Below are 56,955 nucleotides of genomic sequence, written 5' to 3'. Positions count from 1 at the left end.
CGACGTCGCCCGGGTCGTGCCCGACGGCGCGACGGGGCACCACACGGTGCGCGTGTCCGTGACGGACGCCTGAGCCGACGCCGCGGGCCCGGGCGCGCCACGAGGCGTCCGACGCACGACACCGACCGCACCGCCGTGCGGCGAGCACCCCGCGGGCATAAAGCCGGGAGCGGGGTGCGTTGCGCCGACGCCCGGCAGGCTGGCACGTTGGGCGCCGTCCCACCCTCCGGAGGTCCCATGGCCGTGCTCCCCTCGCCCGGTCCCACGCTGCGCGTGCGGTTCCCTGCGACGTCCCCCGCGGTGCTGCGCTTCCTCGCCACCGAGGCGGGGAGCGCCGCGTTCCTGCTCGCGGCGACGGTGCTCGCGCTCGTCTGGGCGAACTCGCCATGGGCGGACGCCTACGCGGCGCTGTGGGAGACGGAGGCCGGGTTCCACGTCGGGGGGGTCGGGCTCACGCTCGACCTGCACCACTGGGTCAACGACGCGGCGATGGCGGTCTTCTTCGCCGTCGTCGGGCTCGAGATCAACCGCGAGGTCACCAGCGGCGAGCTCCGCGACCGCCGCACCGTCGCGGTCCCGGCGCTCGGCGCGCTCGGCGGCCTCGCGGTCCCCGCGCTGATCTACCTGGCCTTCAACGGCGGCTCGGAGGCGGCGCACGGCTGGGGCGTCGTGATGTCCACCGACACCGCGTTCCTGGTCGGGATCCTCGCGCTGTTCGGGCCCGCGTGCCCGGACCGGCTGCGGCTGTTCCTGCTGACGCTCGCGATCGTCGACGACATCGGCGCGATCACCGTCATGGCGGTCTTCTACACCGACGAGGTCGCGCTGCTGCCGCTCGCGCTCGCGGGGCTCGTCGTCGTCGCCGTGCTCGTGATGCGCTGGCTCGGGGTGTGGCGGCTGACGCCGTACGTCGTCGCGGCGCTCGCGCTGTGGTTCGCGGTCCAGGCGTCCGGGGTGCACGCGACGCTCGCCGGCGTGCTCGTCGGGCTGCTGCTGCCGTCGCGCCCGTCGCGCCAGGAGGACGTCGACGACGTCGCCCGGTACGCCCAGCACCTTGCCCGCGAGACGACCGCGGAGCGCGAGCACCTGACCGAGGTCGCCGCGCGCGCCGCCGTGCCCGCCGCGGACCGGCTCCAGCGGCTGCTGCACCCGTGGAGCGCGTTCGTCGTCGTCCCGGTGTTCGGCCTGGCCAACGCGGGGGTCCGGCTCGACGCCGAGACGCTCCGCACCGCCGCGTCGTCGCCCGTGACGATCGGCGTGGCGGTCGCGCTCGTCGCCGGGAACGCGATCGGCATCTTCGGGGCGGCGTCGCTCGCGATCCGCGCGGGGATGGGCGTGCTGCCGGGGCGCGTGCGGTTCGGGCACCTGCTCGGCGGGTCGGTGCTCGCCGGGATCGGGTTCACCATCTCTCTGTTCATCGCGGAGCTCGCGTTCGACGACGAGCACCTCGTCGAGCAGGCGAAGATCGGCATCCTCGCGGGGTCGCTCGTGGCCGCCGTCCTGGGCACCGTGCTCCTGCGCTACCTCGGCGAGCGGCTGCCGCTGTGCTCGCCCGCGGACGACGGGCCACCGCCCGCGCTCCCGCCGCGCCCGTGGGTCGCGGCCGTGGGCTGACCTTCAGCGGACGCCGAGCGCGACCCGCATCGCGTCGAGCTCGATCGGCCCGCGGTAGCGCACGCCGCCGAACAGCAGCGTCGGGGTCCCGCGGATCCCGGCCGCGACGCCCTCGAGGTAGTCACGCTCGACCGCGTCGGCGTGCACCTGCGCGCGCTCGCCCACGACCTCGTCGGGGTCGATGCCGAGCTCGGACGCGGACGCGCGCAGGTCGGCGTCGGTCAGCCGGTCCTGCCGCGAGAACAGCAGCTCCTGCATCGGCCAGAACAGCCCGTGCGCACCGGCGGCCTCCGCCGCGAGCGCCGCCGTCAGGGCGTGCGGGTGCACCTCGAACAGCGGGAAGTGCCGCCAGACGAGCCGCACCTGACCGCCGGAACCCTCGACGAGCTCGCGCAGCACCGGGGCGGCGGCGCGGCAGTAAGGGCACTCGAGGTCCCCGTACTCGACGACCGTGACCGGGGCGTCGATCGGACCCAGCACGTTCCTCGCGTCCTGCGGCATGGGCACAGCATCGCACCCGCCCGCCGCCGCCCCGGGCGCACGCGCGGGCGGTCGGGGCACCGCCGTACGCTGACGCGGTGACGACGGTCCGCGCACGCCTCGACGCCGCCCCCCTCGACCTCGCACGGCACGTCGCCGACGTCTCGGGCCCGCGCGCGGGGGCGGTCGCGTCGTTCGTCGGGCTCGTCCGCGACCACGACCCGGGGGCGACGGGCGAGGTCACGGCGCTCGAGTACTCGGCGCACCCCGACGCCGAGCGGGTCCTGGCGGCGATCGCCGCCGAGCTCGCGGGCGACCCGGACGTGCTCGGGCTGTCCGTGAGCCACCGCACCGGGACGCTCGGCGTCGGCGACGTCGCGATCGTGGCGTGCGTCGCGACCGCGCACCGGGCGCACGCGTTCGACGTGTGCCGCACGCTCGTGGAGCGAGTCAAGGCCGAGGTGCCGATCTGGAAGAAGCAGCTCGAGGCCGACGGCTCGCACACCTGGGTCGGGCTGGCCTGACGCGCGTCCGCGCCTGACCCGCGCGGCTCAGGCGCCGGCGGGCACGGCGGTGGCAGCGGGAGCCTCCGGAGCCCCGGGCTCGGCGATCCGCTGGGCCGCGGTGGGCTCCTCGGACTCCGCCGCCGCCCGGCGCGACAGGTGCAGCACGCAGCGCTGGGCCCCCGCGACCCGCTCGAGCCGGTCCGCGACGAGCGGCCCGTCCTGCTGGGCGAGCACCCCGCGCGAGAGCCCCAGGTGCACGCTGCACACGACCTCGGGCCGATCCCGGGCGAGGTCGACGAACGGGCAGCGGTTGAGCTGCACCTCGAGCCCGTCGGTGCACGCGTCCGGCGCGAAGCCGAGGTCCTCGAGGTGCTGCTCCAGTGCGGCGAGCTGGACCTGCTCGACCGGCGCCGCGACGGCCTGCGCGGTCTCCTCGACGACGAAGTCGGCGCACCGCGGCACGTCGGAGCCGGGCCAGCGGTCGTCGGCGGAACCCTCGTCCGGTCGAATCGAGGGCGCGAGCGTCGCACCCCACGCGCGGCCCGCGGTCTCGGCTGCGGACTCGGCGGACCCGAGCCGCCGGCCGTAGCCCGCGACGAGCACGTGCACGAGCTGCTCGCGGGCCCACGCGTCCGTCGTGACCGCCGCGGCGCGCTCGAGCGAGCGGTACAGGATCCGCGGCCGGCCGCGCGTGCGGCGGAGCTCGGGCTCGCGGGCGACGAAGCCCGAGGCCACGAGCTGGTCGAGGTGCTCGCGCGCGGTGTTCACGTGCAGCCCGACCTCGCCGGCCAGGGTGTCGACCGTCATCGGGCCGCCCGTGCGCTGCAGGAGGTGGAGCATCGCGACGCGCTTGTCCGACGCGAGCACTCGGTAGGCACTGGCCCGTCGGTCGACCATGCCTCCGAGTGTGCCCCTCGGCAGGTGCGGCCGGCCGGGACCTTCGGGCCGCCTCGGCTCGACCGGCTCCCGCAGTGCGACCCTCCTCCACGTCCTGCTGGGCAGGCGTCGGGCACGTCGTCGTCCACCGCAGGCACGGTCGTCGTCCGGCGATCCTGCCGCACGGCAGGCACGCCCCGCGCTGCCGGAGCCCCCGTGGACCGTCCGAGATGCCGGATCCGGCGGTGCCGTCGGTACGGTGGGCGCATGCACCTGCCCTCCGGCGTCCACCCCGCTCACGACCCGGGCACCCTGCACGACCCGGGCGCGACGCTCGTCGGGCTCCCCGCCGCGGTCGTCGTGGCGTCGGACCGCTCGTCGCGCGGCGAGCGCCCCGACCGCTCCGGCCCGCTCGCCGTCGAGCTCCTGCGCGACGCGGGGATCGCCGCCGAGCAGCCGGTCGTGGTGCCCGACGGGCGCCGCAGCGTGCAGGCCGCGATCCACCAGGCGCTGTCGTCGGGTGCGCGGCTCGTGATCACGAGCGGCGGCACGGGCGTCGGGCCGCGCGACCAGACCCCCGAGGGAACCCGCAGCGCGATCGTGCGGGAGCTGCCGGGGCTCGCCGAGGCGATCCGGCGCGACGCCGCCGAGTCCGTCCCGACCGCGGTGCTGTCCCGCGGGCTCGCCGGCATCAGCGCGACGGGCTCCGTGGTCGTCAACCTCCCGGGCTCGCCGGACGGCGTCCGCCAGGGACTGCGCGTGCTGCTCCCGCTGCTCCCCCACCTGCTCGACCAGCTCGACGGGGTCGACCACTGATGCTGGTCGACCGGTTCGGCCGCGTGCACCGGGACCTGCGGATCTCCCTCACCGACCGCTGCTCGCTGCGCTGCACCTACTGCATGCCCGCGGAGGGCGTGCCGTGGCTCCCCGGCTCGACGCTGCTGACCACCGCGGAGCTCGTCCGGATCGCGTCCGTCGCGGTCGCGCACGGCGTCACCGAGATCCGGCTCACCGGCGGCGAGCCCCTGCTGCGGCCCGACGTGGTCGACGTCGTGGCGGCGATGGCCGCGCTCGACGGCCCGGAGGGGTCCCCCGAGATCTCGCTGACCACCAACGCGCTGCGCCTGCCCGCGCTCGCCGCGCCGCTCGCCGACGCCGGGCTCGCGCGCGTCAACATCTCGATCGACACCCTGCAGCGCGAGCGGTTCCGCGACCTCACCCGCCGCGACCGGCTCACGGACACCCTCGCGGGCATCGCCGCCGCGGACGCCGCCGGGTTCCGGCCGATCAAGCTCAACGCGGTCGCGATGCGCGGGGTCAACGACGACGAGCTCGTCGACCTCGTGCGGTACGCGGTCGACCGCGGCTACGAGATGCGGTTCATCGAGCAGATGCCGCTCGACGCCGGCCACACGTGGGCACGCCGGACCATGGTCACCGGCACCGAGATCCTCGAGCGGCTCGCCGAGGCCTTCACGCTGACCGAGATCCCCGGGCGCGGCTCGGCGCCCGCCGAGCGGTGGCTCGTCGACGGCGGACCGTCGACGGTCGGCGTCATCCGGTCGGTCTCCGCACCGTTCTGCGGGGCGTGCGACCGGGTCCGGCTCACCGCCGACGGCCAGCTCCGCTCGTGCCTGTTCGCGCGCACCGAGACCGACCTGCGGACCATCCTGCGCGAGGGCGGCACCGACGAGGACCTCGAGGCGGCGATCCGCACGTGTCTCGCCGGCAAGCAGCCCGGCCACGGGATCGACGACCCGACGTTCCTGCAGCCGGACCGGCCGATGAGCGCGATCGGCGGCTGAGCGCCCGACCCGACCGAGCTGCGGCGCCTGCGCCGCCGGGCACCGCCGTGGCCGATCGCGGCGCGCCGGGCGCCCGCCATCGCCCGGCCGCTCAGCCGCCCGCGAACGGCGGCAGCACGTCCACGACGTCGCTCTCCCGGACGACCGCGTCGTCGTCCGACCGGACGCCGTCGACGAGCACCGAGCAGCGGCCCAGCACCTGCGCGAGCTCGTCGCCGTGGGCCGCGAGCATGCGTGTGCGGAGCTCGCCGACGCTCGTCCCGGCGAGCTCCTCGGACTCGGTCCCGGCCGCCTCGGCGGCACCGGCGAAGTAGCGCACGAGCGGCACGTCAGGCCCCCGTGCCGCCGAGCGCCCCGGAGCGCTCCTGCCAGCCGGCGGCGAGCGCGCTCGTGCGGCGCATCGCCTCGTCGAGGCCCACGGTTCCCGTCGCCACGGCGTAGCCGAGCAGGAACGTCGTGAGCGGGGTGGCCGGGCGGGCGACGCCGTGCGCGGCGTCGCGGGCGACGTCAAGCAGGCCTGCGACGTCGACGACCGCGGGGTCGACGCCGAGCTCGGTCGCCAGCGCGCGGACCCACGTGTCGAGCGGGGTCTCGGGGACGGGCACGCCGGTGTCGTCGGACGCGGTCATGGGTTCCTCCGGGTGTCGGGTGCTGCGGGCTCGGGTGACGGCGAGCGGGCCGTGCGGACGGTCAGCCGCCGGGCCGAAGCTCCGGGTCGGGCGGGCCCTCGCCATCGTCCCACCGCGGCGGGGTCGTGCGGACGCCCGGACGTGCGACGACGTCCCCGTCCGGCGGGCGGGCCGTGTCGAACGCGCGCACGTCCTCCCACGTGTCGAGGTCGGCGGCGGCGGACGCGTCGTCGGGCACGCGGACGAGGGTCAGCGGGGCGAGCAGCGCGCGGACCGACGCACCGCGCACCGTGCCGTCGTCCCGCCCCGCGGCCAGCGCGGTCAGCGCCCGGTCGAGCTCCGTACGTCGGTAGAGCCCGACGAGCGGCTGGTCGCGCCCGTCCGCGTCGACGAGCAGCGCACCGGACGCCGCGCCGGCGCCCGAGCACGCCGCGACGAGGTGCGGGACTGCCACGGCCGCGCGCGGGACGTCGCACGCGAGCACGAGCACCCACGGCGCGGGCCCGTCGCCGCGCTCCGGCACGTCGGGCACGGCGCCTCCACCGAGCTCGGGTGAGCCGTCCGGTCCGGCGGCGTCGCGACCTCCTGCACCTCCGGCGCCCGGTGCCGAGCCGGTGGGCACCGCGTCGGCCCCGGTCCGTCCCAGCGCCGCGAGACCCGCCGCGATCCCGGCGACGGGTCCGCCGTCGGGCGGTTCCTCGAGCGTCCGCAGCACCCCGCCCGGCACGGCCACCGACCCCGGCGCGACCACGACGGTGCGGCGCGCCCCACCCCCCGGCCCGGATGCGGCCGCGTCGAGCGCGTACGCGAGGAGCCGCCGCCCGGACACGACCACGTCGGGCTTCGACACCCCGCCGAGCCGCCGCGCGCGCCCGCCCGCGAGCAGCAGCGCGTCGTAGGTCAGCGGCGCTGCGGCCCGTGCCGCGCCGGGCATCCCCGCCGCGTCGCGCGCGAGCTCAGGCCCGGGCCCAGTCACCGGACTTCCCGCCCGACTTCGCGACGAGCCGCACGTGCTCGATCTCGACCGCCTTGTCGAGGCCCTTGAGCATGTCGACGACCGCGAGCGCCGCGACCGACACCGCGGTGAGCGCCTCCATCTCGACGCCCGTGCGGTCGGCCGTGCGGACGGTCGCGGTGATCCGCACGCCGTCCTCGTCCGGCTCGAGGTCGACGACGACGCCGTGCACCCCGATGACGTGCGCGAGCGGGAGCAGCTCCGCGGTGCGCTTCGCCGCCGAGATGCCCGCGATGCGCGCGACCGCGAGCACGTCGCCCTTGGGCACGTCGCCGGCGTGCAGGACGTCCATGACGTGCCGCGGCGCACGGACGTAGCCCTCGGCGGTCGCGGAGCGCACGGTCGGCTGCTTCGCGGTCACGTCGACCATGCGGGCGTGGCCCGCGGCGTCGAGGTGCGTGAACGGGCCGCTCACGAGGCGATCCGGATGACGGTCACGTGGTCGCCCTCGGTGACCTGCTCGACGTCGGCGGGCACCACGGCGAGCCCGTCGGCGGCCGCGAGGCTCGCGACGAGGTGCGAGCCGGACCCCCGGGCGGCCGCGGGGCGCACCAGGACCTCGCCGTCGTCCTCGACGATCGTCACGGGGATGTGCTGCTCGCGGCCCGCGGGCGAGCTCCAGCCCTGCGTGACGCGGGCCCGCAGCCGGGGACGCTCGAGCGCGGCGCCGGACAGGCCGCGCAGCCGCAGGATCGCGGGCCGCACGAACGCCTCGAACGACACGAACGCGCTCACGGGGTTGCCGGGCAGCGAGACGACGGGCGTCCCGTCGGGCAGCAGCCCGAAGCCCTGCGGCTTGCCGGGCTGCATCGCGACGCTCACGAACGACATCCCCGGCAGCGGCGCGAGGACCTCCTTGACGACGTCGTACGCGCCGACGCTCACGCCGCCGGACGTCACGACGAGGTCCGCGGCGGGGTACTGCGCGCCGAGCGCCTCCGCGAGCAGGTCCGGGTCGTCGGGCACGACGCCCAGGCGCTGCACGCGCGCACCCGCGGCGGCGGCCGCGGCGGCCAGCAGGTAGGAGTTGGAGTCGGGGATCTGGCCGCGGCGGGGTGCCACGCCGGGCGTCACGAGCTCCGACCCGGTCGCGAGCACGACGACCACGGGACGGCGGTGCACGACGACCTCGGCGCGCCCGACCGACGCCACGGCGGCGAGCCGGTACGGCGTGAGCTCGGAGCCCGCGCGCAGCACGACGTCCCCGGCGCTCACGTCCTCCCCGACGCGGCGCACGTGCCGGCCCGCGGGCGACGGCTCGCGCACCTCGACCTCGACGATCCCGGCGTCGGTCACCTCGACCGGGACGATCGCGTCGGCGCCCGGGGGCACGGGCGCGCCGGTCATGATCCGCGCCGCGGTGCCCGCCTCGACGACCGGCTCGGCGTCGGTGCCCGCCGCGAGGTCACCCACGACGCGCAGGTGCACCGGGGAGCCGGGGGTCGCACCGGCGACGTCGGCCGCGCGGACCGCGTACCCGTCCATCGCGGAGTTGTCGAAGCGCGGGAGCGCCTCGTGCGCGGTCACGTCCTCCGCGAGCACGAGCCCGGCACCGTCCTCGAGCGCGACGGTGTGGGCGGCCGTGGGGACCACGAGCCCGAGGACGGCGTCCCGGTGCTGGTCGACCGTGCGAATCATGGGACCTCCTGGCGTCGGGAGAACCACGCTAGCGGCCGGGACGTCCGCGGTGCACGGAACGCCCGCACCGAGGTCGGTGCGGGCGTCCCGGTTGTGTCTCGACGCGGTCACGCGCTGGTCACGGCCGTCCCGGCCCTGCGTCCGCAGGCGTGTCGAACGCCCGCGGAGGCCGCGCGGTCAGCCCTGCCAGACCTGCACGACGCTCGGGCGCGGACCCAGCGCCTGGCCGCGCTTCGGCCGGCGGCCGGGCGCCACGTAGTCCGGGAAGTTCGACTGCGGAGCGTCGAACGTCCCGTCCTCACCGGGGTGCTGCACCGCGACGAAGACCATCGACTCGTTGTCGCGGATCACCGGGCCGCACGTCTCGGCGCCCGCGGGCACCGAGAGGAACTGCTGCACGTGACCGCGCTCGGCGCCCTCGAGCGGGACCTTGAACAGCGCGTCGCCGTAGCCGATCGTGCCGGGCTGGCCGTCCGTGGAGACCCACAGGTTGCCGGCCGCGTCGAACGCGAGGTTGTCGGGGCACGAGATGGGCGAGACCTGCTCCGGCGGGAAGCCCGCGAAGTAGGTCGAGGTGCCCGCCGCCGGGTCGCCGCACACGAGCAGGAGCGTCCAGCGGAACGTCGAGGCCGTCGGGTCGTCGCCGTCCTCGGTGAGCTCGACGACGTGGCCGTCCCGGTTCGCGACGCGGGGGTTGGGCTCGGTCGCGCCCTCCTTGCCGGCCTTGCCGCGGTCGGTGTTGTTGGTGCACGCGACGTAGACCCGGCCCGTGTGCGGGTTGGGCTCGACGTCCTCGGGCCGGTCCATCTTCGTGGCGCCCACGGTGTCGGCCGCGAGGCGCGTGTAGACGAGCACCTCCTCGGTCGTGAACCCGGGGACGTGGCTCACGCCGTCGACGACGAGCGGGATCCACTCGCCGGTGCCGTCGAACTCGCCGTCGGCGGGCAGCGCGCCCGTGCCGGTGATCTCCGCCGCCGGGGAGTCGCCCTGGAACCGCGCGACGTACAGCGAGCCGGCCGAGAGCAGCGTCTTGTTGTGCTCGCGGTCGGCGCGCTTCGAGCCCGTGCGCATCGTGTCGCGCGAGACGAACTTGTAGAGGTAGTCGAAGCGCTCGTCGTCGCCCATGTACGCGACGACCTGACCCGACGGCGCGAGGATGACGTTGGCGCCCTCGTGCTTGAACCGGCCGAGCGCGGTGTGCTTGACGGGCACCGACTCGGGGTCGTGCGGGTCGACCTCGACGATCCAGCCGAACCGGTTGGGCTCGTTCTCGTAGCCGGGGTTGCGGGCGTCGAACCGCGGCTCGATCTCCTCCCAGCCGCGCGTCGTCGCCTTGTCGGCGAGGCCGTAGCGCTGCTCGCGCAGGGACGTGCCGCGCGTGCGGAAGTACTGGTTGACGTTCTCCTCGCCCGACAGGACCGTGCCCCACGGCGTCGTACCGCCCGCGCAGTTGTTGAGCGTGCCGAGCACCGTGCGCCCCTCGGGGTCGTCGACCGTGCGCAGCAGGTCGGAGCCCGCCGCCGGCCCGCTGACCGCGAACGGCGTCGAGGCCGTGATCCGGCGGTTGTAGCCGCCGATCCGGAGGTACTCCCACGGCTTGCCCGGGCCCGAGCGGCGCAGCTCGACGACGCTCATGCCGTGCGCGTTCATCGCGATGCGCTTGCGCTCCGCGAGCACCGCCGGGTCGGTCGACGGCGGGAACATCAGGTTCTCGTTGGTGTACTCGTGGTTCGCGACGAGCAGCGCACCCTTGTCCCCGCGGCTGCGGTCGCGCCCGGTCGGGAGCATCGGGACGATGTCGAGGTAGTCGTTGTTGTAGCCGAACTGGCCGGCCTGCGCCTCGGCGGTCTGCGCGTCGCGGTCGAACGCGGGCGCGTGCCGCAGGATCGGGTCGCCCCAACGGATGACCGGTGCCCAGCGGTAGCCGTCGGGCACGGTGAAGGCGTCGGTCGCCGCGGGCACGGGTGCGATCGGGCCGAACGCGAGGCCCTTCGTGGCGCCGTGACCCTTGCCGTGCGCGGCCGCGGGCTGCGCGCCGAGCGTCGGGCCGACGACGAGGGCGAGCGCCCCCGCACCGAGGCCACCGAGGACGGACCGGCGGCTGAGCGCGGCGCTCGCGACGTCCCGGAAGTAGGCGTTGTCGCTCGTGTTCGGGACGGGCTGCGCGCACGCGTCCCCGCACTTGAGGTGGCAGGTCACGGCGCTGCGGTTGCCGCGGACGTGCCCGGCCATGGGGAGCAGCGAGCGGGACTCGGGCGCGAGGGTCACGGGGGTGCCTCCGGGGAGATGAGAGCGCCGCCCAGGGGACGACGAGGGGCGCCCCGGACGCTAGGCACCCGATCCGACCGGCCGGCGACCCGGCGGTGACGCGCGGGTGAACGTTCACCCGGACGCCGGGGCGCAGCCTCTGCGTCTGCCTCTTCCCCCTCTGCCGACGCTCAGCCCCGTGTCCCGACCCTGCGGCTCAGCCCGGACGGACGCTCCGGCCCTGCGGCCGACCCCGGGGCTCAGCCCCGCCGCGCGGTGCGGTCCTCGCCGCACGCGAGGTCGACGGTGAACCACACGGTCGTGCCGGCAGCGCCGTTCGCACCGGGGTCGACGCCCCACGCCGACGCGAGGTTGGCCACGACGTGCAGGCCGCGCCCCGAGAGCTCGGTCGGGTCCGGGTCGCGCAGGACCGGCGTCCCGGCTCCGTCGTCCGTCACCGCGACGCTGAACGCACCGTCCCGGAAGGCGGTGCGGACGGCGACGTGGCCGCGCTCGGGTCCGTGGACGACCGCGTTGGTGACGAGCTCGCTCGCGAGCAGCTCGATGACGAGGGCCTCGTCGGGCGACGCCCCGCACCCGAGCGCCACGTTGGCGGCGCGCCGGCGCACGTGGGTGACCAGCCAGGGGCCGGCCTCCGCGCCGAGGTCCAGGCCGTGGCCACCGGGGCGCGGCTCCGGCGCGGGCAGCACGGGGACCGCGGACCGGTGGGCGGCGCCGTGCGGCTCCAGCACCGCGGCGGCGGGTCCGGCGGCCGGTCCGGCGACGGGGACCCCGTGCCGTACGCGCCCGGGGCGAGCGCGCGGCACGGGCGTCACGCCCGTGCGGGTCAGTGCGTGCAGGTCGTCCATCGCGTCGATCACGGCTCCCCCGAACCTCTCCTGTGACGCGTCGCGGCCGGCGCCGGCGCGTTTGCTTGATAGTTCATCTATCGGCCGGTGAGGTGGCCGCCATGAAGGATTCTGGACGCGCGTTCAGGGCCGACCGCCGAGCCGTGGGCCGACCGGGCCCCCGGCGCCCGTGTGCGGGATGATCCGCAGCATGGCCACCCAGACCCGCGTGCTCGTGACCGACGACCTCGACGGCTCCGAGGGAGCGCGCACCTACCGGTTCGCGTGGGGCGACACCCGCTACGAGATCGACCTCTCCGACGCGCACCGCGACGACCTGCTGCGCGCGCTCGAGCCGTACATCACTGCGGCGCGCAAGACGACGGCGCCGAGGCGCCAGCGCGCCGTCGCGGACTGACGGGACGGTCGCGGGGTCAGCCGCGGGCCCGCGCCGGCTCCTCGACCTCACCGAGGACGTCCCCGACCGCCCGGCGCGGCTCGCGGGCCCGCGCCCGGTCCGGGTCGGTCGTCCCGAGCCAGTCGAGCAGCCCGCAGACCACGTCCGTGCACCCGCCGCACCCGGTCGTCGCCCGGGTCTCCCGCGCGACGTCCTCGACGGTGTCGGCGCCGTGCCGCCAGCACGCCACGATCTCGCCCTTCGTGACGCCGTTGCACCGGCACACCGTGGTGCGGTCGGGCATGAGCGTCGGCGACGCGGCGGGCTCGGGGGCACCGCCGACGGGCCGCAGGAGCAGCTGCGCGGGGTCCGACGGTGCGGGCGTGGCCCGCGTGTACGCCGCGACCAGGTCCGCCGCGACCTGGCCCGCGCCGACGCACGTCGCGCCGACGACCCGGCCGTCCGCGACGACGACCTCGACGTGCCGCCCGCCCACCGGGTCCGTCAGGCGGACCGACCGGTGCCCCGCGTCGGTCCCGCGCCGCGTCCCGCTCACGCCCATCGAGACGACGTCGAGGCCGACGGCCTTGACCCGCACCACGTCGGTGCCGCCCTGCGGCAGCGGGGCCCCGACCGGACCGGGGGCGGCGTCGGGGTCGGCGTCCGCGGGCTCGTCGCGCTGACCCGTGAGCAGCAGCGCGAGGCGCCGGGCCTGGTCCCAGCCCTGCGCGATGAGCCCGGTGCCGCCCTCGGGCGGCTCGGCGCAGTCGCCGATCGCGAACACGCGCGGGTCGGCCGGCGCCGCGAGGTCCGGGCCGACGACGACGCCGCGCGCGACGTCGAGCCCCGCCCGCTGCGCGAGCCCGACCTCCGGCACGGTGCCCGCCGTGAGCACGAGCAGGTCGGCGTCGAGCCGCTCACCGCCCTCGAGCCGCACGCCCTCGAGCCGGCCGCCGCGCACGAGCACCTCCTGCGTGCGGGCCGCGAGGCGCACCCCGATGCCGAGGCGCCCGAGCTCGCCGGTCACGACCGCCCCGGCGTCGCCGTCGAGCTGGCGGTCCATGAGGCTCGGCCCGCCGTGCACGACCGTGACGTCGAGCCCCCGGTGCGCGAGACCGCACGCGACCTCGAGTCCGAGGACGCCGGCGCCGACGACGACCGCCGTGCGCGCGTTGACGGTCGCCGCGACGATCTCCCGCGCGTCGTCGAGCGTGCGCAGCGCGTGCACGCCCGCGGGGAGCGCGGCCTCGTCGTCGGGCGACCCGAGGCCCTCGAGCTCCGGGACCCGGGCGCGTGCACCGGTCGCGAGCACGACGACGTCATAGGGGTACGTGCACCCCGCGGAGTCGACGACGACCTGCTCGGCGCGGTCGATCGCGACGGCGCTCGTGCCGGGCAGCACCGACGTCCGCTCGCGCACGCTGCGGGGCAGGCTCAGCGACGCGACGTCGAGCTTGCCCGCGACGACCTCGGAGAGCAGGACCCGGTTGTACGGCTCGTACTCCTCCGCGCCCAGCACCGTGACGTGGAAGCGCCGCTCGGCGTCGCGCGCGTGCAGGTCGTCCGCGAAACGCGACCCGACCATGCCGTGCCCGACGACGACCACCCGCGTCGTGCCGCTGCTGCTGCTCATGCCCCCGCCGTCCCCGGCGCGTGCGCGCCGCCGTCGCCCCTGACGCCGGCCGCCACGGGCTCGAGCCCCGCGTCGACCGGCTCGAACCCGTCCCACGGCCCGTCCCACCGGGTCACCTGGACGGCGCACACCTTGAACTCGGGCATCCCCGAGACCGGGTCGGTCGCGTCGTTGGTGAGCCGGTTGACGCTGCCCTGGCCGCTCCAGTGGAACGGCATGAACACGGTGTCGGCCCGCACCGCGTCGGTGACCCGGGTGCGCGCGACGAGCCCGCCGCGCGCGGTCTCGAGGTGCACGGGCGTGCCGTCCTCGACGCCGAGCCGCTCCGCGAGCAGCGGGTGCACCTCGACGTAGGGACCGGGCGACGTGCGCACGAGCGCCGGCACGCGCCGGGTCTGCGCACCCGACTGGTAGTGCGCGAGCACCCGCCCGGTGATGAGGTACAGCGGCGCACCGGGCCGCAGGTCGTCCGCGGGGCCGACGTGGTCGACCGGGACGAGGCGCGCGCGGCCGTCGGGCGTCGGGAAGTCCCGCGTGAACAGGCGCTTCGTGCCGGGGTGCGGGTTCGTCCCGGCGGGCGTGGCGGGGCACGGCCAGAACAGGTCCGGCTCGGCGTCGAGGCGCGCGTGGCTCAGCCCCGAGTAGTCGGCGCGGCCGCCGGCGCTCGCGCGCGCGAGCTCGTCGAAGACCTCCGCGGGGTCGGTGCCGAAGTGCACGGTGGACCCGAGCCGGGCGGCGAGGTCGGCGAGCACGTCGAGCTCGCTGCGCACGCCGGGCGGCGGCTCGATGGCCTTGCGCCGCCGGATGACGCGGCCCTCGAGCGACGTCATGGTCCCTTCCTCCTCGGCCCACTGGGTCACGGGGAGGATCACGTCGGCGAGCAGCGCGGTCTCGGACGGCACGACGTCGCACACCACGAGCAGCTCGAGCGCGGCGATCCGCTCGCGCAGCCGGTCGGCGTCGGGCGCGCTCACGACGACGTTCGAGCCGTGCACGAGCAGCGCGCGGGGCCCGCCGGGCGTCCCCAGGCGCCGCAGCAGCTCGACCGCGGGCAGGCCCGAGCGCGGCAGGTCGGCGGGGTCGACACCCCAGACCGCCGCGACGTGCGCCCGCGCGGCGTCGTCCTCGATGGACCGGTAGCCGGGGAGCTGGTCGGCCTTCTGGCCGTGCTCGCGCCCGCCCTGGCCGTTGCCCTGCCCGGTGATCGCGCCGTACCCGCTCCCGGTCCGGCCCGGCAGGCCCAGCAGCAGCGCGACGTCGATCGCCGCGGTCACGGTCGCGGTCCCCTGGCTGCTCTGCTCGACGCCGCGCCCGGTCAGCACGTACGCGCCCGCTCCCCCGCGGGACGGCGACGCGGCGGCGAGCAGCCGGGCGACGGCCCGCAGCGTCGTGGCGGGCACGCCGCTGACCTGCTCGGCGCGCTCGGGCCACCAGGCCGCGACGCACCGGCGCAGGTCGTCGAGCCCGGTCGTGCGCCGCTCGAGGTAGGCGGTGTCGGCGAGCCCCTCGGCGAGCACGACGTGCGCGAGCGCGAGGAGCACGACCAGGTCGGTCCCGGGCACGGGCTGGACGTGCAGGCCCTGCCCGTCGGCGGTCAGTTCGGCGGTCGCGGACCGGCGCGGGTCGACCACGACGAGCCCGCCCGCGGCGCGCACGCCCGCGAGGTGCTGCAGCGACGGCGGCATGGTCTCGGCGAGGTTCGAGCCGAGCAGCAGCACGGCCTGCGCGCCGCCGACGTCCTCGAGCGGGAACGGCAGGCCGCGGTCGACGCCGAGGGTCCGGTTGGCGCCCGCGGCGGCGCTCGCCATGCAGAAGCGCCCGTTGTAGTCGATGTTCGGGGTCCGCAGCACGGTCCGCGCGAACTTCCCGAGCGCGTACGCCTTCTCGTTGGTCAGCCCGCCGCCGCCGAACACCGCGACCGACTGCGGCCCGTGCTCCGCGGCGAGGGCCCGAAGCTTGCCGGCGACGAGGTCGAGCGCGTCGTCCCACGTCGCGGGGCGCAGCTCGCCACGCACCCGGACCCACGGGGTCGTGAGCCGGTCCCCGGTGCGCAGGACGCTCGCGCTCGTCCAGCCCTTCTGGCACAGCCCGCCGCGGTTCGTCGGGAAGTCCCGGCCCTGGACCGTGAGCGGCGGGACGGGGTCGGTACCGGGCGCGGGCGGACCGGCGGACGCGTCGGCGCCGGCGGTCGGCGTCAGGCTCATCGCGCACTGCAGCGCGCAGTAGGGGCAGTGCGTGACGGTCCCCCGCGCGTCGTCGGACGCGCGGGGGGCCGCCACCGCAGGCAGGGCCACCATCAGATGCGGGCCTCGGTCATCGCGGCGCCCTTGCGCTGGTACACGGTCCACGTCACCGCCGACATGACCGCGTAGACCCCGATGAACACCCAGAGCGCGGCCTCGAGGGAGCCGGTGCGCGTCGTGGACATCGCGAACCCGCGCGGGATGAGGAACCCGCCGAACGCCCCGATCGCCCCGGCGATGCCGATGCAGCCGGCGGCGGCCTTGCGGGCCCGGTCCAGCCTCGTCCCGGTGCCCGCGCCGACCGCGAAGACGGCCGGGATCATCCGGTAGGTCGAGCCGTTGCCGATGCCGGTGGACGTGAACAGCAGCAGGAACGAGGCGAGGAAGAGCCAGAACACGTGCTCGCGCAGCGCCATGATCGCGCCGAACGCCCCGAGCGCCATGCCGAGGTAGGACGCGATCGTCACGCGGGCCCCGCCGAGGCGGTCCGCGAGGATCCCGCCGAAGGGCCGGGCCAGCGAGCCGACGAGCGCCCCGAGGAACGCGATCGACAGGACCGTGCCGGCGACCGAGAAGGTGACCTCGGGGAACTGGCCCTTGAGCAGCGTCGGGAACGCGCCGGCGTAGCCGATGAACGAGCCGAACGTGCCGATGTAGAGGAACGAGATGATCCACGTGTGCCTGCTGCGGGTCGCGTCCGCGAAGGACCGGTAGTCCGCCTTGGCCGAGGTCAGGTTGTCCATGAAGCGCCACGCGACGAACGCGGCCAGCAGGATGAACGGGATGAACATGAGCCCGGCGCGCTCGAGCGCGATCCCGGCGCCGGCGACGATCACGAACGGCACGGCGAGCTGCACCGCGGCGGTGCCCATGTTGCCGCCCGCCGCGTTCAGGCCGAGCGCCTTGCCCTTCTCCTTCGCGGGGTAGAAGAACGAGATGTTCGCCATCGACGACGCGAAGTTGCCGCCACCGACCCCGGCGAGCGCCGCGATGGCGAGCATGACGCCGAACGAGGTCTCGGGCCGCTGCACGGCCCACGCGATCGCGGCGGTCGGCAGGAGGAGCAGGAGCGCCGAGACGATGGTCCAGTTCCGGCCGCCGAACAGCGGGACCGCGAACGTGTACGGGATGCGCAGCGTCGCGCCGACGAGGCTCGGGACCGCGATGAGCCAGAACATCTGGTCGACCGTGAACGCGAAGCCCGCCGCGGGCAGCTGCGGGACGACGATGCTCCACACGGCCCAGACCGCGAAGCCGAGGAACTCCGCGAAGATCGAGCCGTAGAGGTTGCGCTGCGCGACCCGCCGGCCCCCGTTCGCCCAGAACGTCGTGTCCTCGGGGTCCCACTGGTCGATCCACCGGCCGCGACGCCCGTGCGCCGGCGGCGCCAGGGTCGTGTCGAGGGCGGTCTCGGTGTCCGTGGGTCCGGCGACGCTGCCGGCGGGGGTCATGGTGGTGGGTGTCGCCATCACTGCCTCCTGAGGGGGACGGCCGGGAGTCGGTGGAGAACCGTGGCCGTGTGCCCTGACGCTAGGAAGCCGATGTTTCGCTCGTGCGCGTGCGTCGATGACACGGAGGGAAACCTCCGCGCACAGGGTCCGTGCCGGGGGTGTGAGAAGTGCTGTGAGACGGCGGGCGCACGCCGGCGCCCGGGCGACCGCGAGGGTGCGGTCGGCCGGGCGCCGGGTGGGGTGCTGGACGCGCTCACCGGGGGACGGCGAGCGCGGGCCTCACCGGTAGGTGATGTCGGACACGGAGTACCCGCAGGCCGCCGACGGACCGGAACGGACCTTCGAGGGCTCGCCGGACGTGACGCCCTTGTACTCGTCGCAGATCGAGATCTTCCGCGACGAGTCGCCGATGATCGTCACGTTGCGCAGGGTCGCCTTGTCGCCGAGGTTCGAGTTGATCCCGACGAGCGCCTTGCCCGGCGTGGTGACCTGGACCCCGTCGACCTTGACGGTGCGGGCGTACTGCTTCGAGCAGTTGCCGCACGAGCGGTACAGCTTGCCGAAGCCGCTGACCTGGAAGCCGCCGGTGATGACGAACGTGCCGGGTCCGTTGTGCTGGAAGACCTTGTCGCTCGCCCCCTTGGCGCCGCCGCCCGTGACCGTCATGACCTGCGACGTGCTCGAGCCCTTGAGCGTCGCGGCGTCCTCGCCGACGTCCTCCCACCAGACGTTCTGCAGCGTGCAGGTCCCGGTGCAGTGCACGCCGTCGCCGGCGCCCGTGCCGATGATGACGTTCTTGAGCACGGCGCCGTCGGAGAGCAGGAACATCGGCGGCTGGCTCTCGCCCTGGTCGCCCGACGAGATGCCGTAGTACCGGACGAACCGGCCGTCGAGCGTGCCCGAGACCTCGATGGTCGAGGACACCTTCTGCGTCGACGTGGCGCTCGGCCACGAGCCGCTCGGGGCGGTCGTCCCGGTCGGGGTCGGCGTGGGGCTCGACGACGCGGTGGGGCTCGCGGTCACGGTCGGGCTCGGGCTCGACGTCGGGCTCGTCGTCGCGGTCGGGCTCGACGTCGGCTCCGGCGCGGTGCCGGAGACCTTGCGCAGCGTGATCTGCTGGTTGTTGGCGTTGGTGTCGGTCGCCTGGTTCCAGCGCGCGCCGGCCGACTTCGAGCTGTCGACGACCTGGAGCGCGAGCCCGCTGGCCCGGTTGACGAGCTTGATGCGGCCCGACGAGCCCGCCGCGACGGTGAACTGCTGGCTGGTGGCCCCCGAGTCGGCCGTCTGCGTCGCGAGCGAGGACGCCGAGCTCCCGATCGTCAGGACCTTGCCGGAGTGCGCGAACGCGACCCGGACGTAGCCGCTGCCCGAGCCGAGGAACCGCACGCGCTGGCTCGCCGCGCCGGTCGAGGAGTCCTGGACGACGGCGGCGCCGTCGGCCGTCGAGGCACCGTCGACGCCGAGCACGAGCCGGGAGCGCCAGCTCTCGAGCTCGTACCACGCGGAGGTGTCGATGGCGGGTGGTGCGGCGGTCGCGCCCTGCGCGCCGACGACCGCACCGAGCGCGCCGACGGCGAGCGCGAGCGTGACCGCGATCCCCCGGCGGCGAGGGCGTCGCGGCCCGGGGTCGACCGGAGGCGGGAGCCTCCGGGTGTCGTTCGTGAGATCCACGTCGTGTGCCTTCCGTGGTGGGCCTCCTCCTCGGCGGCGTTGCCGTGGAGGTGCGGGGCGGCCCGGTCGGGCCGCCGTCCCGGGAAGCGCTTCCCCAGGGTGCACGGCCGACGGTAGCCACGTCGTGAGGGGCAGGACAACCGCCCGGAACGTGCTGGAAACGATATGGATAACGCTTTCCGCCGCGTTTGGCCCCCGGGCGCAACGACGCCCGGCCCGCCGCAGGGGCTGCGACCGGCCGGGCGACGAGCGGGGCGACCCGCTGCGGGTCGTCCCGTCCGGGCCGTGCGGTGGCGAACCCGCAGCGGTAGGTGATCGAGAGGGTGGAGGTACCCGCACCGCGAGAGCCCCGCTCCGCCGCCGGCCCGGAGCCGCCGAGAAAGGGCGGCCGGGACCCGCGGCGTCGCGTCAGAGCTCCGCGGCGATCGACGCCTCGATGTTCGCGACCATCTGGTCCCACAGCGCCGCCGGGTCGCCCTCGCCCCGCGCGATCGACGCCTCGGTCGACCCCCAGTACAGCCAGACCATGCCCATCTGCGGGATCGCGGGCATGGGGGCACCCTGCGCGCCGGCGTCCGCGAAGCCCGTCGTGATCGGGTCGTCGGTGATCTCGTCGAGCGCCGCGGTCAGCGCGGGCGCCCGGCTCGTCGCGCGGTACAGCGCGAGCTGCGCCTCGGGGGTCGCGAGGAAGTCGCCGACGAACGCGCGCGCCGCGTCCTGCTGCAGCGACAAGTTGTTGACGAACGCGCCCTGCACGCCGACGAACGGCTGCGCCGGCAGGTCGCCGGCCGGCGGGACCGGGAGCACCGAGATGTCCATGCCCGCCTCGACGAACGCCGCGGTGCTCCACGGGCCGGTGAGGATGTACGGCGACCCGCCCGCGAGGAAGCCCTGCGTCGCGACCTCGGACGTGATCGCGGGGTCGAGCACGTCACGCTCGGCGAGGTCCGCGAGGAACTCCGCGAACGCGCGCCCGCCGTCGCCGCCGAGCGCGAGCTCGCTCGTGTACGAGCCCTCGTCGTCGGCGCGGAACGCCGGCGCACCGAACGAGGTCTGCACCGGGTACAGGTGGTACGGGTCGCCGCCGTCCCCCTGCTGCACGAGCAGCGGACGGGTCGCCCGGCCCTCGGCGACGAGCGCCTCGCCCTGCGCGACGACCTCGCCGAACGTCGCGGGAGTCGTGGTCGCGAGCGCGTCGTTGCGCACGAGCGCGACACTCTCGATCGACAGCGGCATGCCGTAGGTGACCCCGTCGTACGTCATGGCCTCGACGGCCGCCGGCGCGAAGGCGTCGGGGTCGGCGAGGTCCACGGGCTGCACGACGCCGTTCGTCACCAGCTCACCGAGCCAGTCGTGCGCGCCGATCAGCACGTCGGGCCCCTCCCCCTGGGTCACGGCGCGCACGTAGGCGTCGCGCAGGGTCTCGCTGGTCTGCGGGACGACGTCGATCGCGACGCCGGCCTCGGCGCCGTAGGCACCGGCGAGCCCCTCGAGCGCCCCCGCCCGGGCCTCGTCGACCCAGACGACCAGCGAGCGGCTCGCGGCGACGGGGGCGGGCTCGTCCGGCCCGGCGGATCCGCACGCGGCGAGGGCGAGCACGAGGGTGAGGCCGGCGGCACCGCCGGCGAGGATGCGTCGTCGCATCGAGGGGTCTCCTGGGTGGCTGCTGCGGTCACGACCGCCCGGCGCGAGGGGCTCCGGCGCTCGGACGGTAGACCGCGCCGACGCCCCGCAGCAACGCATTGCAGCAACTTGCTGCAAACTTCGGCCGTTCGTTCCCTCGTCCGGAGGACGAGCACGGACGCTCTCGGGCGAACCGTGAGGGCCGCCGGTGGGCCTGCGTGCGGGCGCCTCGGCCGTCGCCCGTCCCGCGGGAAATGCCGGACAGGCCGGGCCGAACAATTGACCCGGAGCGCCTAAACGATTATCTGCCCGCGTTCCGCGCATTTTTCTCCCGACCGGTCGGAGGCAATCGCGGCGACGGCCGGTAACGTCCCCGGAAGGCTGTGAGCGCCACGCAGGGGACCGGTGCGCCGGCCCGACGACGCCCATCCCGACGCGTCGGACCGCCGACCCCGCGGGCGGACCGCCGAACCACCGTCCGACGGAGGACACGTGGACCACGACCGCACAGCGGGCACCGCGACAGTGACGCCGCAGCCCCCCGCACCCGCGCCCTCGGACGCACCGACCGGCCCGCTGCTGCGCGCCTGGGGCCTCGACGCACGCCGGGACCGCCTCACCGAGCTGCTCGCGGGCGGCCTGCGCGCCCACCCCGTGCGCCCGGTGCACGACCGCGCGCTGTGGGACGCGGTCGACCGGCCCACCGTCGCGGCGTTCCGGCTGCGCGGCGAGCTCGACCTCGAGGAGCCGTGGCCGCAGCCGCTCACGTCCCACTACGCCCGGTACCTGCGCGACGGCAACCGCACCGCGTACGAGGACCAGGTCGCGCGCCGGCAGGAGCGGCTCTCGCGCGCCGCCGTCCTCGCGACCGCCACCGGCGAGGAGCGCTGGCTCGACGAGGTCGCGGACGGCGTGGTGCTGCTGTGCGAGCAGAGCAGCTGGTGCTGGCCCGCGCACGACGAGGGCCTGCGGATCCACGGGTGGGCGCTGCCCCCGGAGGGCTCGCCGTCACTCGACCTCGGCGCCGCGGAGGTCGTCGGGCAGCTGGCCTGGATCGACCACACGCTCGGCGCCGCGCTCGACGACCACGCTCCCGGCGTCCGCGAGCGGCTGCGCGCCGAGGCCCGCACGCGCGTCCTGCGCCCGTTCGTCGACCGGCGCGACTGGCACTGGCTCCGGCAGGACGGCTGGGCGCACAACTGGAACCCGTGGATCCACGGCCACGTCCTCGTCGCGGCGCTCGCGCTGCTCGACGAGCCCGACGAGCGCGCCGAGGCGGTCGAGCACGCGATCGCCGGCCTGGACCAGTTCCTCGACACCCTGCCCACGGACGGCAGCAGCGACGAGGGCTACACGTCGTGGTGGAACGGCGCCGGGCGTGCGCTCGAGGCGCTCGAGGTCCTCGCGCACGCGAGCGGCGGGGTGCTCGACGCGAGCACGGTGCCCGTCGTGCGCGAGACCGTGCGGTTCCCGCACCGCATGCAGCTCGGCGGGGACTGGTACCTCGACGTCGCCGACAGCCCCGCCCGGCCGCCGCGCGACCAGGCCTGGCACGTGCTGCACCGCTGGGCGCAGACGCTCGACGACGAGCAGGTCCGCCTGCACGCCGCCTCCTACCGCGAGCCCGGCCTCCCGTCGGTCACCGAGCGCGCGGGCCTCGGACGCGCGCTGCAGGGGCTCGCCGACCCCGCGTGGCGCGACGCCCACCGCGAGCACCCACCGCTCGAGCGCGACGTGTGGCTCCCGCAGACGCAGCTCGTCGTGACCCGCGAGCGGCTCGGCTCGGCGCGCGGCCTGTGCGTGACGGTCAAGGGCGGGCACAACGGCGAGCACGACAACCACAACGACGTCGGCTCGGTGGTCATCGCGGTCGACGGCGTGCCGCTCGTCGTGGACGCGGGCCAGCCGACGTACACCGCGGCGACGTTCGGGGCCGAGCGCTTCACGCTGTGGACGATGCAGAGCAGCTGGCACAACGTCCCCGAGCCGGCGTGGACGACGCAGGGCACCGGCGCCCGGTACCGCGCGCGGGACGTCCGCGTGACGCCCGGGGAGGACACGACGCGCGTCGTGCTCGACCTCTCGGAGGCGTACGACCTGCCGGGCGCGACGGGCGTGCGGACGGTCGTGCTCGACCGCCGGCGGCGCTGCGTGACGGTCGAGGACGCGTGGGACCTCGGGCGCGACAGGCACCCCGGCGGTGCGGGCGCGGCGCTGGCTGACGCGGCGTCGACGGTCGACGGGGACGGGACGCACGCCGACCCCGACGCCGCCGGGCGCACGGACGAGGGCTCCCCCGCCGGGCTGCGGGTGCACTACCTGCTCGCGGGCGAGGTCAGCGCCGAGCGCGGCGGCGTCGTGACCCGACCCGCGTCCGGCGGACGCGGCGTGCGGCTCACGTGGGACCCCGAGACGGTCGTCGCGACCACGACGGTCCGGCTGCTCGACGACCCGCTGCTCGCGGGGGTGTGGGGCGAGCGGCTCACGCGCCTCGAGCTCACGCTCACCGAGCCCGCCGCCGGGGCGGCGCGCGCCGTCGCACGCGCGGGCCGCCGGACGCGCACGGCGCCGGACGAGGCGACGAGCCGGATGATCCGGGTCGTGGCGCAGGCGATCCGGTAGGGCGCGCGGGAGCGGGCCGGCGGCGCGGGGCGGCCCCGCGGGGGCCTCACGCGGGTCACGACGGGGTGCCGCTGGGCCTCGTCGGTCATCGTCAGGTCATGGGATGACCAAGCCGGTCATGGGATGACCGAGATCCGGACGGGGGGTGGGTCTGCGTCGTCAGGTCATCCTATGATTACGGGGTGACGGACCACGCCAGCACTGTCGATGTCGTCCTCGTCGGCGGCGGGATCATGAGCGCGACGCTCGCCTCGATGATCTCCGTCCTCGAGCCCACCTGGACGATCGAGATCCTGGAGCGCCGCGACGCGCTCGCCGAGGAGAGCTCGAACGCCTGGAACAACGCGGGCACGGGGCACGCCGCGCTGTGCGAGCTCAACTACACCCCCGAGCGCCCCGACGGCTCGATCGACATCGCCAAGGCCGTGACGATCAACGAGCAGTTCGAGCTCTCGCGCGAGCTGTGGCACTTCCTGCTCACGAGCGGCCGGCTGCCCGAGGGCTTCGCGTTCCTGTCCCCGACCCCGCACCTGACGTTCGTGCGCGGCGCCGAGAACGTCGACTACCTGCGCCGGCGTGCCGACGCCCTGCGCGCGCACCACCTGTTCGCCGGCCTGGAGTTCACGGACGACCCCGAGGTCATCCGCACGTGGGCCCCGCTGCTCGTCGAGGGGCGCGTCGGCGACGAGCCGATCGCCGCGACCCGGGCACCCGAGGGCACGGACGTCGACTTCGGGGCGCTGACCCGCGGGCTCGTCGACGGCGTCGTCGCGCGCGGTGCGACCGTCCGCCTCGAGCACGAGGTGCGCCGGCTGCGCCAGCGCCGCGACGGCAGCTGGCGGCTCACCGTCGCCGACCGCCGCTGGAACGCGAGCCCGCGCAAGCGCACGATCGACGCGCGGTTCGTCTTCATCGGCGCGGGCGGCGGCGCGCTGCACCTGCTGCAGAAGTCGGGCATCCCGGAGGCCCGGGGCTACGGCGGCTTCCCGATCAGCGGGCAGTTCCTGCGCACGACCAACCCGGACCTCGTCGCGCAGCACCAGGCGAAGGTCTACGGCAAGGCCGACGTCGGCTCGCCGCCGATGTCGGTCCCGCACCTGGACACGCGCGTCGTCGACGGGCAGACGGCGCTGCTCTTCGGCCCGTACGCCGGGTGGAGCATGAAGTTCCTCAAGGCCGGCTCGCCGCTCGACCTCATCCGCTCGATCCGGCCCGGCAACCTGGTCCCGATGCTCGCCGTCGGGCTCAAGAACGTCGACCTGGTCAAGTACCTGATCAGCGAGGTCACGGCGACCGAGACGCGCCGCCTGCGCACGCTGCGCGCGTTCATGCCGACCGCGCACCCGCGCGACTGGGAGCTCATCACCGCGGGCCAGCGCGTCCAGGTGATCAAGAAGCACCCGACGCAGGGCGGCGTGCTCGAGTTCGGCACCGAGCTCGTGACCGCGCAGGACGGCACGATCGCCGGCCTGCTCGGGGCCTCCCCGGGCGCGTCGACCGCGGTCTCCACGATGGTCGACCTGCTCGAGCGGTGCTTCCCGACGAAGGTCGACGGCTGGCGCCCGCAGCTGCGCGAGATGATGCCGAGCCTCGGCGGCAGCGACTGGGACGACTCGTTCGAGCGCGAGGGCATGGCGGACGACGCCCAGGTCGGCGCCTGACCCGCACCCGCACGCACCACGACGCCCGCTCCCCCGGTCCTGCCGGCGGGGCGGGCGTCGTCGTGCCGGGCGGCGTCGGCGCCGCGGAGGCGTCGTGCCGGGGTGTCGTCGCGCCGGGCGGCGTCGGCGCCGCGGCGGCGTCGTGCCGGGGCGTCGTCGTGCGAGGGCGGCAGCTCAGCCCGTGGCGCCGGCGCGCTCGTCGAGCGCCGCGTCGAGCCGCTCGAGGATCTCGCGACACTCCGCCACGTCCCACGGCGTGCCCGCGAGCTCGAACTCGAACAGCACCGGGCGCCCCGAGCGCTCGGCGACGACCCGCGCCGCACGCTGGTAGTGAGTCCCGAAGTTCCGGTTGCCGCTGCCCAGGACCCCGACGAGGCGGCGCCGGTTCACCGGTGAGGCGAGGAAGCGCCGCACGCCCTCGGGGATCGTGTCGTTGCGGTCGTTGCCGGTCTTGTACGACGGCGTGAGGAGCACCCACGGCCCGTCGGCCACGCTGCGTCGGTGCTCGCGCTCGGCGAGGTTGTACGCCGGCCGCCCGAGCCGCTCCGCGAACGACCGGACGAGGCCGCTCGTGCTCGAGTAGTAGTACACCGGGGTCGTCCGCACGCCGCCCAGCCCATCACGCACGGACGCGCGCCGACCGGGCCCGAGGTCCTGGTCGGCGCGCGCGTGGTCCGCCGGCGCTGCGTCAGCGACCCGCGAGCAGGTCCTCGAACGACGTGGGGCTCGCGAACGGGTCGTGCACCTCGCGCGGGGTCCGCGCGGCGACGAGGTCGGCGAGCTCGCGGCCCGCGCGGTCGACCCGGACGACGAGCGGTGCGGTGTCGTCGGACCCGGCCCTGCCCTCCACGGCGCCGAAGTCGTCGGTCGCGGCGAAGACGCCGGTCGGGACGACCACGGAGCGCAGGTAGGAGAACAGCGGCCGCAGCTCGTGCTCGAGCGCGAGCGAGTGCCGTGCGGTGCCCGCGGTCGCGCCGAGCAGCACGGGCGTGCCCGCGAGCGCGCCCTGCTCGAGGACGTCCACGAAGTTCTTGAACATCCCGTTGTACGAGCCGCTGAAGATCGGCGTGACCGCGACGACGCCGTCGGCGCGCGTCACGGTGTCGATCGCCTCGCGCAGCGGGCCGCTCGAGAAGCCGGTCAGCAGCGCGTCGGTCAGCGGGTGCGCGAGCTCGCGGAGCTCGATCACGTGCACGTCGACGTCGAGGCCCTTCTGGCCGAGGGCGTTGACCGTCGCCTCGGTCAGGCGGTCGGCGAGCAGTCGCGTCGAGGACGGCTGGCGCAGCCCCGCCGAGACGACCGCGAGGGTCCGGCGGTTCGTGGCGCCCCCGGTCATCGCGTCACCGTCGCGACCTCGGGCGAGGCGCCCGTGACGTCGTCGGCCGCGGCGTAGACCGTCGCGTCGTGCGCGCCGCCGGCCTTCGCGACGAGCGAGGCGTGCGTCGGGGCGTCGGGCACGTGCGCCGGGCGGCCGATCGCGAGCTCCTTGCGGAGCACCGGGACGACCTCGCCGCCGAGCAGGTCGAGCTGCTCGAGGACCGTCTTGAGCGGGAGCCCGGCGTGATCCATGAGGAAGAGCTGGCGCTGGTAGTCCCCGACGTGCTCGCGCATCGTGGCGTAGCGGTCGACGACCTCCTGCGGGCTGCCGACGGTGAGCGGCGTCTGCGCGGTGAAGTCCTCCATCGAGGGCCCGTGGCCGTAGACCGGGGCGTTGTCGAAGTAGGGCCGGAACTCACGCTTCGCGTCCTGGCTGTTCGCCCGCATGAACACCTGGCCGCCGAGGCCGACGATCGCCTGGTCCGCGCTGCCGTGGCCGTAGTGCTCGAACCGGCGGCGGTAGAGGGCGACCATCTGCTGCGTGTGCTCGAGGGGCCAGAAGATGTTGTTGTGGAAGAACCCGTCGCCGTAGTACGCCGCCTGCTCGGCGATCTCGGGGCTGCGGATCGAGCCGTGCCACACGAACGGCGGGACGCCGTCGAGCGGGCGGGGCGTCGAGGTGAACGACTGCAGCGGGGTGCGGAACTTGCCCTCCCAGCTCACGACGTCCTCGCGCCACAGCCGGTGCAGCAGCGCGTAGTTCTCGATCGCGAGGCTGATGCCGTTGCGGATGTCCTGGCCGAACCACGGGTAGACGGGTCCGGTGTTGCCGCGGCCCATCATGAGGTCGACGCGGCCGTCCGCGAGGTGCTGGAGCATCGCGTAGTCCTCGGCGATCTTCACCGGGTCGTTCGTGGTGATGAGCGTCGTCGAGGTCGACAGGAGGAGCCGCTCGGTCTTCGCGGCGATGTAGCCGAGCATCGTGGTGGGCGACGAGGGCACGAACGGCGGGTTGTGGTGCTCGCCGGTCGCGAAGACGTCGAGCCCGACCTCCTCGGCGTGGCGCGCGATGGTCACCATCGCCTGGATGCGCTCGGCCTCGGTCGGCGTGCGACCGGTCGTCGGGTCGGTGGTGACGTCGCCGACGGTGAAGATCCCGAACTGCATGGCGTGCTCCCTCTGGTCGTCTTGTTTAACATTCAACCATCTGGTCGCTGCAACGCCAACCCTGGGGGACCTATTCCGCTCGTCTAGCGTGGAGCGGGTGACCACGACAGACCCCACCCCGTCCCCGTCCACCGCGCCGACCGCGCGCCAGGTCGCCGACCGCTGGGTCGACACGCTCGTCGACCTCGACCCCCGCTGGGCGTCGGCCCTCGGTGTCCGCCCCGGCGACGACCGGATGCCCGACCTGTCGCCCGACGGCCTCGCCGCGGAGGCGGACGCCGCCAGGGCCGCGCTCGCCGAGCTCGACGGTGCACGCGTCCTCGACGACGACGACCGCCGCTGCGCCACGCTGCTGCGTGAGCGGCTCGAGGCGCAGCTCGCCGTGCACGAGACCGGTGCCGACCTCGCGTCGCTGCGGCCCATCGCGTCCCCGGTGCAGATGCTCCAGGGCATCTTCCTGCTCATGCCGACCGCGACCGACGAGGACTGGGGCGTCGTCGCCCGCCGGCTGCACGCCGTCCCGGAGTCCGCCGCGTCCTACCGGCGCACGCTCGAGGCCGGGCTCGCCACGGGTCGGACCAGCGCACCCCGCCAGGCCGCTGCGGTCGTCGAGCAGCTCGGGGACTGGCTGCCCGACGGCGACACCCCCGGCTGGCACGCCGGCTTCACAGCCGCCGGCCCCGACGCGCTGCGCGCGGAGCTCGACGCGGGCGCCGCCGCCGCCACCACCGCGGTCACCGAGCTGCGCGACTGGATCGCCGGCACCTACCTGCCCGCGGTCGAGGGCACGCCCGACGGCGTCGGCCGCGACGCCTACCTCGTCGCCGCACGGTCGAGCATCGGCGCGACGCTCGACCCCGACGAGGCGTACGCCTGGGGGTGGGAGGAGCTCGCGCGGATCGAGGCCGAGATGGTGCGCGAGGCCGACCGGGTCCTGCCCGGCGCGACCCCGGCGGAGGCGTTCGCGCACCTCGACGTGCACGGCGAGGCGGTCGAGGGCGTCGAGGAGGTGCGTGCGTGGCTCCAGGCGATGATGGACACGGCGATCGCCGAGCTGGACGGGACCGCGGTGGACGTCGCCGAGCCGGTGCGCCGCGTCGAGGCGATGATCGCGCCCCCGGGCGCCGCGGCCGCCCCGTACTACTCGCGCCCGTCGCTCGACTTCAGCCGGCCCGGACGCACCTGGCTGCCGACCCTCGGGCGCACGCGCTTCCCGACCTGGGACCTGATCAGCACCTGGTACCACGAGGGCGTCCCGGGCCACCATCTCCAGCTGGGTCAGTGGGCGCACCGCGCCGCCGAGCTCTCGCGGTTCCAGGTCAGCGTGGGCTCGGTGTCCGCGACGACCGAGGGCTGGGCGCTGTACGCCGAGCGCCTCATGGACGAGCTCGGCTACCTCACCGACCCGGGGGCGCGCCTCGGCTACCTCGACGGGCAGCGCATGCGCGCGGTGCGCGTCGTGATCGACATCGGGATGCACCTCGGCCTGCGCATCCCCGACTCGTCCGGCTTCCACCCCGGGGAGCGCTGGACCGCCGAGCTCGGCGAGGAGTTCTTCGCGGCGCGCAGCGGGTCGCCCGCCGCGTTCGTGCACAGCGAGATCGTGCGCTACCTCGGCTGGCCCGGGCAGGCCATCAGCTACAAGCTCGGCGAGCGCGCGTGGCTCGCGGGCCGCGCGGCGGCGCGGGCGCGCGTCGCGGAGCGGGGCGAGCGCTTCGACCTGCGAGCGTGGCACACCGCGGCGCTCTCGCTCGGCTCGCTCGGGCTCGACGACCTGGAGCGGGAGCTCAGCGCGATCGACGCGGTCGCCGCGGGCTGACGCGCGCCGGCCGGTCGGCCCCCCGGGGCGGTGCTCGCGGGGAGCCGGCCGGACGCCCGGAGGGTTTGCGCGGAGCTGGGCGTCCGAGGGCTCGTGCGGAGCCGGCCGGGCGTCCGAGGGCTCGCGGAGCCGGCCGGGCGTCCGAGGGCTCGCGGAGCCGGCCGGGCGTCCGGAAGGCTCGTGCGGAGGCGACCGGGTGCCCGAGGGCTCGCCAGGAGCCCGCCGGTGTCCGCAACGTGAGACGTCCGGTCCGGCTCTTGACACGTTCTCTCGTGGCACGGACCCTCGTCGGCACCACGAGACACCCGACGACCCCCGAGAGGAGCCCACGATGACCCGACCCACGTCCCCGTCCCACGTGCTGCCGCTCCCCGTGGCCGTCACCCTCTCCGCGGCCGGCGCCACCGGCCGCGGGTGCTGTCGCTGTCGTTGACGCCCCGCTCCCCGTCAACACACCCGCACCGTCGTGCCCTCCGGCCTGCCCGGACGCGAGCCACGGGCGGGACCGCGCACCCCGAGAGGCACTTTCGTGACCACGACCGTCGACCGTTCCCCCGCTGCCCCCGCACTCCCCGCCGCCCCCGCGACCCGCACGCCCGCCCCCGCCCGGACGCTGGGCCTCCCCGAGCTCGCGTCCCTCACGCGCTCCCTCGCGCAGCGCCCCGACCTGTGGCGCCCCCTCGTGCGCTTCGACCAGGGCTCCCGGTGGTGGACCCGGCTCGAGGGCCCCGCCGGGACCGACGTCTGGCTCCTGTCGTGGCTCACGAGCCAAGGCACCGAGCTGCACGACCACGGCCCCTCCGCCGCGGCGTTCACCGTGGTGCGCGGTGCGCTCACGGAGAACCGCCCCAGCGGCGGCGGCAGCCTCACGTCACGCACCTTCGCGGCCGGCCGCACGCAGACGGTCGTCCCCGGCGCGGTCCACGACGTGGTGAACGCCGACGCGGAGCCGGCCGTGAGCATCCACGCGTACTCGCCGCCGCTGCTGGCGATGACGTACTACGCGCTCGGCGCCGGCGGCCTGACGCCGACGCGCACCGTGCTCACCGACGAGCCGGAGCAGGACGCGTGAGCGCGCCGACGGCCGTCACGGCGCACCCGGCGCCGTCGCACCCGGCGTGGGCACACCCAGCGCCGTCGCACCCGGCGTCAGCGCACGCGGCGTCGTCGCACCGCCAGGCGGACGCCGCCGGCCCGGGCGACGCGACGCTCCCCGCGCACCGTCGACGCACCCGCACGATCGACGAGGTCCTCGCCGACGCGCGCGCCCGGCTGCGGCGGCTGTCCCCGGCCGAGGCCGCGGAGGCGCACTCCCGGGGCGCGGTGCTCGTCGACATCCGCCCGGCCGCCCAGCGCGCGGCCGAGGGGTCCGTGCCCGGTGCGCTGGTCATCGAGCGCAACGTGCTCGAGTGGCGGCTCGACCCGACCAGCGCGCACCGCGTCCCCGTCGCGACCGACCACGACGTCCAGGTCGTCGTGCTGTGCTCGCAGGGCTACACGTCGAGCCTCGCCGCAGCGGCGCTCGTGGACCTGGGGCTGCACCGGGCGACGGACGTCGTCGGCGGCTTCGAGGCGTGGCAGGAGGCCGGGCTGCCCACGGCGGGCGCGGCCTGACGTCCACCCGCGCGCACGGTGCCCGGCGTCAGGCGTGCGGTCGCCCGCTCGCGAGGGACGGCAGCGTGCGGGCCGCCGCGACGAGCGCGTCGAGCGTCGCGGCGACCGCGGGGACCCGCAGGAGGTCGGGCGTCGTGACGGCGTGCACCGTCCGGTCGGCCGTCCCGGAGGCGGGCCGCACCACGACCCCGGGCGTCCGCAGCGCGGTCGGCAGGACGAGCCCGGGGAGCAGCGCGACGCCGAGCCCCGCCGCGACGAGGCCGAGCACGGCGACGTAGTCGTCGGTCGCGTACGCGATCCGGGGCGTGAACCCGCGCGAGCTGCCGGCGGCGAGCAGGTGGCCGCGGCAGCGCGGGCAGCCCGCGATCCACACGTCGTCGGCGAGGTCCGCGAGGTCGAGCCCGTCGCCGGCGTGCGCCGCGGGGTGCGCCTCGGGCAGCGCGACGACCGTGCCGTCGTCGACCAGGTGCCGGGTCACGAGCCCGTCGAGGTCCCCGCCCGCCGTCGGCACGCCGGGGTAGGCGAAGACGAGCGCGACGTCGCAGGCCGCGGTCCGCAGGGCCTCGAGCGCCTGCGGGGGCTCTGCCTCGTCGAGGGTCACCGCGAGGCCGGGGTGCCGCTCCCGCAGGTCGGCGAGCGCGCGCGGCACGATGGTCGCGGTCGCGGACGGGAACGCCACGAGCCGCACGCGGCCCGAGCGCAGCGTCGTGAGCGAGAGCACCTCGGCCGCGGCGGCGCCGACCGCCGCGGTCACCGTCGCCCCGTGGTGCGCCAGCACGCGCCCCGCCTCCGTGAGCCGCACGCCGCGGCCCACGCGTTCGAGCAGCGCCGTGCCGAGCCGCCGCTCGAGGCGACGTACGTGCTGGCTGACCGCGGGCTGGCTCGAGCCGATCGCGGCGGCCGCGGCCGTGAGGCTCCCGTGGTCGGCGATCGCCCGCATGAGGCGCAGCGCCTGGACGTCGAGCGCGCGGGGGTCGAGCGCGGGCGGGGCGAGCGCGGCCGGCGGCACCGCCGGGGTCGTCGGCGCGGGCGTGGCGGCGGACGTCGACACGGGAACGGGCGCGGTGCTCGAGGTCGGCACGGGAGCGGGAGCGGCGCTGGGGCTCGGCACCCGAGCGGGCGCGGTGCCGGAGGTCGGCCCCGGAGCAGTCGCGGCGCCGGGGGTCCGCACCCGAGCGGGGCGGGCGGCGGGCGACCCGCCCGGCCGGACGGCGTGACGGTGCTCGCTCACGGACGCTGCTCGCTCATGGCGACACGCTACCGACCCATCACGCCGCATGATGGGACGCCTCACCATCCTGCCGTTGTGTGATGGACCGCAGCGGGACGACGATCGGACCATGCCGCTCACCACGACCGCCCTGGCCGACCTGCGCGACGCGTTCGCGCCCGTCACCGGCTACCTCGACGCCGCGACCCTCGGCCTGCCGCCCCGCGCGACGGCCGACGCGCTCCGCGACGCCCTGGACGCGTGGCAGTCCGGTCGCGCCGACGCGGCGGGTTACGACGCGGCCGTGCGCCGGTCGCGAGCGGCGTACGCACGGCTGGTGGGCGTCCCGGTCGAGCACGTCGCGGTCGGCTCGCAGACGTCCTCGCTCGTCGGGGTCGTCGCCGCCGCGCTCCCCGACGGCGCGGAGGTCGTCGTCGTCGACGGGGACTTCACGTCGCTCGTCTTCCCGTTCCTCGCGCACGCCGACCGCGGCGTCCGGGTGCGGCACGTGCCGCTCGACCGGCTCGCCGAGGAGGTGCGCCCCGGGACCGACCTCGTGGCGTTCTCGCTCGTGCAGTCGCGCGACGGCCGGGTCGCCGACGCCGACGGGGTGCGCGCCGCGGCGGCCGCCGTCGGTGCGCGCACGCTGTGCGACACGACGCAGGCCGCCGGGTGGTTCCCGGTCGACGCCGCACGCTTCGACGTGACCGTGTGCTCGGCCTACAAGTGGCTGTGCGGCCCGCGCGGTGCCGCGTTCCTGACGGTCCGCCCCGAGGTCGCCGCCACCCTTCGCCCGGTCCACGCCGGCTGGTACGCGGGCGCCGACGTGTGGTCCTCGGTGTACGGGCCCGAGATGACGCTCGCGCACGACGCCCGGCGCTTCGACGTCTCCCCCGCGTGGCTGTGCTGGGTGGGGCTGGCGCCCGCGCTCGAGCTGCTCGCCGGTGTCGACCCCCGCGACGTGCGCGCGCACGACGCCGGCCTCGCGGACGCCCTGCGCGCACGGCTCGGGCTCGAGCCCACCGGGAGCGCGATCGTCGCGCTGCCCGACGCGACGGGGACGCTGCGCACCCGGCTCGCCGAGCACGGGGTGCGGGCGGCCGGCCGCGCGGGCGGCGTGCGGCTGGCCTTCCACGTGTGGTGCACCGAGGCCGACGTCGAGCGGGCGGCCGAGGTCGTCGCGCAGGCTCAGGCGGGTCGTACCTTCGACGCATAGTGCTCGCGCACCGTGCGCTCGGCCTGCTTGCCGAACATGCAGTAGTCGTCGTTGCGCGCTGCGTCCGCCTCGTCGTACAGCCGGACCGGCCAGTCCCAGAGCATGAAGCCCTCGACCCAGTCGCGCGGCCCGGTCGCGGCGAACGCCGCCTCGTACCACGCCCGCTGCGCGTCCTCGCTCGGCTCGCCCGGCAGCGCCCAGTCGTTCGGGAGCGCCGGGGAGCCCGTGCGGCTCGGGCAGCCCGCCTCCATGAAGAAGAACGGCTTGCCGTGCGCGCGGACGACGGGCTCGATCCGGTCGAGCTGGTTCTCCCAGTCGTCCACCGGGTAGTAGCCGCTCGACGAGATCACGTCGACCGCGTCCCACCACGTGACGCGGTCCTCCTGGTACTTGTCGCAGTTGTACGTGACGAGCCCGGAGTACACGGCGCGCACCTGTCGGACGAGCTCGCGCCACTCGCCCTCGCGCCGGTCCGTCTGCACCATCTCGCAGCCGATGCAGAGCATCTCCGCACCCTCCTCCTCGGCGATGCGGGCGTGATGCACGAGGAACTCGGTGTAGCTCGCGAACCACTCGCTCCACTTCGGCTCGCACGGCACGTCGTGGTCGAAGAAGTTGATGTGGGCGCGCCACGTCCCGTCCGCGCAGTTCACGACCGGCTTGAGCACGACCTTCAGCCCGCGCTCGTGCGCCCCGCGGATCGCCGCGCGCACCTCGTCGTCGCTCACGGTCGGCTCGTCGCGGAACCGGATCTCGGTCGACTGCGGGGTGTCCTGCAGCGTGAAGAACGTGATGGCCGTCCAGGTCACGCCGAGCCGCTCGACCATGAGCGACATCGAGCGCTCCGCGTCAGGGCCCGTCCACTCCCCGCGCCGGCCGCCCCAGCCCCACGTCATCCCCGCGATCCAGCCGTCGAGCTGCGTCATCCGTGCACTCCCCGTCGAGTCGTCGTCGCCGCGCCCGCCGAGGCGGACCTCCGGGCCTCGTCGCGCGCGGGGTCAGGCTACGTCGAAGGCGGCTCAGAGCCGGGCGTGCAGGCAGTGCGTGCTCACGTTCTCCGTCGCCTCGTCGAGCATCGCGCGCAGCGCGGCGTAGCGTGCGCGGCGCACGTCGGCCCCCGGCTCGCGGGCGCCCGCGCGCTCGAGCGCGTGGTGCGCCTCGGACGTCGCGCGCGCGAGCTCGAACCATGTCGCCCCGGCGTACGCGGCACGGACCTCACGGGTGACGTCGTCCGTCCGGGCGTCGTCGTCGGCTCCTGCCATGTCCCACCACCTCCTCGTGCGTCCCAGCGTCTCCCCGACCTCCGACACGCCCCGGGCGCCACGCCGGTCGCGCGCCCCGGCACGCCGAGCGCTCTGGTGAGGAGGAGCCCGCACGCGCGCCCGTGATGCACCGCGCACGCGCCTGGGCACCGGCGGCGCGCGCCGGCCACGGGCGTGCGGCAGCCCGGCCGTCGACCCGACCCGTCCGGAGCGCGCGGACGCCGTCCCAGACGCTCAGAGCGCCGCAGGCACCCGTCCCGCAGCGACCCGCTCGTGCGGGTGCTCGGCGGCCCGGCCCTGGAACGCGAGGACCGCCGGGTTCAGGACCCGGCCGTCGCGCACCTCGATCGCGCGCCGCAGCGTGTCGTCGCGCGACCAGCCGTCCGGCCCCGCCATGACGCCCTCGACGAACGGGAGCAGCGCCTCGCTGATCTCCCACGACGCGGAGCTCCACAGGTACGACGGGCTGTGGTCGACGGCGTAGTAGGAGAGGTGGTCGCCGACCTCGAGGACCGGCTCGCGGAACGACGTCGGCCGCGCCCACTCGAAGCCCATCCCGGCGTCGCACGAGACGTCCACGACGAGGCTGCCGCGCCGGAACGCCGCGAGGTCCTCGGTGCGCAGGTACAGCACGGGGCGCTGCGGGTCCTGCAGCGTGCAGTTCACGACGACGTCGTGCCGGGCGAGGAACTCCGCGACCGGCACCGCCCCGTCCCCGGTGTCCACGTGGCCGTCCGGCTCGAGGTGCACGATCCGCGCCTGGTGGATCGGGGCGCCGACAGCGGCGACGCCCCGGTGCGTGACGACGTCGACGTCGTGCACCCCGTGCGCGAGCAGCGCGGTCACCGCTCCGCGCGCCGTCGCGCCGAAGCCGAGCACGACGGCGGAGAGCCGCCGGCCGTAGTCCCCCGTCACGCCCGCGAGCTGGAGCGCGTGCAGGACCGAGCAGTACCCGGCGAGCTCGTTGTTCTTGTGGAACACGTGCAGGCCGAACCCGCCGTCCGCGGCCCAGTGGTTCATGGCCTCGAACGCGATCAGCGTCAGGCCGTGGTCGATCGCGACCTGCGTGAGCGCAGCGTCCTGGACGCAGTGCGGCCAGCCCCACAGGACCTGGCCGGCGTGCATCGCCTCGAGGTCCTCGACCTGCGGCTTGGGCAGGAGCACGACGTCGGACCCGGCGAGGACCTGTGCGCGCGGCGCGAGCCGGCCGACGAGCAGCGCGAGCTCCGCGTCGGGCACCCCGAGGCTCTCGCCGTACCCCTCCTCGAGCGTGATCCGCGCCCGCAGCCCGGGGTCGATGCGGTCGAGGTGCGCGGGGTGGACCGCGAGCCGTCGCTCGTCCTCCTTGCGTGACGTCGAGACGATGCCCAGGCTCAGCGGACTCACGGTGTGCTCCCTCGTGGGAGCCGCAACGGCTCCGCAGGGCGAGCGTACGCCCGGGTCGGACGAGTGAGGCGCTCGTCACAGTCGACGCGGGCCCGATCAGGCGATCGCGCCGGTTTTACGCGTGCTGGTCCCGATCTCGGGGTGACCCACGTCATCCCATCGGGTGATCGTGCGACCTGGACACGTGTTCACCCGTGACCTTGCCGTGACATATCGCGACCGCCGTGCCTAACATCGTCGCGCCCCACCCTCCTGGGGCGGCCTGAGGTGGATCGCCGAGTCCTGCCACCACCCGCGGTCAGTTCGAGTCTCGCTGGCAGGAGCGGGGGACCCACTTGTGGGCATCCGTGCGGTGTCCTTGGGGTGAAGCCGGTCGAACCTGACCGGCCGGGCGTTCTCCAGCCCGAACCCGACAGCTCACCTCGTAGGCGTCTGGAGAGGTTCTGCATGCCCTCGAGCACGTCTCACGGACGTCGCCGGTCACCCGGACGGCCGACGACTCCCCTCACCGACCTCGCCACGGCCACTAGCGCCGGCATCGCCACGGCGGGTCGCCGCTCGGCGGTCGTCGCGGCCGGATCCGGCCTCATGATCGGCATGGTCGCAGTCCCCGCCTCCGCCGAGGGCAGCAGCGCCGGTGGCGCCTCCCTGGCCGCGGTCGACAGCACCGTCCTGACGGCCTCGGCCCGCGCGCTCCTCGAGACCTCCCCGGTCGTCGCGGCCGCGCCCGACGCGGTGTGGGGCTTCGACGCCCCGACGCTCACCGCCGTCACGCCGCCGCCCCCGCCGCCGGAGCCCGAGCCGGAGCCCGTCGTGGAGACCCGCGCCGCGAGCACCTCGCGCAGCACCGCGCGTGCCGCCGTGGTCGAGGAGGAGGCCCCCGCTGAGGAGGCCGCCGCCACGCAGGTCCCCGCCTCGGCCGTCGGCAACGCGATCGTCGAGATCGCGGCCCGGTACATCGGTGTCCCGTACGTCTCGGGTGGCACGACGCCCGACGGCTTCGACTGCTCGGGCTACACGTCCTACGTGTTCGCGCAGGTCGGCATCACGCTGCCCCGCACGTCGGCCGAGCAGCGCTACGCCGGCACGGTCGTCTCGCGTGCGGACGCCCAGCCCGGTGACCTCATCTGGTCGCCCGGTCACATCTCGATCTACGCGGGCGACGGCATGCAGCTCGACGCGCCCCGCCCGGGCAAGACGATCCAGCTGCGCTCGATCTGGCAGTCGAGCCCGGTCTTCATCCGGGTCGGCTGACCTCAGCCTCCGCACGACGCGAGAGCGCCCACCCCTCCAGGGGGTCGGGCGCTCTCGTCGTTCCGGGGCGGACGCGCCCTCAGTGCACGCGGTACGTCTCGACGAGCCGGTCCATGAGCGCGTCGAGGCGTGCGTCCACGACCTTGCGGGCCGGGTCGGCATCGAACCAGTCGACGATCTCGCGAGCGCCCCGCTCGAAAGGCACGGTCGCGCGGTAGCCGGGGACGACGCTGCGCACCTTGGTGTTGTCGAAGACCATCGAGTGCGCCTTGTCGCCGAGCAGCCCGGCGCCCCACTCGGGGTCGTGCGACGCGATGACGTCCGAGGGCACGTGCACGATGCGGGCCTCGACGCCGGCCGCGGCGGCGAGCGCGTGCGTGATCTGGTCCCATGTGAGGACGTCGTCGGACGTGAGGTGGAACGCCTCGCCGAGCGTGCGCGGGTGGCCGAGCAGCGGCACGAACCCCTGCGCGAAGTCGGTGTGGTGCGTGAGGGTCCACAGCGACGTCCCGTCCCCGTGCACCACGACCTCCTTCCCCTGGCGCATGCGCTTGAGCGCCGTCCAGCCGCCGTCGAGCGGCACGAGCGTGCGGTCGTACGTGTGCGAGGGCCGCACGATCGTCGCCGGGAAGCCGTCCTCGCGGTACGCGCGCACGAGCAGGTCCTCGCACGCGATCTTGTCGCGCGAGTACTGCCAGTGCGGGTTGCGCAGCGGGGTCGACTCGGTCACCGGCAGCCGCGCGGGCGGCGTCTGGTACGCCGAGGCGGAGCTGATGAACACGTACTGCCCGGTGCGCCCGGCGAAGAGCTCGACGTCCGTGCGGACGTGCTCCGGAGTGAATGCGACCCAGTCGACGACGGCGTCGAACTCCCGGTCACCGAGGGCCGCGCGCACGGACTCCGGGTCGCGGACGTCGGCGCGCAGGGTGCGGACGCCGTCGGGCAGCGGGCGCGTCGTGCTCTCACCGCGGTTGAGCACCGTGAGGTCGAGGCCGCGCTCGACGGCGAGGCGCGTGGAGGCGGAGCTGATGATGCCGCTGCCGCCGAGGAACAGGACCGAGAGAGCACTCATGCCCGCACGCTAGCCGGGATGGGCGACGAGTGACGCAGGTCACGGCGGCATAACGATGTCGTCGCTCCGGGGCCCAACTACCTAGTACTGACTGTTCGTCGTATCGGTCCCGCTGCTAGACAGTGGTCGCTCCGCTCCGGTGGGGCGGACCGGCAACGACGCCGGCTGCCCCGCCGGACGGCTGCACGCCCCGCTCGCGCCCCACCACCGCGCACCCACGCACCGCACGCCGCACCCCCACACGCGACCGCACCGGCTCCTCGCCGCGGCCGGCCGCACGGTCCTGCACGCCCCCGCGCGCCCCCGGGCGCTCGCACCACACCGAGGTGGTCATGACACGTCCCCTGCTCGCCGGGTCCGTCCTCGCCGTGCTCGCCGCCGTCCTCGTGCTGCTCAGCGGCGTGCTGGGCCCCGAGACGCAGGCCGTCGCGCTGCTCGGCACCGCGCTCGGCGGTGCGCTGGGACTCGTGGCGGACCGCTCCCCCGCGCAGCGCGCCGGCGCGTTCGCCGCCGGTCTCGCCGCCGCCTGGGTCGGCTACCTGCTGCGCGCCGCCGTGCTGCCCGACGCCCCGAGCGGCCGCGCGGTCGCGGTGCTGCTCGTGGTGCTCGCGTGCACGCTGGTCGCCGCGGGGACCCGCGGGGCGTTGCCGCTGTGGGCGAGCCTGCTCGGCGCGGCGTCGCTGGCGGGCGCGTTCGAGGCCACGTACACGGCGGACCCCTCGGGCGTCGTGACCACGTCACCGACCGCCGCGACCGCCGTCCTGCTCGCCGCGGGCGCGGGCTTCGTCGCGACCTCGCTGCTCGGGGCCACCCTCGCCCGGGACGCCGACCGCACCGCCCCCGCGCCCGCGCCCGACGACGAGGGCGGGCACCGACACACCGCCGACCCCCGCCCGAGCCTGCGCCCCCTCCAGCTCACCGAGGAGTCCTGACGTGCGCCCCACCCTGACCCGCCGCCGTCCCGCAGCGGCCGGCCGCCCCGCCTCCGTGGGCCGCCCGGCGGCCCGCCGCGGCGCCGTCGCCGCCCTCGCCGCGCTGACGGCCCTCCTGGTCGCCAGCCCGTCGCTCGCCGCCGCGCCGTTCGCGGCGGGGACCGACGGCGACGTCGTCGTCACCAACACCGAGACCGTGCAGGCCCGCCTCGACGCCTCCGGGATGGTGCGCGAGGCGCGCGTGTACGAGCAGCTGACGTTCACGGGCAGCGGGTCGGCGCGCATCGAGAACCCGGTGTCCGAGCGCGGCCTGCGCAACCTCGACGGCTTCGGCGCGCTGGCCGTCGACGACGGCGCGCTGCGCACGTCCGTGGACGTCGACGGCGCCGAGCGCGTGCGCACCGTGAGCGACTTCGCCGGCGAGCTGCCGCTCGGGGTCGACGTGACCTACCGGCTGGACGGCGAGACCGTCGCGCCCCGCGAGGTGCTCGGCCGCTCGGGCCTCCTCGAGGTCCGGTACACCGTGACGAACCTGACGGCGCGCGACGACTCCGTGGAGTTCGCCGACGGCACGGGCGGCACCGGCTCCGAGACCGCCGAGACCGTGGTGCCGATGGTCGGCCAGCTCGTCACGACGCTCCCGTCCGGGTTCACCGCGGTGACGTCGGACGAGGCCAACATCTCCGGCGACGGGCGTGGCGGCACGCGGCTGACCTACCAGATGACCCTCTTCCCGCCGATCGGCGCGACGAGCCTCGAGCTCGGCTACACCGCCCGCATCACGCGCGGCGTGGTCCCGCCCGCCACGATCACCGCGCTCCCCGTCTCGCCGCTGACGAGCGCGTCGTTCAAGGGCGGCTCGGCGAGCTACGCGAGCGGCGCCCAGAGCGGCGCGGACCTCGCCGCGGGGGCTCTCGAGCTCGACGCGAACCTGCTGCGCCTGCACGACGGCGCGCAGGAGCTGCTCGGCGGCCTGGTGCAGCTGCGCGACGGGGCGGCGGAGCTGTCCGCTGGCCTGGTGGCCGAGGCCGCGCCGGGCGCGGACACGCTCGCGGCGGGCCTGGACACGGCGCACGACGGCGCGGTCGACCTTGCGGACGGCGCACGACAGCTCGACACGGGCGCGGAGCGGCTGGCCGACGGCGGGGCCCAGCTCGACGCCGGGCTCGCGTCGGCCGGGGCCGCGGTGCCCCAGCTGCTCGGCGGGCTCACGCAGCTCGACGCGGGGCTCGTCCGGGTCGACGCCGGGCTCGCGCAGCTCTCCGGGTCGATCGGGGTGCTGCCGGAGAGCATGAAGCCGCTGCACGACGGGGTCGCCAGCATCCGCGCCGCGGTGGGTGCCGTCGGCGCCCCGAAGACGCTCGTCGGCGGGGTCGACCAGGTGCGCACGGGGCTCGGCGGCGCGGTCACGGGACTCGGCACCGCCCGGGCTGGCGCCGCCGGCGTGTCGACGTTGATGGGCACGGGCGAGGACCTCACCGGCGCCGCCGCCGCGCTGCGCAGCGCCGCAGCGGCCGTGCGCCCCGACCACCCCAGCCAGGCCGACGACCTCGTGGCCCAGGCGCAGGTGGTCGACGCACGGGGCGCGAGCCTCGCACGAGCGAGCGCCACCAACGCCGCGGTCGTCGCCGGCCTCGACAAGGTGCTGACGGGGTTGCAGGGCGCCGGCTCCGGGATCGTCGAGATCGAGTGCGGTCTCGACGCGGCTTCGCTGCCCGTGTGCCCGGCGGGCGGCAGGAGCGTGATGACCGGCCTGGCCCAGCTGGACGGCGGCATCGACCAGGTCGCCGCCGGCGTCGTCGGCAAGGTGCAGGGCGCGGTCGGCTCCCCGGCCGACGGCCCGACCACGCTGCGCGGCGGTGTGGGCGCCGCCCGCGCCGGCGTGGGGCAGCTGGCCACCGGTGGCCGCACGCTCGCCGGCGGCCTCGGCGAGCTCGCGACCGGCGCCTCGACGCTGCGGGGCGGTGCGACGACGCTCGCGCAGGGCACCGACCGCCTCTCCGCCGGTGCGGCCGAGCTGGCCGGCGGCACCCAGCGCCTCGCGTCCGGAGCCGACGAGCTGGCCGCGGGCATCGGACGGGCGGCGGACGGCTCGACCCTCGTGGCGGACGGTCTCGTGTCCGCGGCGGACGGCGCTCCCGCGCTGGTCGACGGCGCGCGGCGGCTGTCGGCCGAGGGCACGTCGCCGCTCGTCGAGCGGGGCAAGGACACCGCGGGCGACTACGGCGTGAAGTACGCCGTGATCGAGGCGGGGGCCGAGCGCACCGCCGCCGAGGGCATGGCCTTCGGAGCGCCGGAGGGCGCCGCCGGGGCGACGGCCTACTCCCTCGAGATCGCCGGAGTCGACGGCACCGGCGCCCGCAACCTCGGGCGGGGCATCGCCGCGGTCGCGCTGTTCGGCATCGGGGCGGTCGTGGCCGGGCTGCTCGGCCGGCGCACCGCCTGACGGACCGCCCGGGCATGCCCCGGGCCCACGACGCGCCCGGCACCGGGATCCCCCCTCCCGGTGCCGGGCGCTCCGGCGTCCCGACGCGGCAGAGCGGGGTCGGGCACGACGTCGAGACCTCCGGCGGCGACCGGGAGCTCCCTACCGCCCCGGCCCCAGCCCCAGCCCGGACCGCCGCTGTCGCACTGTCGTGCTCCGCTGACCTGACAACGTTGTCTAGCGGACCCGCCCGCCGGTACGCTCAGCCCATGACATCGATGTCAGACCCACCCGACGAGACGCTGCACCGGCGGACCCGCGCCACGATGCGCGACGTCGCCGCGCTCGCCGGGGTCGGCATCAAGACCGTCTCGCGCTGGGCCAACGGCGAGAGCGGCGTCTCCCCCGCGACGGCGACGCGCGTCGCGCGGGCCGCGTCGGCTCTGCGGTTCCAGCCCGACCTGGTCGCGGGCAACCTGCGCCGGACCGGCGGACGGTCGATGAGCGTCGGCCTGATCCTGGCGAGCGTCGACAACCCGTTCTGCGCCGCGATCCACCGCGCGGTCGAGGACGTCGCCGGCAGCCGGGGCGTCGCCGTGTTCTCCGCGAGCACCGACGAGGACCCGCGCCGGGAGCGCGCGCTCGTCGCCGCCTTCACCTCGCGCCGCGTCGACGGCCTGATCCTCACCGCGACCGCGAGCGACCACCGCCACCTGCACGCGGCGATCGAGACCGGGACGCCGGTGGTGCTCGTCGACCGCGCACCCGACGGTCTCGCCGCGGACGTCGTCGTGGTCGACAACGTCGAGGGCGCCGCGACCGCGACCGCGCACCTCGTCCGGCGCGGGCACCGGCGCATCGCGCACCTCGGCGACCTGTCCGTGATCGTGACGGCCCGGCAGCGGCACGAGGGCCACCTGCGGGCGCTGCAGACCGCGGGCATCCCGCTCGACGACCGGCTCGTTGTCCCCGGGCTGCGGGGCGTCGACGCGGCGCACGCGGCGACGCGCGAGCTCCTGACCGGGCCCGAGCCGCCGACGGCGCTGTTCACGAGCCAGAACCTCGTCACGATCGGCGCGATCCGCGCGCTGCGCGAGCTCGGCGCCCAGCACACCGTCGCCCTCGTCGGCTTCGACGACTTCGCCCTCGCCGACCTCGTCGACCCCGGGATCACCGTCGTCGCCCAGAACCCCGCCGACATCGGCCGCGCCGCCGCCGAACGCGTCTTCGCCCGCCTCGCCGACCCCGACCTGCCGCCCGAACGCATCGTCCTGCCCACCCGCCTCGTCGAGCGCGGCTCCGGCGAGATCCCCCCACCCGCGGGCGCCGGCGCCTGACCGCCGCTCGACGGCGGGCCCCGGCCGGGCTCCACGCCGTCGCCGGACCTCCCGGCCCGGCGACGGCGCGCGCCGCGGCTCAGCCGAGCGGCCGCACGGTCAGGCTGTGCACCCGCGCCTCGCCGCCCTCGGCGAAGAGCGCGACGCCGTCGCTCGTGAGCGCCGGGAAGACGAGGTCGGTCAGCGCGATCTCCCCGCCGCCGCCGATGACCTCGACCGACGACCGGTCGACGAGCACCCGGATGCGCACGCGCCGGTCGGGGGCCGGCAGCGGCGCCGCGTGCACCCCCGCGAAGGCCTCGTGGAAGTCGACGTCGCCCGACGCCGTGCGGTCGACGAACAGCCGCTCCCGGTGCACGTCGTACCCGACGACGGTCCGCTCGCCGGTGCCGGTGCGCACGTGCAGCCCAACGCGGTCGGCGGTGCCGACCTCGAGCTCCGCGTCGATCGCGAGGACCGTGCCGCGCGCCTGCCGGGGCAGCGCCGTGACGCCCTCCGGGACCACCCGGTCGCGCAGCAGGTACGGCGCGCCGGTCGCGGGCTGCGCGGCGAGCTCCTCGACCGGCTGCTGGGTCAGGCGCAGCTCACCGCCGACGTCGCGCAGCGTGAGCTCGCGCGGGAAGGTCATCGACCCGCGCCACGTCCCGGTCGGCGTCGCGGACGCGTACTCCCAGTTGTTCATCCAGGCGACCGCGATGCGGCGCCCGTCGGGCACGTTCTCGAACGTCAGCGCCGCGTAGAAGTCGGTCCCGTGGTCGAGCCACCGGTAGCGCTCGAGCAGGTTGCGGGCCGGCACGTCCGAGAGCGTGAGCTGGTCGGCGAGCACGTGGCCCCAGCCGCCGCTCACGCTGTCGACGACCCGGAGCTGCGCCTGGCGTCCGGCGAGCTCGCGCACGTCCCACGCGACCCAGTCGAGCGCCTCGCTGTCCTGCCCGGTGGCGGTGCGCACGACGTCGCCGTCGACGACGAGGTTCACCGTCGCCTCGGCAGCCCGCAGCCGGGCCGGCTCGGCGGACGCGACGAACGCGTCGGCCATGATGTGCCCCCAGCCGCCGGTCGCCGCGTCGCGCACCTCGATGCGGGCGCGGCGGCCCTGGAGGTCGGCGAGGTCCCAGCTGACCCAGTCGAGCGTCCCGCTCTCGGAGCCGGAGGCGGTGCGGACGACGGCCCCGTCGACGAGCAGCCGCACCGCGGTGTCGGGCTGCGCACCGCCACCGACGAGGAAGCTGAGCCAGCGCTCGGTGATCGTGAGCTCGGGCGAGGTCAGCGTGCCGGTGCCGGTGTCGGGCGGCACGGAGCAGTCGTCGGGCGTCGCGCTGCGGTACGAGCCGGCGAGCCCCCCGCCGAGGTAGCCGGTCACCCCGACCTGGCACGGGGCGTCGCCGCGGGTCGGGCCGGTGCCGAACGCGTCACCGGTCACCGTCCAGTCGCCGAAGCCGTCGCCCTCGAAGTCGGCGAGCACCGTCCCCTCGGGCGCGGAGCCGTCGCCGGTGCCGGGCCGGCGCGGGTGGTCGCCACCGCCGACGAGCACGTTGACGTAGTCCTCGGTCAGCGTGAACGGCGGCGAGGTCAGCGTGCCCTGCGCCCGGTCCTGGTCGACGAAGCTGTTCGCGAGCCCGGTCCCCCGGAAGCCGGTGACGGCCTGCTGGCCCGGCAGGGTCCCGGTCGCCGGCGCGGTCCCGAAGGCCGTCCCGGTCGCGACCCAGCCCGGCCCGTAGCCGCCGTCGAAGTCGGCGAGCACCGTGCCGGGCGGGTCCTCGTCGCCGGTCACGACGCTCTCCGAGGTGAAGCGCGTGCCGTCGAAGTCGCCCAGGAAGTACTGCGCTCCCGACCCGCCCGCGACGGCCCCGGGGTTGAGGTTGACGACGAGCACCCAGCGCGACTCCCCCGGCCGGCCCTCGACGGGGAGCTCGAACAGGTCGGGCATCTCCCAGACCCCGCCCACGGCGTTGGCCGGGCCGAAGTCGCTCAGGTGGCTCCACGCGAGCAGGTCGTCGGACCGGTAGAACGCGATCTCGCGGTCGACCGCCATCGCGACGGCCATGACCCAGTACCCGCCCTCCTCGAACCACAGGACGCGGGGGTCCCGGAACTCGCGCGACCCGAGGTCGAGCACCGGGTTCCCGGCGTGCTTGGTCCAGGTCTCGCCGCGGTCGGTGCTGTACGCGACGGACTGCGCCTGGATCCCGGTGACCGGGTCCCAGCTCGTGTAGAGCGCGACCATCGCGGGCTCCTCGGGCGTGCCCCAGCCGCTCGTGCCCCGGCTGTCGACGACGACCGAGCCCGAGAAGATGTGCTCGCGCTCGGACCACGGGATCGCGACGGGGCGCTCCTCCCAGTGCACGAGGTCGGTGCTCACGGCGTGACCCCAGGACATGTGGCCCCACTGCGTGCCCTCGGGGTTGTGCTGGAAGAACAGGTGGTACTCGCCGTCGTACCAGACGGGCCCGTTCGGGTCGTTGACCCAGTTCTGCTGCGGCGCGAAGTGCAGCTCCGGGCGGAACCGGTCGGTCACGGCGGCGTACCGGGCCGGGGCGGCGGAGGCCGACGCCGACGAGCCGGCTGGGGACGGGCCGGAGGCGGCGGACGCCGGGAGCGGTACGGCGGACGTCAGCGCGATGACCCCGCAGAGCAGGCGGAGCGTGCGTCTTCCCATGAGATCTCCTCGTCGAGACAGGGGCGCGGGCCGCGGGATGGTGAGGCCCGCGGGCGCAGCGCGGTCTGACAACGTTGTCAGACCGGGACGATTCTCAGCCCGCCGGACAACGTTGTCAACGCCAGGCCACCCTGCGTGCAGCGGTATCGGTGCAGATCAGGGCACCCCGGACGGCTCGAAGTTCACCCGGGGCCCACCCCGCGCCGTCCCTAGGATGCCGACCATGGACGACGTGGTTCTCAGCAAGGGCGCCAACACCGCGCTGCCGGACGGCACGACGGGGCTCCAGGTCGTCGTCACGTGGGACGACCCCGACGGGTCAGTCGACGTGGACGCGGCGGCGCTGCTCCTCGACGCCGGCGGGCGGGTCCGGACCGACGAGGACTTCGTCTTCTACAACCAGCCTGCCTCGACCGACGGCTCCGTCCGCCACCTCGGGCGCTCGAGCACCGACGCCGGCGCGCACGAGCTCCTCGCCCTGGACCTGGCGACCGTGCCCGACGACGTGCACACCCTCGCGGTCGTCGCGAGCCTCGCCGACGGGACGTTCGGCCGGCTCGACGGGCTGCGGATGCTCGTGCTCGACGCCGTGGGTGCCCACCTCGCGCGCTACGACATCGTCGGCGCGACGACCGAGACCGCCTTCCTGTTCGGCGAGGTCTACCGCCGGTCCGGGGAGTGGAAGGTGCGTGCCGTCGGCCAGGGCTGGGACACCGGGCTCGCCGGCATCGCGAGCGACTTCGGCGTGACGGTCGACGACAGCGACGACGACCACGCCGACGCCGCCACGCGGCCACCCGCGGAGGCGGAGCAGCCGGCAGAGCCGACGACGCCCGCCGTGCCGGCCGGCGACGACGCCGCCCCGGGGACCGTCGACCGACCCGAGACCGTCGACGAGGTCGACCCGTCGCGCACCGACCCGCCCGCGGCCGACGCCGACGAGCTCGTGGAGGTCGTCGAGTCGGCGTCCGAGCCGCCCGAGATCGGTGCGGTCGTCGAGCTCTCGCGACCCGTCGCCTCGCTCACCGCCGTGCCGACGCCGGCCCCGAGCAACGCGCCACGGCGCCGCACCGCAGGCGTGCGCACGGCCAAGCGGTCGGTCGCGGTCGTCACCCCGCCCCGCCTCCGGCTGGCGGTCGAGGACACGTGGACGCCGGCGAGGCTGTTCTCGATCTCGGGCGTGGGCACCGCCGACGAGCAGGAGAAGCGCACGACGTCGGCGCTGCTCGCCACGGTCATGGGCGTGCCGGCGTTCGCCCGGGCGCTCACCGCGCGGTTCGGCGCGCCCGCCGGGACGGTCGAGGCGTACCTCGAGGTGCAGTTCCGGCTCGGCGAGACGACGGTCATCCCGGACGGGGTCCTGAGGGTCTCGCGCGGCACCCGGCTCTGGACCGGTCTCGTCGAGGTCAAGACCGGCAGCGGCCAGCTCGCTCGGGAGCAGGTCGAGCACTACCTCGACGTGGCGCGCCAGGAGGGCTACGACGCCCTGATCACGCTGTCGAACGAGATCGCGCCGCAGGCCGGCGAGCACCCGGTCACCGTGGACCGGCGCAAGCTCCGGAAGACGGCCCTGCTGCACCTGTCGTGGGCCGAGGTGCTGCACGAGGCGAAGGTCACGCTGCACCACCGCGGCGTCGCGGACCAGCTGCAGGCATGGCTGCTCCACGAGCTGATCCGCTACCTCGAGCACCCCCGCTCGGGGGCGGCGTCGTTCGACGACATGGGCCCGTCGTGGGTGCCCGTGCGCGAGTCGGTCCACGCGGGGACGCTGCGGCCGACGGACCGGAAGGTCCCCGCGGTCGCCGACTCCTGGACCCGGCTCGTCCGCCAGCTCTGCCTGCGGCTCAGCTCCGACCTCGGCGTCACGGTCACGCACGCGCTCCCCCGGCGCCTCGCCACCGACTCGGCGGCACGGATCCAGGCGATCGTCGCGCAGCTCTCGGCCACCGGCGAGCTCGAGGCGGTGCTCAAGGTCCCGCTCGCCGCGGGCCCGCTCACCGTGACGGCCGACCTTCGGACGAGCCAGGTCAAGGTCGCCGTCGCGCTCGCGGCTCCCCAGGAGGGGACCGGGCCGCGGCGCATCGCCTGGCTGCTGCGCCAGCTCCGCGACGCACCCGACGCGCTCCTCGTCGAGGCGGTCTTCACGGGCCGGTCGGACAGCGCGTGCGAGCGGCTGGTGGACGTCCGCGCCGACGCCTCGGTGCTGCTGCCCGACCGCAGCGCCGAGATCTCGGCGTTCCGGCTCACGCTCAGCAGCCCGATGGGCACCAAGCGGTCCGGCGTCCGGGGCGCGTTCGTCCCGAGCGTCACGAGCGCGGTCGAGGCGTTCTACAGCACCGTCGTCCAGCCCCTGAAGCCGTGGGTCCCCGCTGCTCCGCGGCTCCCCGAGGACGTCCGGTCCGAGGCCCTCGCCGACCAGGCGGAGGACCTCGCCGAGCTGGCCCAGGACGCCGGGTGACGGACGAGCCCCGCCCCCCAACGGGTGGGGGCGGGGCTCGTCGACCGGGTGCGCGTTACTTCAGCAGCGCGAGGCGCGCCTCGTCGTCCGCGAAGACCTCCTGCGCGTTCTCCTTCGTCACGACGACCGGGTCGAGCTGGTAGACGTTGACGTCGGTCTTGCCGTTGTCGACCATCTCGTCGGCGTCGGGCATCTCCTCGCCGGCCTGGAGCGCCTGGATGAGCTCGACCGTCTTGCCGACCAGGTCGGTCGTCGGCTTCGCGACGGTCGACCACTGCTCGTCCTTCCAGATCGAGACGATCGACTCGTTCTCGGCGTCGAGGCCGGTCACGACCGGCAGGGGCTGGCCCGCCTGCTGCGCGGACGTGAGGATGGCGCGCGCGATGCCGTCGTTGGGCGAGAGCACCCCGTCGACCTCGGAGCCGCTGTAGAAGCCCGAGAGCAGCGAGTCCATGCGGGCCTGCGCCTTGGCGTTGTCCCAGTCGGGCGTCGCCGCCTGCGTGAAGTCGGTCTGACCGGAGCCGACGACGAGCGTGCCGTCGTCGATCTTCGGCTGCAGCACCGACATCGCGCCCTCGAAGAAGTTCGGGGCATTCGGGTCGGCCGGGCCGCCGCCGAACAGCTCGATCGAGTACGGGGGCTCCCCGGCGCGGGCGGCGAGCCCGTCGAGCAGGGACTGGCCCTGGAGCTCGCCGGTGCGGATGCTGCCGAACTGGACGACGCCGTCGACGGCCTCGGTGTTCTCGATGAGGCGGTCGTAGCCGATCACCGCGATGCCGGCGTCGGCCGCGCGCTCGAGCACGCTCCCGAGCTGGGTGCCGTCCACGGGGCCGACGACGATGACCTCGGCGCCGCGCTCGATCATCGCCTCGATCTGCTGCTGCTGCTGCGTGACCTTGTTGTCGGCGGCCTGGACGAGCGGCTCGAAGCCCGCCTGGGTCAGCTGCTCGGTGAACAACGTCTCGGCCTCCTTCCAGTTCTGGGTGCCGAGCCACGGCAGCGAGACGCCGATGACGGCGTCCTCGGCGAAGCCCGCGGCCTCCTCGCCGCCGGCGGCCGTGCCCTCGCGGCCGCCGCCGCACGCGCTGAGCACCAGCACGGAGGCCGTGGCCAGCGCCACCAGGTTCAGGGATGTCTTCTTCATCGGAGAGCTCCTTCTCATGGGCGACGCTCGTCGCCTGGGGGATGCCTGCGGGCGTGACGGCCCGCAGGCCGGGGTGCGTACGGCCTGGGTGGTCGTGCGGGGTGGTCGTGCGGGGTGGTCGTGCGGGGTGCGGAGGTCGGGCGGGCAGGTCAGGCGGGACCCCGGGTCCGGACGGGTGCGGCGGGCTCCGTACCCGACGCGGGCGCGGACGCGTCGCCCGTGCCGAGGTCCGGCATGACCGGCCCGACGCCGGCGGGCTCCGCCGGGCCGGTCGGCGCCTCCGGCAGCGACGGCCCGGGCGCGTTCTTCTTCCCGAAGAGCAGGCCGGTGATGGACGGGCGGCCCTGCTCCTTGTTGTAGACGTCGAACGCGACGGCGGCGAGGAGCACGAGGCCCTTGATGACCTGCGTGCGGTCGGCCCCGACGCCCATGAGCATGAGGCCGCTGTTGAGGACGGCCATGACGAGGCCGCCGACCATCGACGCGAGCACGGTGCCGATGCCGCCCGAGACCGCCGCGCCGCCGATGAACACTGCCGCGATCGCGTCGAGCTCCCACGCGGTGCCGTCGGAGGGTCCGGCCGAGGTCGCACGCCCGACGAACATGATCCCGGCGAGCGCCGCGAGGAACGACATGTTCGTCATGACGAGGAAGTACGTGCGCTTGGTGTTGACCCCGGAGAGGGCCGCCGCCGCGCGGTTGCCGCCGACCGCGTAGATGTGGCGGCCGAACGTCGTCCGCTGCGTGATGGTGTGGTAGACGATCACGAGCGCCACGAGGATGAGCCCGGGCACCGGGAACGACGTGCCGGGGCGCCCGCTGCCGAACAGCCAGGTGACGTACCCGATGACCGCGGCGACGAGCACGACCCGGATGAGCACGGGCCACAGCGGGACCGACTCCTCCTCGCCCGAGGCGACGAGCCGGCGGTGCTTGCGCAACTCGCCCCACGCGAACGCGGCGATCCCGAGCAGGCCCAGCAGCAGCGTCGAGTTGTTCATCTGCGTGAACGCGGGGCCCCACTCGGGCAGGTAGCCGGAGCCGAGCACGCGCAGCTCGTCGGGCACGGGGACACTGATCGACTGGCTCATCCAGATCACGACGCCGCGGAAGATCATCATCCCGGCGAGGGTCGTGATGAACCCCGGGATCCCGATCTTCGCGAGCCAGAACCCGTGCCACATGCCGATCAGCACGCCGCAGGCGAGCCCGAGCAGCGTCGCGGCCCACCACGGGATGCCCCAGTCGCGGGACGTGAGGGCGACGACCATCCCGACGACGCCCGCGACCGACCCGACCGACAGGTCGATCTGGCCGATCACGATGACCATGACCATCCCGATCGCGAGGATGAGCACGTAGGCGTTCCCCGAAAGCAGGTTCTGGAAGTTGGACGGGGTGAGCATGCGCCCGTCGGACGCGATGTTGAAGCCGACGAGCAGCGCGATGAGCGCGAAGACCATCGTGAACTGGCGGTAGTCCCCGCCGAGGACCTGCTTGAGTGACGTCATCGAGGTTCTCTCGTCTGTCCGGGCCGTCAGCGCGCAGGCGCCGAGGACGTGGTGGTCATCATCCGCATGAGCTGCTCCTGGTCGGCCTCGCGCGCGTCCACCACGCCCGTGACCCGGCCCTCGCAGATGGTGTAGATCCGGTCGCTGAGCCCGAGGAGCTCGGGCAGCTCGGAGGAGATCAGGACGACGGCCTTGCCCTCGTCGGCGAGCGACTGGATCAGCCGGTAGATCTCGTACTTGGCGCCGACGTCGATGCCGCGCGTCGGCTCGTCGAGGATCAGCACGTCGGGGTCGGGGAACATCCACTTGGCCAGCACGACCTTCTGCTGGTTGCCCCCGGACAGGGTCGTGACTCCGGCGTCGACCGTCGAGGTCTTGATCCGCAGGGACTTGCGGTAGCGCTCGGCGACCGCCCGCTCCTTGTCGAAGTCGAGCAGCCCGCGCCGGACGATCGCCCGCAGGTTCGCGGAGATCGTCGTGCGCTTGATGGTGTCGAGCAGGTTGAGCCCGAGGTTCTTGCGGTCCTCGGGCACGTAGGCCAGGCCCTGCCGGATCGCGGACGCGACGGTCGGCGCCTGGACCTCGCGGCCCCGGAGCAGCAGCTGCCCGGAGAGGAACGTGCCGTAGCTGCGGCCGAAGATCGAGCGCGCGAGCTCGGTGCGGCCCGCGCCCATGAGGCCCGCGAAGCCGACGATCTCCCCGGCCCGGACGTGGAAGGCCGAGTCCTTGCAGATGAGGCGGCCGGGCACCGCGGGGTGCTCGACGTTCCAGCCCCGCACCTCGAGCACGGTCTCCCCGATCGTCGGGGTGTGCTCGGGGTAGCGGTTCTCGATCGACCGCCCGACCATCGCGCGGATGATGCGGTCCTCGTCGACGTGTCCGGCCTCGACCTCGTAGGTCTCGACCGTGCGGCCGTCGCGAATCACGGTCACGGCGTCCGCGACCGCGGCGATCTCGTTGAGCTTGTGCGAGATCATGATCGAGGTGATCCCGCGGGCCTTGAGGCCGCGCATGAGCTCGAGCAGGTTCGCCGAGTCGTCCTCGTTGAGCGCCGAGGTGGGCTCGTCGAGGATCAGCAGCCGGACGTCCTTGGACAGCGCCTTGGCGATCTCGACGAGCTGCTGCTGGCCGACGCCGAGGTTCTTGATCGCGGTCTTCGGGTCGACCGAGAGGCCCACCCGTGCGAGCAGGTCGAGCGTGCGGCGCCGCGCGGCGTCCCAGTCGATGAGCCCGCGGCTGACGATCTCGTTGCCGAGGAAGATGTTCTCGACGATCGACAGCTCGGGGATGAGCGCGAGCTCCTGGTGGATGATCACGATGCCCGCGTGCTCGGAGGACTTGATGCCCGTGAACGCGACCTCCTCGCCCTGGAAGACGACCTGGCCGCCGTAGGTCCCGTGCGGGTACACCCCGGACAGGATCTTCATGAGGGTCGACTTGCCGGCGCCGTTCTCCCCGCAGATCGCGTGGATGTCGCCGACGCGGACCTGCATGGTCACGTCGTCGAGCGCCCGGACCCCGGGGAACTCCTTGGTGATGTGCCGCATCTCGAGGATGACGCGTGCGTCGCCGTCCATCGTGGCCTCCCGGGCGCCGTGCGGTCGGGGCGACGGGGTGGGTCCCGCTCGCCTGGTGTGGTCGGCGCCGTGGCGCTGACAACGTTGTCTGGGCCTTTGTACCCGCCGCTTCTCGGGCAAGTCAAGGCGTTCTGCCCCTTCGGGAGGTCACGAGTAGACAACGTTGTCTCCCGCCTCCCGTGCGTCGGCCGCCTCGTCGCGCGCCGCCGCCGCCGCCCGGGTGGGGCGTCCGTCCAGGTCAGCCGCAGGTCCCCCGGTCGGCCGCAGCCCCACGGGGCGCGCGAGGCCGAGGCGATAGGGTCACGTGCCATGACACGGACGTCCGGGAGCGCGAGCGGTCCGGTCGCGCACCGCCCCCGAGCCACGATGAAGGACGTCGCCGCGCTCGCGGGCGTGGGGATCAAGACCGTCTCGCGCGTCGTCAACGGCGAGCCCGGCGTCTCCGCAGCAATGGCCGAGCGCGTCGAGCGCGCCGCGGAGGCGCTGAGCTTCCAGCCGGACCTCATCGCGGGCAACCTGCGCCGCTCGGGCCGGCGGTCCATGAGCCTCGGGCTGCTGCTCGCGAGCGTCGACAACCCGTTCTGTGCCGCGATCCACCGGGCCGTCGAGGACGTCGCCGAGGAGCGCCGCGTCGCGGTCTTCTCCGCGAGCACCGACGAGGACCCCCGCCGCGAGCGCGCGCTCGTCGCCGCCTTCACCTCACGACGGGTCGACGGGCTCATCATCACCGCGACCGCCGGCGACCAGACGTACCTGCGCGCCGAGCTCGAGACCGGCACGCCCGTCGTCATGGTCGACCGCCCGCCCGTCGGCATCGACGTCGACAGCGTCGTGGTCGACAACGTCGCCGGCGCCGAGGTCGCGACCGCCCACCTGCTGGCGCACGGCCACCGCCGGATCGCCTTCCTCGGGGACCTCGGGCAGATCGCCACGGCCCGCCAGCGCCACGAGGGCTACCGCCGGGCGCTGCACGCCGCGGGGGTCGCGGCCGACGAGCGGCTCGAGATCGGCGACCTGCACGACGCGGACGCCGCGCTCACCGCCACGCGTGAGCTGCTGAGCGCCCCCGAGCCGCCGACCGCGCTGTTCACGAGCCAGAACCTCGTCACCATCGGCGCGATCCGCGCGCTGCGCGAGCTGGGCGCCCAGCACACCGTCGCCCTCGTCGGCTTCGACGACTTCGCCCTCGCCGACCTCGTCGAACCGGGCGTCACCGTCGTCGCCCAGAGCCCGGCCGACATCGGGCGCGCCGCCGCCGAACGCGTCTTCGCGCGCCTCGCCGACCCCGACCTGCCGCCCGAACGCATCGTCCTGCCCACCCGCCTCGTCGAGCGCGGCTCCGGCGAGATCGCCCCACCCGCCGACGCCGCCGCCGGGCGCCCGGCCCGTACGCTCGAGACAGTCGACACGGGGAGCCGGGGATGACCCAGACCGAGGTCCTGCGCGCAGGGGACGCCGAGCTGCACGTGGCCCTGCTCGGCGCGACGCCGCTGCGGTGGCTCGTCCCGCACGGCGGCGCACCGTGGGACCTGCTCGACGGGTACCGGGACGACGCCGAGCTCGAGGACCAGAACGGGGTCCGCAACGGGATCATGGCGCCGTTCTGCAACCGGGTCGCCGATGCGCGCTACTCGTTCGACGGCGCCGAGCACGACCTCGCGCCCGGCGCGACGGACCGCACGGTCTACCACGGGCTCGTGCGCACGCTGCCGTTCGAGGTCGTCGAGCGCACCGACGCGGCCCGGACCGGCGTCGACACCGGCGACGAGCGTGCCTCGCTGCGACTGCGCTGCACGGCGCTCGCGGACTCCCCTGCCGTCGGCTACCCGTTCGCCGTGGTCGTCGAGGTCACGTACACGCTCGGGCCGCGCACGCTCGCGGTCGAGATCACGGGGCACAACGTCGGCGACGTCGCCGCGCCGTACGCGAGCGGCTGGCACCCGTACTTCCGGCTGCCGGGCACGGCCCGGGTCGACGACCTCGACCTCGACGTCCCCGCGTCGGTCGGGGTGCGCACCGACGACGCGCTCCTCCCGCTCCCGGGCGCCGACGCGTTCGCGGACGTCGACGCGCCCGCGTGGCACCCGCTCGGCGACGCCGTGCTCGACGCGGCGTTCGGCGGGCTCGACCCGGCGCTCCCGACGGTCGTGCGGGACCCGGCGGGCACCCGCCTCGTGCTGCGGCAGGACCGCGGCCTGGTGCACGTGTTCACGGGCGACACGCTGGGCCGTGACCGGCGCGCGTCGCTCGCCGTCGAGCCCGTCGAGGTCATGACCGACGCGTTCAACCGGCCCGACCAGGCCGCGGCGATCCGCCTCGAGCCCGGTGAGCGGCGCTCGTTCGGCTTCGTCGTCGAGCTCGAGCCGGTCCCCGCGTAGGCGGTCGCGGCCACCCCCGGCCGTGCCCGAAAAGGCACCTGGGCGACGGTCCAGGACGAGCGTGCAGGTCAGCGCCGGGACGCCCCCAGGGAGGCCGCCGCACCTTCGCGTGAGAACGCGGTGAGAGTCGATCCGCGCCCTTGTCGCACCCCGGACGCGGGTGTTAGGTGGGTCACATCCGGTCGTTCGCGACCGCCTGACAGGGGGACGAGGACACCACTCCTCCACCGCGCCGTGACGTCCGGCGCCGACCAATCCGCATCATGCCCGCCGACATCGTCGTCGACGGGCGCGATCGTCACGGCACGCACACGCACCCGGGCGCCAGCCCCCTCCTGCGCGCGCCGCCACGGTCCTGTCCCACGGGAGACCACATGAACCGCACGATCCGGCGCGCCCTCTACGGGGCGCTCGCAGGCACACTCGTCGTCGCCGCACAGCTACCCGCAGGTGCGCTCGAGAGGCCACGACCCTCCGGCGAGGGCGTCACGATCAACGCCGTGTACGACCCGACGGCGAACTACACCGCGAACTGGACCCGGGCCCAGGCGCTGAAGATCCAGTCCAACGCGTCGAACACGACTCCGCGGATCCCCGAGGAGTTCCCGATCATGACCGACGAGGTCTGGGTCTGGGACACCTGGCCGCTCAGCGACCTCGACATGAACCCGGTCTCCTACGGCGGGTGGAACGTCATCTTCTCGCTCGTCGCACCCCGCGACATCTTCTTCGGCGACCGGCACTGGCAGGCCCGGATCGGGTACTTCTACTCCGACGACGCCCAGAACTGGACCTACGGCGGGCTCGTCTTCCCCGAGGGGTCCTCGTTCGGCTCGCGTGAGTGGGCAGGCTCGACCGTCGTCAACGACGACGGGACGGTCGACGCCTTCTACACGGCCTCAGGCCGCGACAACCCCACCGAGATCGACCCGACCGACGCGCTCCAGCGCCTCGCGCACACGCAGGGCCGCATCCACGCGGACGACGAGGGCGTGTGGTTCACGGGCTTCGAGGACCACCAGATCATCGCCGAGGCCGAAGGCCGGCTCTACCAGACCCTCGAGCAGTCGCAGGCGGTCCCCGACGCGATCATCTACGCGTTCCGCGACCCGTTCGTGTTCCGTGACCCCACCGACCACAACGTCTACATCCTCTTCGAGGGCAACAACCCGGGCAACGCAGGCACCCACACGTGCGACCGCCGCGAGATCGGCCGGGTGCCCGCCGGGCACGTGATCCCGCCGAGGACCAACCTCTACACCGGAAACATCGGGCTGATGAGGCTGACCGGCTACGAGCGTGACATGAACGAGTGGGAGCTCCTCCCGCCGGTCCTGTCCGCCGAGTGCACCAACCAGCAGACCGAGCGCCCGCACCTCGTCGTGCACGACGGCGACTACTACCTGTGGACGATCAGCCACCAGTTCACGTTCGCCCCGGGACTGTCCGGCCCCGACGGCCTCTACGGCTTCGTCGGCCCCGGCCTGCGCAGCAACTACCGCCCGCTCAACGAGAGCGCGCTCGTGCTCGGCAACCCGGCCGACGCACCGCTGCAGAACTACTCGCACTTCGTGATGCCGAACTTCCTCGTGGAGAGCTTCATCGACACGATCCCGCGCGCCGGCGGCGGGGACCCCGTCTACGGCGGAACGCTCGCGCCGACGCTCCAGCTCGAGGTCGAGGGCACGCACACCGAGCTCACGGGGGTCCTCCCCTACGGCTACATCCCGGCCCTGCGGGAGGCGGGCGAGTCCTGGTGACCCGCACCTGACCGCAGCACCCGCAGCACCCGCACGCACGGGACCCCCGGTCGACGACCGGGGGTCCCGTGGTGCCTGCGCCTGCAGCCCGTCACCCGACGGTGCGTGCGCCCGGCACCCGACGGTGTGCGCGGTGGACCTCAGGCCGTGAAGCGCCCGACGAGCGTCTTGAGCTCGGTCGACATGGTCGCGAGCTCGGACACCGCCTGCTGCGACTCCGCGGCGCCCTGCGTGGTGAGCTGCGCGGCGCCGGCGACGGCCGCGATGTTCGCGGCGATCTCCCCCGAGCCCGTCGCGGCCTCGGCGACGCTGCGACTGATCTCGGACGTCGTCGCGGTCTGCTCCTCGACCGCCGAGGCGATCGTCATCTGGAAGTCGTTGATCGAAGCGATGACCTGCGAGATGCGGTCGATGGCCGTCACGGCGCCGAGCGTGTCCTCCTGGATGCCCTCGACGCGCCGCGCGATGTCCTCGGTCGCCCGCGCGGTCTCCTGCGCGAGC

Annotated in this window: 46 protein-coding genes, 1 pseudogene and 1 riboswitch (1 of these 48 only partly in view); of the genes and pseudogenes, 20 read left to right on the top strand and 27 right to left on the bottom strand. The window is 75.1% G+C overall.

Translation table 11 applies throughout. The features are described from left to right. Positions 1-73 carry the end of a molybdopterin-dependent oxidoreductase gene (locus CCE01nite_RS19250; protein ID WP_141372854.1) on the top strand. It extends 1,469 nt beyond the left edge of the window, so 73 of the gene's 1,542 nt are visible here — the last part of the coding sequence; the start codon falls outside the window, past its left edge; its stop codon occupies positions 71-73. A 164-nt stretch (positions 74-237) separates the two neighbouring features. Further along, positions 238-1,614: a Na+/H+ antiporter NhaA gene (nhaA, locus tag CCE01nite_RS19245; protein WP_034629331.1), complete on the top strand. Its 1,377-nt coding sequence runs from the start codon at positions 238-240 to the stop codon at positions 1,612-1,614. 3 nt (positions 1,615-1,617) lie between these two features. Here the strand turns inward: nhaA and CCE01nite_RS19240 are convergent, their stop codons facing one another. Further along, on the bottom strand, positions 1,618-2,115 hold the full coding sequence (locus tag CCE01nite_RS19240; protein ID WP_034629337.1) for a DsbA family protein: 498 nt from the start codon (positions 2,113-2,115) through the stop codon (positions 1,618-1,620). Positions 2,116-2,192: 77 nt separating this feature from the next. Between CCE01nite_RS19240 and CCE01nite_RS19235 the strand changes: the two genes are divergently transcribed. Beyond that, entirely contained in the window at positions 2,193-2,618 is a 426-nt protein-coding gene (locus CCE01nite_RS19235; RefSeq protein WP_034629344.1) for a molybdenum cofactor biosynthesis protein MoaE, read from the top strand. 27 nt (positions 2,619-2,645) lie between these two features. Here CCE01nite_RS19235 and CCE01nite_RS19230 read toward each other — a convergent pair whose 3' ends face one another. Beyond that, positions 2,646-3,497 (bottom strand): helix-turn-helix transcriptional regulator, encoded by an 852-nt coding sequence (locus tag CCE01nite_RS19230; protein ID WP_141372853.1) that lies wholly within the window; start codon positions 3,495-3,497, stop codon positions 2,646-2,648. A gap of 246 nt (positions 3,498-3,743) precedes the next feature. Here CCE01nite_RS19230 and CCE01nite_RS21875 point away from each other — a divergent pair, with 246 nt between their 5' ends. After that, positions 3,744-4,292 (top strand): MogA/MoaB family molybdenum cofactor biosynthesis protein, encoded by a 549-nt coding sequence (locus CCE01nite_RS21875; RefSeq protein WP_218026492.1) that lies wholly within the window; start codon positions 3,744-3,746, stop codon positions 4,290-4,292. Then, positions 4,292-5,281: a GTP 3',8-cyclase MoaA gene (moaA, locus tag CCE01nite_RS21870; RefSeq protein ID WP_034629347.1), complete on the top strand. Its 990-nt coding sequence runs from the start codon at positions 4,292-4,294 to the stop codon at positions 5,279-5,281. Before CCE01nite_RS21875 ends, moaA begins: the two co-directional genes overlap by 1 nt. A gap of 91 nt (positions 5,282-5,372) precedes the next feature. Here the strand turns inward: moaA and CCE01nite_RS19220 are convergent, their stop codons facing one another. The 7 genes from CCE01nite_RS19220 to CCE01nite_RS19190 form a co-directional block, all read right to left on the bottom strand. Continuing rightward, positions 5,373-5,609 carry a MoaD/ThiS family protein gene (locus CCE01nite_RS19220; protein WP_034629350.1) on the bottom strand — a complete coding sequence of 79 codons (237 nt, stop codon included), beginning with the start codon at positions 5,607-5,609 and terminating at the stop codon, positions 5,373-5,375. A gap of 1 nt (position 5,610) precedes the next feature. After that, positions 5,611-5,910, bottom strand: coding sequence for a DUF6457 domain-containing protein (locus CCE01nite_RS21605; RefSeq protein ID WP_034629355.1), 300 nt, complete (start codon positions 5,908-5,910; stop codon positions 5,611-5,613). Between the two features lie 61 nt (positions 5,911-5,971). Continuing rightward, on the bottom strand, positions 5,972-6,886 hold the full coding sequence (locus CCE01nite_RS19210) for an NTP transferase domain-containing protein (RefSeq protein ID WP_246056753.1): 915 nt from the start codon (positions 6,884-6,886) through the stop codon (positions 5,972-5,974). Continuing rightward, entirely contained in the window at positions 6,867-7,340 is a 474-nt protein-coding gene (moaC, locus tag CCE01nite_RS19205; protein ID WP_034629375.1) for a cyclic pyranopterin monophosphate synthase MoaC, read from the bottom strand. Before moaC ends, CCE01nite_RS19210 begins: the two co-directional genes overlap by 20 nt. Continuing rightward, a complete protein-coding gene (glp, locus tag CCE01nite_RS19200) occupies positions 7,337-8,563 on the bottom strand; it encodes a molybdotransferase-like divisome protein Glp (protein ID WP_052104061.1) in 1,227 nt (408 codons plus the stop codon). Before glp ends, moaC begins: the two co-directional genes overlap by 4 nt. Positions 8,564-8,740: 177 nt before the next feature. Next, positions 8,741-10,795, bottom strand: a complete 2,055-nt coding sequence (locus tag CCE01nite_RS19195; RefSeq protein WP_084142662.1) for a PhoX family protein — start codon at positions 10,793-10,795, stop codon at positions 8,741-8,743. A 275-nt stretch (positions 10,796-11,070) separates the two neighbouring features. Beyond that, the gene (locus CCE01nite_RS19190) at positions 11,071-11,691 is read right to left on the bottom strand and encodes an ATP-binding protein (RefSeq protein ID WP_052104063.1); all 621 of its coding nucleotides are present in this window, start codon (positions 11,689-11,691) and stop codon (positions 11,071-11,073) included. A 178-nt stretch (positions 11,692-11,869) separates the two neighbouring features. On the opposite strand from CCE01nite_RS19190, the gene CCE01nite_RS19185 reads away from it, so the two are divergent. Further along, positions 11,870-12,076 (top strand): Lsr2 dimerization domain-containing protein, encoded by a 207-nt coding sequence (locus CCE01nite_RS19185; protein ID WP_169744016.1) that lies wholly within the window; start codon positions 11,870-11,872, stop codon positions 12,074-12,076. A 16-nt stretch (positions 12,077-12,092) separates the two neighbouring features. Here CCE01nite_RS19185 and CCE01nite_RS19180 read toward each other — a convergent pair whose 3' ends face one another. From CCE01nite_RS19180 to CCE01nite_RS19160, 5 genes are all read right to left on the bottom strand, one after another. Next, entirely contained in the window at positions 12,093-13,688 is a 1,596-nt protein-coding gene (locus CCE01nite_RS19180; RefSeq protein WP_084142660.1) for an FAD-dependent oxidoreductase, read from the bottom strand. Beyond that, positions 13,685-15,985 carry a molybdopterin oxidoreductase family protein gene (locus tag CCE01nite_RS19175; protein WP_084142661.1) on the bottom strand — a complete coding sequence of 767 codons (2,301 nt, stop codon included), beginning with the start codon at positions 15,983-15,985 and terminating at the stop codon, positions 13,685-13,687. The genes CCE01nite_RS19180 and CCE01nite_RS19175 overlap by 4 nt, the downstream gene beginning before the upstream one ends. Beyond that, complete coding sequence (locus CCE01nite_RS19170) at positions 15,985-17,400, bottom strand: MFS transporter (RefSeq protein ID WP_034629382.1); 1,416 nt, start codon at positions 17,398-17,400, stop codon at positions 15,985-15,987. Before CCE01nite_RS19170 ends, CCE01nite_RS19175 begins: the two co-directional genes overlap by 1 nt. Before the next feature lie 261 nt (positions 17,401-17,661). After that, entirely contained in the window at positions 17,662-19,053 is a 1,392-nt protein-coding gene (locus CCE01nite_RS19165) for a pectate lyase (RefSeq protein WP_246056752.1), read from the bottom strand. Positions 19,054-19,461: 408 nt separating this feature from the next. Further along, positions 19,462-20,697, bottom strand: coding sequence for a sugar ABC transporter substrate-binding protein (locus CCE01nite_RS19160; RefSeq protein ID WP_052104068.1), 1,236 nt, complete (start codon positions 20,695-20,697; stop codon positions 19,462-19,464). Positions 20,698-21,168: 471 nt separating this feature from the next. Between CCE01nite_RS19160 and CCE01nite_RS19155 the strand changes: the two genes are divergently transcribed. Next, positions 21,169-23,298: a heparinase II/III domain-containing protein gene (locus CCE01nite_RS19155; protein WP_052104071.1), complete on the top strand. Its 2,130-nt coding sequence runs from the start codon at positions 21,169-21,171 to the stop codon at positions 23,296-23,298. Positions 23,299-23,480: 182 nt separating this feature from the next. Further along, positions 23,481-24,959, top strand: coding sequence for a malate dehydrogenase (quinone) (gene mqo / locus CCE01nite_RS19150; protein ID WP_034629391.1), 1,479 nt, complete (start codon positions 23,481-23,483; stop codon positions 24,957-24,959). Between the two features lie 174 nt (positions 24,960-25,133). Here mqo and nrdI read toward each other — a convergent pair whose 3' ends face one another. The 3 genes from nrdI to CCE01nite_RS19135 form a co-directional block, all read right to left on the bottom strand. Continuing rightward, positions 25,134-25,565, bottom strand: a complete 432-nt coding sequence (gene nrdI, locus CCE01nite_RS19145) for a class Ib ribonucleoside-diphosphate reductase assembly flavoprotein NrdI (protein ID WP_141372852.1) — start codon at positions 25,563-25,565, stop codon at positions 25,134-25,136. Between the two features lie 82 nt (positions 25,566-25,647). Further along, positions 25,648-26,295 carry an FMN reductase gene (locus CCE01nite_RS19140; protein WP_141372851.1) on the bottom strand — a complete coding sequence of 216 codons (648 nt, stop codon included), beginning with the start codon at positions 26,293-26,295 and terminating at the stop codon, positions 25,648-25,650. Beyond that, positions 26,292-27,443 carry an LLM class flavin-dependent oxidoreductase gene (locus tag CCE01nite_RS19135; RefSeq protein WP_141372850.1) on the bottom strand — a complete coding sequence of 384 codons (1,152 nt, stop codon included), beginning with the start codon at positions 27,441-27,443 and terminating at the stop codon, positions 26,292-26,294. Before CCE01nite_RS19135 ends, CCE01nite_RS19140 begins: the two co-directional genes overlap by 4 nt. A 97-nt stretch (positions 27,444-27,540) precedes the next feature. Between CCE01nite_RS19135 and CCE01nite_RS19130 the strand changes: the two genes are divergently transcribed. The 3 genes from CCE01nite_RS19130 (at position 27,541) to CCE01nite_RS19120 (ending at position 30,876) form a co-directional block, all read left to right on the top strand. Further along, on the top strand, positions 27,541-29,262 hold the full coding sequence (locus CCE01nite_RS19130) for a DUF885 domain-containing protein (protein WP_246056750.1): 1,722 nt from the start codon (positions 27,541-27,543) through the stop codon (positions 29,260-29,262). A gap of 529 nt (positions 29,263-29,791) precedes the next feature. Beyond that, positions 29,792-30,334 (top strand): cysteine dioxygenase, encoded by a 543-nt coding sequence (locus CCE01nite_RS19125; RefSeq protein ID WP_141372848.1) that lies wholly within the window; start codon positions 29,792-29,794, stop codon positions 30,332-30,334. Next, positions 30,331-30,876, top strand: a complete 546-nt coding sequence (locus CCE01nite_RS19120; protein ID WP_170223995.1) for a rhodanese-like domain-containing protein — start codon at positions 30,331-30,333, stop codon at positions 30,874-30,876. Before CCE01nite_RS19125 ends, CCE01nite_RS19120 begins: the two co-directional genes overlap by 4 nt. Positions 30,877-30,904: 28 nt before the next feature. On the opposite strand, the gene CCE01nite_RS19115 is transcribed toward CCE01nite_RS19120, so the two are convergent. Then, complete coding sequence (locus CCE01nite_RS19115; protein WP_307722757.1) at positions 30,905-31,927, bottom strand: LysR family transcriptional regulator; 1,023 nt, start codon at positions 31,925-31,927, stop codon at positions 30,905-30,907. A gap of 289 nt (positions 31,928-32,216) precedes the next feature. On the opposite strand from CCE01nite_RS19115, the gene CCE01nite_RS19110 reads away from it, so the two are divergent. Next, the gene (locus CCE01nite_RS19110) at positions 32,217-33,302 is read left to right on the top strand and encodes an aminotransferase class V-fold PLP-dependent enzyme (RefSeq protein ID WP_141372847.1); all 1,086 of its coding nucleotides are present in this window, start codon (positions 32,217-32,219) and stop codon (positions 33,300-33,302) included. On the opposite strand, the gene CCE01nite_RS19105 is transcribed toward CCE01nite_RS19110, so the two are convergent. The 3 genes from CCE01nite_RS19105 to CCE01nite_RS19095 form a co-directional block, all read right to left on the bottom strand. After that, a complete protein-coding gene (locus CCE01nite_RS19105; protein ID WP_141372846.1) occupies positions 33,275-34,228 on the bottom strand; it encodes a glycoside hydrolase family 113 in 954 nt (317 codons plus the stop codon). The two genes, CCE01nite_RS19110 and CCE01nite_RS19105, sit on opposite strands and share 28 nt — an antisense overlap. 93 nt (positions 34,229-34,321) lie before the next feature. After that, positions 34,322-34,564, bottom strand: coding sequence for a hypothetical protein (locus tag CCE01nite_RS19100; protein ID WP_141372845.1), 243 nt, complete (start codon positions 34,562-34,564; stop codon positions 34,322-34,324). A gap of 234 nt (positions 34,565-34,798) precedes the next feature. Next, positions 34,799-35,950 (bottom strand): N(5)-(carboxyethyl)ornithine synthase, encoded by a 1,152-nt coding sequence (locus CCE01nite_RS19095; RefSeq protein ID WP_141372844.1) that lies wholly within the window; start codon positions 35,948-35,950, stop codon positions 34,799-34,801. A 263-nt stretch (positions 35,951-36,213) separates the two neighbouring features. Continuing rightward, positions 36,214-36,395: riboswitch (cyclic di-AMP (ydaO/yuaA leader) on the top strand. Between the two features lie 152 nt (positions 36,396-36,547). On the opposite strand from CCE01nite_RS19095, the gene CCE01nite_RS19090 reads away from it, so the two are divergent. Then, on the top strand, positions 36,548-37,204 hold the full coding sequence (locus CCE01nite_RS19090; protein WP_307722756.1) for a C40 family peptidase: 657 nt from the start codon (positions 36,548-36,550) through the stop codon (positions 37,202-37,204). Positions 37,205-37,283: 79 nt separating this feature from the next. Here the strand turns inward: CCE01nite_RS19090 and CCE01nite_RS19085 are convergent, their stop codons facing one another. Then, positions 37,284-38,276, bottom strand: coding sequence for an NAD-dependent epimerase/dehydratase family protein (locus tag CCE01nite_RS19085; RefSeq protein WP_141372842.1), 993 nt, complete (start codon positions 38,274-38,276; stop codon positions 37,284-37,286). Positions 38,277-38,608: 332 nt separating this feature from the next. On the opposite strand from CCE01nite_RS19085, the gene CCE01nite_RS19080 reads away from it, so the two are divergent. The 3 genes from CCE01nite_RS19080 (at position 38,609) to CCE01nite_RS19070 (ending at position 42,970) form a co-directional block, all read left to right on the top strand. Further along, entirely contained in the window at positions 38,609-39,208 is a 600-nt protein-coding gene (locus tag CCE01nite_RS19080; protein ID WP_174774717.1) for a hypothetical protein, read from the top strand. 1 nt (position 39,209) lies between these two features. Beyond that, on the top strand, positions 39,210-41,654 hold the full coding sequence (locus CCE01nite_RS19075; protein ID WP_246056748.1) for a hypothetical protein: 2,445 nt from the start codon (positions 39,210-39,212) through the stop codon (positions 41,652-41,654). A 248-nt stretch (positions 41,655-41,902) separates the two neighbouring features. Then, a complete protein-coding gene (locus CCE01nite_RS19070) occupies positions 41,903-42,970 on the top strand; it encodes a LacI family DNA-binding transcriptional regulator (RefSeq protein WP_246056746.1) in 1,068 nt (355 codons plus the stop codon). Between the two features lie 79 nt (positions 42,971-43,049). Here the strand turns inward: CCE01nite_RS19070 and CCE01nite_RS19065 are convergent, their stop codons facing one another. Then, positions 43,050-45,626: a glycoside hydrolase family 32 protein gene (locus tag CCE01nite_RS19065; RefSeq protein ID WP_052103889.1), complete on the bottom strand. Its 2,577-nt coding sequence runs from the start codon at positions 45,624-45,626 to the stop codon at positions 43,050-43,052. A gap of 223 nt (positions 45,627-45,849) precedes the next feature. Here CCE01nite_RS19065 and CCE01nite_RS19060 point away from each other — a divergent pair, with 223 nt between their 5' ends. Then, positions 45,850-48,084, top strand: a complete 2,235-nt coding sequence (locus tag CCE01nite_RS19060; protein ID WP_034628063.1) for a TerD family protein — start codon at positions 45,850-45,852, stop codon at positions 48,082-48,084. Positions 48,085-48,139: 55 nt separating this feature from the next. Here the strand turns inward: CCE01nite_RS19060 and CCE01nite_RS19055 are convergent, their stop codons facing one another. The 3 genes from CCE01nite_RS19055 to mmsA form a co-directional block, all read right to left on the bottom strand. Further along, positions 48,140-49,228, bottom strand: a complete 1,089-nt coding sequence (locus tag CCE01nite_RS19055) for a substrate-binding domain-containing protein (RefSeq protein WP_034628041.1) — start codon at positions 49,226-49,228, stop codon at positions 48,140-48,142. Positions 49,229-49,377: 149 nt separating this feature from the next. Beyond that, a complete protein-coding gene (locus tag CCE01nite_RS19050; protein WP_084142583.1) occupies positions 49,378-50,739 on the bottom strand; it encodes a sugar ABC transporter permease in 1,362 nt (453 codons plus the stop codon). A gap of 26 nt (positions 50,740-50,765) precedes the next feature. Then, positions 50,766-52,316 (bottom strand): multiple monosaccharide ABC transporter ATP-binding protein, encoded by a 1,551-nt coding sequence (gene mmsA / locus CCE01nite_RS19045; RefSeq protein ID WP_034628043.1) that lies wholly within the window; start codon positions 52,314-52,316, stop codon positions 50,766-50,768. A gap of 309 nt (positions 52,317-52,625) precedes the next feature. Here mmsA and CCE01nite_RS19040 point away from each other — a divergent pair, with 309 nt between their 5' ends. The 3 genes from CCE01nite_RS19040 (at position 52,626) to CCE01nite_RS19030 (ending at position 56,454) form a co-directional block, all read left to right on the top strand. Continuing rightward, positions 52,626-53,741: a LacI family DNA-binding transcriptional regulator gene (locus CCE01nite_RS19040; protein WP_246056744.1), complete on the top strand. Its 1,116-nt coding sequence runs from the start codon at positions 52,626-52,628 to the stop codon at positions 53,739-53,741. After that, entirely contained in the window at positions 53,738-54,694 is a 957-nt protein-coding gene (locus tag CCE01nite_RS19035) for an aldose 1-epimerase (RefSeq protein ID WP_052103891.1), read from the top strand. Before CCE01nite_RS19040 ends, CCE01nite_RS19035 begins: the two co-directional genes overlap by 4 nt. Positions 54,695-55,068: 374 nt before the next feature. Then, complete coding sequence (locus CCE01nite_RS19030; protein ID WP_084142584.1) at positions 55,069-56,454, top strand: glycoside hydrolase family 68 protein; 1,386 nt, start codon at positions 55,069-55,071, stop codon at positions 56,452-56,454. 140 nt (positions 56,455-56,594) lie between these two features. Here the strand turns inward: CCE01nite_RS19030 and CCE01nite_RS19025 are convergent. Then, a pseudogene (locus CCE01nite_RS19025) lies at positions 56,595-56,955 on the bottom strand (methyl-accepting chemotaxis protein); the annotation flags it as partial.

This window comes from Cellulomonas cellasea, assembly GCF_006538745.1.
GTDB classification, from domain to species: domain Bacteria; phylum Actinomycetota; class Actinomycetes; order Actinomycetales; family Cellulomonadaceae; genus Cellulomonas_A; species Cellulomonas_A cellasea.
Note: the sequence above shows the minus strand (reverse complement) of the source record. Positions and strands in the feature narration are given on the sequence as shown.

Bases quoted from the DNA above. Each gene is read 5' to 3' on its own strand.
- nhaA (WP_034629331.1), top strand. From the start codon at position 238: ATGGCCGTGCTCCCCTCGCCCGGTCCCACGCTGCGCGTGCGGTTCCCT.
- CCE01nite_RS19170 (WP_034629382.1), bottom strand. From the start codon at position 17,400: ATGGCGACACCCACCACCATGACCCCCGCCGGCAGCGTCGCCGGACCC.
- CCE01nite_RS19035 (WP_052103891.1), top strand. From the start codon at position 53,738: ATGACCCAGACCGAGGTCCTGCGCGCAGGGGACGCCGAGCTGCACGTG.
- CCE01nite_RS19135 (WP_141372850.1), bottom strand. From the start codon at position 27,443: ATGCAGTTCGGGATCTTCACCGTCGGCGACGTCACCACCGACCCGACG.
- CCE01nite_RS19080 (WP_174774717.1), top strand. From the start codon at position 38,609: ATGACACGTCCCCTGCTCGCCGGGTCCGTCCTCGCCGTGCTCGCCGCC.
- CCE01nite_RS19070 (WP_246056746.1), top strand. From the start codon at position 41,903: ATGACATCGATGTCAGACCCACCCGACGAGACGCTGCACCGGCGGACC.
- moaA (WP_034629347.1), top strand. From the start codon at position 4,292: ATGCTGGTCGACCGGTTCGGCCGCGTGCACCGGGACCTGCGGATCTCC.
- mmsA (WP_034628043.1), bottom strand. From the start codon at position 52,316: ATGGACGGCGACGCACGCGTCATCCTCGAGATGCGGCACATCACCAAG.
- CCE01nite_RS19110 (WP_141372847.1), top strand. From the start codon at position 32,217: ATGCCGCTCACCACGACCGCCCTGGCCGACCTGCGCGACGCGTTCGCG.
- CCE01nite_RS19100 (WP_141372845.1), bottom strand. From the start codon at position 34,564: ATGGCAGGAGCCGACGACGACGCCCGGACGGACGACGTCACCCGTGAG.
- CCE01nite_RS21875 (WP_218026492.1), top strand. From the start codon at position 3,744: ATGCACCTGCCCTCCGGCGTCCACCCCGCTCACGACCCGGGCACCCTG.
- CCE01nite_RS19105 (WP_141372846.1), bottom strand. From the start codon at position 34,228: ATGACGCAGCTCGACGGCTGGATCGCGGGGATGACGTGGGGCTGGGGC.
- CCE01nite_RS19040 (WP_246056744.1), top strand. From the start codon at position 52,626: ATGACACGGACGTCCGGGAGCGCGAGCGGTCCGGTCGCGCACCGCCCC.
- CCE01nite_RS19230 (WP_141372853.1), bottom strand. From the start codon at position 3,497: ATGGTCGACCGACGGGCCAGTGCCTACCGAGTGCTCGCGTCGGACAAG.
- CCE01nite_RS19090 (WP_307722756.1), top strand. From the start codon at position 36,548: ATGGTCGCAGTCCCCGCCTCCGCCGAGGGCAGCAGCGCCGGTGGCGCC.
- CCE01nite_RS19160 (WP_052104068.1), bottom strand. From the start codon at position 20,697: ATGCGACGACGCATCCTCGCCGGCGGTGCCGCCGGCCTCACCCTCGTG.
- CCE01nite_RS19175 (WP_084142661.1), bottom strand. From the start codon at position 15,985: ATGGTGGCCCTGCCTGCGGTGGCGGCCCCCCGCGCGTCCGACGACGCG.
- glp (WP_052104061.1), bottom strand. From the start codon at position 8,563: ATGATTCGCACGGTCGACCAGCACCGGGACGCCGTCCTCGGGCTCGTG.
- CCE01nite_RS19195 (WP_084142662.1), bottom strand. From the start codon at position 10,795: ATGGCCGGGCACGTCCGCGGCAACCGCAGCGCCGTGACCTGCCACCTC.
- CCE01nite_RS19180 (WP_084142660.1), bottom strand. From the start codon at position 13,688: ATGAGCAGCAGCAGCGGCACGACGCGGGTGGTCGTCGTCGGGCACGGC.
- CCE01nite_RS19185 (WP_169744016.1), top strand. From the start codon at position 11,870: ATGGCCACCCAGACCCGCGTGCTCGTGACCGACGACCTCGACGGCTCC.
- CCE01nite_RS19140 (WP_141372851.1), bottom strand. From the start codon at position 26,295: ATGACCGGGGGCGCCACGAACCGCCGGACCCTCGCGGTCGTCTCGGCG.
- CCE01nite_RS19030 (WP_084142584.1), top strand. From the start codon at position 55,069: ATGAACCGCACGATCCGGCGCGCCCTCTACGGGGCGCTCGCAGGCACA.
- CCE01nite_RS21605 (WP_034629355.1), bottom strand. From the start codon at position 5,910: ATGACCGCGTCCGACGACACCGGCGTGCCCGTCCCCGAGACCCCGCTC.
- CCE01nite_RS19050 (WP_084142583.1), bottom strand. From the start codon at position 50,739: ATGACGTCACTCAAGCAGGTCCTCGGCGGGGACTACCGCCAGTTCACG.
- CCE01nite_RS19065 (WP_052103889.1), bottom strand. From the start codon at position 45,626: ATGGGAAGACGCACGCTCCGCCTGCTCTGCGGGGTCATCGCGCTGACG.
- CCE01nite_RS19060 (WP_034628063.1), top strand. From the start codon at position 45,850: ATGGACGACGTGGTTCTCAGCAAGGGCGCCAACACCGCGCTGCCGGAC.
- CCE01nite_RS19085 (WP_141372842.1), bottom strand. From the start codon at position 38,276: ATGAGTGCTCTCTCGGTCCTGTTCCTCGGCGGCAGCGGCATCATCAGC.
- CCE01nite_RS19240 (WP_034629337.1), bottom strand. From the start codon at position 2,115: ATGCCGCAGGACGCGAGGAACGTGCTGGGTCCGATCGACGCCCCGGTC.
- CCE01nite_RS19055 (WP_034628041.1), bottom strand. From the start codon at position 49,228: ATGAAGAAGACATCCCTGAACCTGGTGGCGCTGGCCACGGCCTCCGTG.